Source organism: Streptomyces sp. NPDC102514, assembly GCF_055584525.1.
On record NZ_JBVJLW010000028.1, the window covers coordinates 1 to 54,436 of the forward strand.

At 71.3% G+C, this 54,436-nt stretch carries 60 protein-coding genes and 1 pseudogene (1 of these 61 cut by a window edge); 31 read left to right on the forward strand and 30 right to left on the reverse strand.

Annotated elements, in window-relative coordinates; genetic code table 11:
* Positions 1-92: 92 nt before the first annotated feature.
* The 3 genes and pseudogenes from ACZ60E_RS41990 to ACZ60E_RS42000 form a co-directional block, all read right to left on the reverse strand.
* Positions 93-542, reverse strand: a pseudogene (locus ACZ60E_RS41990) (cupin domain-containing protein); the annotation flags it as partial.
* Positions 539-1,483 (reverse strand): DUF6807 domain-containing protein, encoded by a 945-nt coding sequence (locus ACZ60E_RS41995; protein ID WP_469447481.1) that lies wholly within the window; start codon positions 1,481-1,483, stop codon positions 539-541. The gene ACZ60E_RS41995 and the pseudogene ACZ60E_RS41990, both read right to left, overlap by 4 nt.
* Positions 1,480-2,745: a Gfo/Idh/MocA family protein gene (locus tag ACZ60E_RS42000; RefSeq protein WP_469447483.1), complete on the reverse strand. Its 1,266-nt coding sequence runs from the start codon at positions 2,743-2,745 to the stop codon at positions 1,480-1,482. Before ACZ60E_RS42000 ends, ACZ60E_RS41995 begins: the two co-directional genes overlap by 4 nt.
* A 306-nt stretch (positions 2,746-3,051) precedes the next feature.
* Here ACZ60E_RS42000 and ACZ60E_RS42005 point away from each other — a divergent pair, with 306 nt between their 5' ends.
* Positions 3,052-3,927, forward strand: a complete 876-nt coding sequence (locus ACZ60E_RS42005) for an undecaprenyl-diphosphate phosphatase (RefSeq protein WP_384815991.1) — start codon at positions 3,052-3,054, stop codon at positions 3,925-3,927.
* A gap of 318 nt (positions 3,928-4,245) precedes the next feature.
* On the opposite strand, the gene ACZ60E_RS42010 is transcribed toward ACZ60E_RS42005, so the two are convergent.
* Complete coding sequence (locus ACZ60E_RS42010) at positions 4,246-4,806, reverse strand: carboxymuconolactone decarboxylase family protein (protein ID WP_469447485.1); 561 nt, start codon at positions 4,804-4,806, stop codon at positions 4,246-4,248.
* A gap of 168 nt (positions 4,807-4,974) precedes the next feature.
* Here ACZ60E_RS42010 and ACZ60E_RS42015 point away from each other — a divergent pair, with 168 nt between their 5' ends.
* Both ACZ60E_RS42015 and ACZ60E_RS42020 read left to right on the forward strand, forming a co-directional pair.
* The gene (locus ACZ60E_RS42015) at positions 4,975-5,250 is read left to right on the forward strand and encodes a winged helix-turn-helix transcriptional regulator (protein WP_469447593.1); all 276 of its coding nucleotides are present in this window, start codon (positions 4,975-4,977) and stop codon (positions 5,248-5,250) included.
* A gap of 124 nt (positions 5,251-5,374) precedes the next feature.
* On the forward strand, positions 5,375-5,554 hold the full coding sequence (locus ACZ60E_RS42020; RefSeq protein ID WP_384815986.1) for a hypothetical protein: 180 nt from the start codon (positions 5,375-5,377) through the stop codon (positions 5,552-5,554).
* A 144-nt stretch (positions 5,555-5,698) separates the two neighbouring features.
* Here the strand turns inward: ACZ60E_RS42020 and ACZ60E_RS42025 are convergent, their stop codons facing one another.
* Positions 5,699-6,580, reverse strand: coding sequence for an NmrA family NAD(P)-binding protein (locus ACZ60E_RS42025; RefSeq protein ID WP_469447487.1), 882 nt, complete (start codon positions 6,578-6,580; stop codon positions 5,699-5,701).
* A complete protein-coding gene (locus ACZ60E_RS42030) occupies positions 6,577-7,017 on the reverse strand; it encodes a nuclear transport factor 2 family protein (RefSeq protein WP_469447489.1) in 441 nt (146 codons plus the stop codon). The genes ACZ60E_RS42025 and ACZ60E_RS42030 overlap by 4 nt, the downstream gene beginning before the upstream one ends.
* 128 nt (positions 7,018-7,145) lie before the next feature.
* Between ACZ60E_RS42030 and ACZ60E_RS42035 the strand changes: the two genes are divergently transcribed.
* From ACZ60E_RS42035 to lnt, 3 genes are all read left to right on the forward strand, one after another.
* A complete protein-coding gene (locus ACZ60E_RS42035) occupies positions 7,146-7,757 on the forward strand; it encodes a TetR/AcrR family transcriptional regulator (RefSeq protein ID WP_453795638.1) in 612 nt (203 codons plus the stop codon).
* Positions 7,758-7,809: 52 nt separating this feature from the next.
* Positions 7,810-8,295 carry a nuclear transport factor 2 family protein gene (locus ACZ60E_RS42040; protein ID WP_384815975.1) on the forward strand — a complete coding sequence of 162 codons (486 nt, stop codon included), beginning with the start codon at positions 7,810-7,812 and terminating at the stop codon, positions 8,293-8,295.
* A 132-nt stretch (positions 8,296-8,427) separates the two neighbouring features.
* The gene (lnt, locus tag ACZ60E_RS42045) at positions 8,428-10,071 is read left to right on the forward strand and encodes an apolipoprotein N-acyltransferase (protein ID WP_469447492.1); all 1,644 of its coding nucleotides are present in this window, start codon (positions 8,428-8,430) and stop codon (positions 10,069-10,071) included.
* Here lnt and ACZ60E_RS42050 read toward each other — a convergent pair.
* From ACZ60E_RS42050 to ACZ60E_RS42060, 3 genes are all read right to left on the reverse strand, one after another.
* Complete coding sequence (locus ACZ60E_RS42050; RefSeq protein WP_384815969.1) at positions 9,977-10,900, reverse strand: Gfo/Idh/MocA family protein; 924 nt, start codon at positions 10,898-10,900, stop codon at positions 9,977-9,979. The two genes, lnt and ACZ60E_RS42050, sit on opposite strands and share 95 nt — an antisense overlap.
* Before the next feature lie 97 nt (positions 10,901-10,997).
* On the reverse strand, positions 10,998-11,525 hold the full coding sequence (locus tag ACZ60E_RS42055) for a GNAT family N-acetyltransferase (protein ID WP_469447494.1): 528 nt from the start codon (positions 11,523-11,525) through the stop codon (positions 10,998-11,000).
* Positions 11,522-12,781 (reverse strand): XRE family transcriptional regulator, encoded by a 1,260-nt coding sequence (locus ACZ60E_RS42060; protein WP_469447496.1) that lies wholly within the window; start codon positions 12,779-12,781, stop codon positions 11,522-11,524. The genes ACZ60E_RS42055 and ACZ60E_RS42060 overlap by 4 nt, the downstream gene beginning before the upstream one ends.
* Positions 12,782-12,937: 156 nt before the next feature.
* Between ACZ60E_RS42060 and ACZ60E_RS42065 the strand changes: the two genes are divergently transcribed.
* The 3 genes from ACZ60E_RS42065 (at position 12,938) to ACZ60E_RS42075 (ending at position 14,567) form a co-directional block, all read left to right on the forward strand.
* Positions 12,938-13,366, forward strand: a complete 429-nt coding sequence (locus ACZ60E_RS42065) for an ATP-binding protein (protein WP_469447498.1) — start codon at positions 12,938-12,940, stop codon at positions 13,364-13,366.
* 114 nt (positions 13,367-13,480) lie between these two features.
* A complete protein-coding gene (locus ACZ60E_RS42070; RefSeq protein ID WP_469447500.1) occupies positions 13,481-13,993 on the forward strand; it encodes a DinB family protein in 513 nt (170 codons plus the stop codon).
* Positions 13,994-14,093: 100 nt separating this feature from the next.
* The gene (locus ACZ60E_RS42075; protein WP_469447502.1) at positions 14,094-14,567 is read left to right on the forward strand and encodes a hypothetical protein; all 474 of its coding nucleotides are present in this window, start codon (positions 14,094-14,096) and stop codon (positions 14,565-14,567) included.
* Positions 14,568-14,627: 60 nt separating this feature from the next.
* Here the strand turns inward: ACZ60E_RS42075 and ACZ60E_RS42080 are convergent, their stop codons facing one another.
* The 7 genes from ACZ60E_RS42080 to ACZ60E_RS42110 form a co-directional block, all read right to left on the reverse strand.
* On the reverse strand, positions 14,628-15,230 hold the full coding sequence (locus ACZ60E_RS42080; RefSeq protein WP_469447504.1) for a hypothetical protein: 603 nt from the start codon (positions 15,228-15,230) through the stop codon (positions 14,628-14,630).
* A gap of 273 nt (positions 15,231-15,503) precedes the next feature.
* Positions 15,504-16,187: a uracil-DNA glycosylase gene (gene ung / locus ACZ60E_RS42085; protein WP_384814599.1), complete on the reverse strand. Its 684-nt coding sequence runs from the start codon at positions 16,185-16,187 to the stop codon at positions 15,504-15,506.
* A gap of 90 nt (positions 16,188-16,277) precedes the next feature.
* Entirely contained in the window at positions 16,278-17,867 is a 1,590-nt protein-coding gene (locus ACZ60E_RS42090; protein ID WP_469447506.1) for an ABC transporter substrate-binding protein, read from the reverse strand.
* A gap of 242 nt (positions 17,868-18,109) precedes the next feature.
* Positions 18,110-18,868 carry an SDR family oxidoreductase gene (locus ACZ60E_RS42095; protein WP_385837527.1) on the reverse strand — a complete coding sequence of 253 codons (759 nt, stop codon included), beginning with the start codon at positions 18,866-18,868 and terminating at the stop codon, positions 18,110-18,112.
* A gap of 16 nt (positions 18,869-18,884) precedes the next feature.
* Entirely contained in the window at positions 18,885-19,646 is a 762-nt protein-coding gene (gene fabG / locus ACZ60E_RS42100) for a 3-oxoacyl-ACP reductase FabG (protein ID WP_107018672.1), read from the reverse strand.
* A 182-nt stretch (positions 19,647-19,828) separates the two neighbouring features.
* Positions 19,829-20,251: a DUF3037 domain-containing protein gene (locus ACZ60E_RS42105; protein ID WP_469447508.1), complete on the reverse strand. Its 423-nt coding sequence runs from the start codon at positions 20,249-20,251 to the stop codon at positions 19,829-19,831.
* The gene (locus ACZ60E_RS42110; protein WP_469447510.1) at positions 20,248-21,042 is read right to left on the reverse strand and encodes a HipA family kinase; all 795 of its coding nucleotides are present in this window, start codon (positions 21,040-21,042) and stop codon (positions 20,248-20,250) included. The genes ACZ60E_RS42105 and ACZ60E_RS42110 overlap by 4 nt, the downstream gene beginning before the upstream one ends.
* A gap of 72 nt (positions 21,043-21,114) precedes the next feature.
* Here ACZ60E_RS42110 and ACZ60E_RS42115 point away from each other — a divergent pair, with 72 nt between their 5' ends.
* Positions 21,115-21,615 carry an NUDIX hydrolase gene (locus ACZ60E_RS42115; protein WP_469447512.1) on the forward strand — a complete coding sequence of 167 codons (501 nt, stop codon included), beginning with the start codon at positions 21,115-21,117 and terminating at the stop codon, positions 21,613-21,615.
* Between the two features lie 84 nt (positions 21,616-21,699).
* Here the strand turns inward: ACZ60E_RS42115 and ACZ60E_RS42120 are convergent, their stop codons facing one another.
* The 8 genes from ACZ60E_RS42120 to ACZ60E_RS42155 form a co-directional block, all read right to left on the reverse strand.
* Entirely contained in the window at positions 21,700-22,467 is a 768-nt protein-coding gene (locus ACZ60E_RS42120; RefSeq protein ID WP_469447514.1) for an ABC transporter permease, read from the reverse strand.
* The gene (locus tag ACZ60E_RS42125) at positions 22,464-23,390 is read right to left on the reverse strand and encodes an ABC transporter ATP-binding protein (RefSeq protein ID WP_469447516.1); all 927 of its coding nucleotides are present in this window, start codon (positions 23,388-23,390) and stop codon (positions 22,464-22,466) included. The genes ACZ60E_RS42120 and ACZ60E_RS42125 overlap by 4 nt, the downstream gene beginning before the upstream one ends.
* A 101-nt stretch (positions 23,391-23,491) precedes the next feature.
* On the reverse strand, positions 23,492-23,944 hold the full coding sequence (locus ACZ60E_RS42130) for a type II toxin-antitoxin system RatA family toxin (RefSeq protein ID WP_469447518.1): 453 nt from the start codon (positions 23,942-23,944) through the stop codon (positions 23,492-23,494).
* 13 nt (positions 23,945-23,957) lie between these two features.
* Positions 23,958-25,190 (reverse strand): aspartate aminotransferase family protein, encoded by a 1,233-nt coding sequence (locus ACZ60E_RS42135; protein ID WP_469447521.1) that lies wholly within the window; start codon positions 25,188-25,190, stop codon positions 23,958-23,960.
* A complete protein-coding gene (locus ACZ60E_RS42140) occupies positions 25,187-26,629 on the reverse strand; it encodes an acyl-CoA dehydrogenase family protein (protein WP_469447523.1) in 1,443 nt (480 codons plus the stop codon). Before ACZ60E_RS42140 ends, ACZ60E_RS42135 begins: the two co-directional genes overlap by 4 nt.
* Positions 26,626-27,717, reverse strand: a complete 1,092-nt coding sequence (locus ACZ60E_RS42145) for an SDR family oxidoreductase (protein ID WP_469447525.1) — start codon at positions 27,715-27,717, stop codon at positions 26,626-26,628. The genes ACZ60E_RS42140 and ACZ60E_RS42145 overlap by 4 nt, the downstream gene beginning before the upstream one ends.
* A 107-nt stretch (positions 27,718-27,824) precedes the next feature.
* A complete protein-coding gene (locus ACZ60E_RS42150; protein ID WP_469447527.1) occupies positions 27,825-28,346 on the reverse strand; it encodes a hypothetical protein in 522 nt (173 codons plus the stop codon).
* The gene (locus tag ACZ60E_RS42155) at positions 28,343-29,341 is read right to left on the reverse strand and encodes a hypothetical protein (protein WP_469447530.1); all 999 of its coding nucleotides are present in this window, start codon (positions 29,339-29,341) and stop codon (positions 28,343-28,345) included. The genes ACZ60E_RS42150 and ACZ60E_RS42155 overlap by 4 nt, the downstream gene beginning before the upstream one ends.
* 786 nt (positions 29,342-30,127) lie before the next feature.
* Between ACZ60E_RS42155 and ACZ60E_RS42160 the strand changes: the two genes are divergently transcribed.
* The 14 genes from ACZ60E_RS42160 to ACZ60E_RS42225 all read left to right on the forward strand — a co-directional run bounded on the left by ACZ60E_RS42160 (position 30,128) and on the right by ACZ60E_RS42225 (position 43,791).
* Positions 30,128-30,325, forward strand: a complete 198-nt coding sequence (locus ACZ60E_RS42160) for a hypothetical protein (protein WP_469447532.1) — start codon at positions 30,128-30,130, stop codon at positions 30,323-30,325.
* Complete coding sequence (locus tag ACZ60E_RS42165) at positions 30,322-32,109, forward strand: adenosylcobalamin-dependent ribonucleoside-diphosphate reductase (protein ID WP_469447534.1); 1,788 nt, start codon at positions 30,322-30,324, stop codon at positions 32,107-32,109. The genes ACZ60E_RS42160 and ACZ60E_RS42165 overlap by 4 nt, the downstream gene beginning before the upstream one ends.
* A 1-nt stretch (position 32,110) precedes the next feature.
* Positions 32,111-33,367, forward strand: a complete 1,257-nt coding sequence (locus ACZ60E_RS42170; protein WP_469447536.1) for a DegT/DnrJ/EryC1/StrS family aminotransferase — start codon at positions 32,111-32,113, stop codon at positions 33,365-33,367.
* Positions 33,339-34,106, forward strand: a complete 768-nt coding sequence (locus ACZ60E_RS42175) for a flavin reductase family protein (RefSeq protein WP_469447540.1) — start codon at positions 33,339-33,341, stop codon at positions 34,104-34,106. The genes ACZ60E_RS42170 and ACZ60E_RS42175 overlap by 29 nt, the downstream gene beginning before the upstream one ends.
* A complete protein-coding gene (locus tag ACZ60E_RS42180; RefSeq protein ID WP_469447542.1) occupies positions 34,103-35,113 on the forward strand; it encodes a polyprenyl synthetase family protein in 1,011 nt (336 codons plus the stop codon). The genes ACZ60E_RS42175 and ACZ60E_RS42180 overlap by 4 nt, the downstream gene beginning before the upstream one ends.
* Before the next feature lie 105 nt (positions 35,114-35,218).
* Positions 35,219-36,178 carry a class I SAM-dependent methyltransferase gene (locus ACZ60E_RS42185; RefSeq protein ID WP_469447544.1) on the forward strand — a complete coding sequence of 320 codons (960 nt, stop codon included), beginning with the start codon at positions 35,219-35,221 and terminating at the stop codon, positions 36,176-36,178.
* Positions 36,178-37,386: an aromatic ring-hydroxylating oxygenase subunit alpha gene (locus ACZ60E_RS42190; protein ID WP_469447546.1), complete on the forward strand. Its 1,209-nt coding sequence runs from the start codon at positions 36,178-36,180 to the stop codon at positions 37,384-37,386. The genes ACZ60E_RS42185 and ACZ60E_RS42190 overlap by 1 nt, the downstream gene beginning before the upstream one ends.
* The gene (locus ACZ60E_RS42195; RefSeq protein ID WP_469447548.1) at positions 37,386-38,306 is read left to right on the forward strand and encodes a hypothetical protein; all 921 of its coding nucleotides are present in this window, start codon (positions 37,386-37,388) and stop codon (positions 38,304-38,306) included. Before ACZ60E_RS42190 ends, ACZ60E_RS42195 begins: the two co-directional genes overlap by 1 nt.
* The gene (locus tag ACZ60E_RS42200) at positions 38,303-38,767 is read left to right on the forward strand and encodes a DUF3237 domain-containing protein (RefSeq protein WP_469447550.1); all 465 of its coding nucleotides are present in this window, start codon (positions 38,303-38,305) and stop codon (positions 38,765-38,767) included. Before ACZ60E_RS42195 ends, ACZ60E_RS42200 begins: the two co-directional genes overlap by 4 nt.
* Positions 38,767-39,558: an SDR family NAD(P)-dependent oxidoreductase gene (locus tag ACZ60E_RS42205; RefSeq protein WP_469447552.1), complete on the forward strand. Its 792-nt coding sequence runs from the start codon at positions 38,767-38,769 to the stop codon at positions 39,556-39,558. Before ACZ60E_RS42200 ends, ACZ60E_RS42205 begins: the two co-directional genes overlap by 1 nt.
* Before the next feature lie 14 nt (positions 39,559-39,572).
* Positions 39,573-40,115: a pyridoxamine 5'-phosphate oxidase family protein gene (locus ACZ60E_RS42210; protein WP_453795378.1), complete on the forward strand. Its 543-nt coding sequence runs from the start codon at positions 39,573-39,575 to the stop codon at positions 40,113-40,115.
* Positions 40,116-40,141: 26 nt separating this feature from the next.
* Positions 40,142-40,966 carry a hypothetical protein gene (locus ACZ60E_RS42215; protein ID WP_469447554.1) on the forward strand — a complete coding sequence of 275 codons (825 nt, stop codon included), beginning with the start codon at positions 40,142-40,144 and terminating at the stop codon, positions 40,964-40,966.
* Positions 40,967-41,098: 132 nt separating this feature from the next.
* A complete protein-coding gene (locus ACZ60E_RS42220) occupies positions 41,099-43,210 on the forward strand; it encodes a S9 family peptidase (RefSeq protein ID WP_469447556.1) in 2,112 nt (703 codons plus the stop codon).
* 122 nt (positions 43,211-43,332) lie between these two features.
* Positions 43,333-43,791, forward strand: a complete 459-nt coding sequence (locus tag ACZ60E_RS42225; protein ID WP_384814668.1) for a Rieske (2Fe-2S) protein — start codon at positions 43,333-43,335, stop codon at positions 43,789-43,791.
* Here the strand turns inward: ACZ60E_RS42225 and ACZ60E_RS42230 are convergent.
* Positions 43,778-44,428: a cysteine hydrolase family protein gene (locus ACZ60E_RS42230; RefSeq protein WP_107018647.1), complete on the reverse strand. Its 651-nt coding sequence runs from the start codon at positions 44,426-44,428 to the stop codon at positions 43,778-43,780. The two genes, ACZ60E_RS42225 and ACZ60E_RS42230, sit on opposite strands and share 14 nt — an antisense overlap.
* Positions 44,429-44,604: 176 nt before the next feature.
* Here ACZ60E_RS42230 and ACZ60E_RS42235 point away from each other — a divergent pair, with 176 nt between their 5' ends.
* Complete coding sequence (locus ACZ60E_RS42235; protein ID WP_469447560.1) at positions 44,605-45,072, forward strand: pyridoxamine 5'-phosphate oxidase family protein; 468 nt, start codon at positions 44,605-44,607, stop codon at positions 45,070-45,072.
* A 57-nt stretch (positions 45,073-45,129) separates the two neighbouring features.
* Here the strand turns inward: ACZ60E_RS42235 and ACZ60E_RS42240 are convergent, their stop codons facing one another.
* Complete coding sequence (locus ACZ60E_RS42240; protein WP_384814675.1) at positions 45,130-46,032, reverse strand: LysR family transcriptional regulator; 903 nt, start codon at positions 46,030-46,032, stop codon at positions 45,130-45,132.
* A 74-nt stretch (positions 46,033-46,106) separates the two neighbouring features.
* On the opposite strand from ACZ60E_RS42240, the gene ACZ60E_RS42245 reads away from it, so the two are divergent.
* Positions 46,107-47,210 carry a DMT family transporter gene (locus ACZ60E_RS42245; RefSeq protein WP_469447563.1) on the forward strand — a complete coding sequence of 368 codons (1,104 nt, stop codon included), beginning with the start codon at positions 46,107-46,109 and terminating at the stop codon, positions 47,208-47,210.
* Positions 47,211-47,259: 49 nt separating this feature from the next.
* Here ACZ60E_RS42245 and ACZ60E_RS42250 read toward each other — a convergent pair whose 3' ends face one another.
* On the reverse strand, positions 47,260-48,591 hold the full coding sequence (locus ACZ60E_RS42250; RefSeq protein WP_469447565.1) for an aminotransferase class I/II-fold pyridoxal phosphate-dependent enzyme: 1,332 nt from the start codon (positions 48,589-48,591) through the stop codon (positions 47,260-47,262).
* A gap of 136 nt (positions 48,592-48,727) precedes the next feature.
* Here ACZ60E_RS42250 and ACZ60E_RS42255 point away from each other — a divergent pair, with 136 nt between their 5' ends.
* Together ACZ60E_RS42255 and ACZ60E_RS42260 are read left to right on the forward strand one after the other, a co-directional pair.
* Complete coding sequence (locus ACZ60E_RS42255) at positions 48,728-49,405, forward strand: pyridoxamine 5'-phosphate oxidase family protein (protein WP_469447595.1); 678 nt, start codon at positions 48,728-48,730, stop codon at positions 49,403-49,405.
* A complete protein-coding gene (locus tag ACZ60E_RS42260; RefSeq protein WP_469447567.1) occupies positions 49,405-50,037 on the forward strand; it encodes an FMN-binding negative transcriptional regulator in 633 nt (210 codons plus the stop codon). Before ACZ60E_RS42255 ends, ACZ60E_RS42260 begins: the two co-directional genes overlap by 1 nt.
* Positions 50,038-50,117: 80 nt before the next feature.
* On the opposite strand, the gene ACZ60E_RS42265 is transcribed toward ACZ60E_RS42260, so the two are convergent.
* Complete coding sequence (locus tag ACZ60E_RS42265) at positions 50,118-51,176, reverse strand: EamA family transporter (RefSeq protein ID WP_469447569.1); 1,059 nt, start codon at positions 51,174-51,176, stop codon at positions 50,118-50,120.
* Between the two features lie 101 nt (positions 51,177-51,277).
* A complete protein-coding gene (locus tag ACZ60E_RS42270; RefSeq protein ID WP_469447571.1) occupies positions 51,278-51,826 on the reverse strand; it encodes a Clp protease N-terminal domain-containing protein in 549 nt (182 codons plus the stop codon).
* A gap of 197 nt (positions 51,827-52,023) precedes the next feature.
* On the opposite strand from ACZ60E_RS42270, the gene ACZ60E_RS42275 reads away from it, so the two are divergent.
* Together ACZ60E_RS42275 and ACZ60E_RS42280 are read left to right on the forward strand one after the other, a co-directional pair.
* Positions 52,024-52,212: a hypothetical protein gene (locus tag ACZ60E_RS42275; RefSeq protein ID WP_469447597.1), complete on the forward strand. Its 189-nt coding sequence runs from the start codon at positions 52,024-52,026 to the stop codon at positions 52,210-52,212.
* Between the two features lie 128 nt (positions 52,213-52,340).
* Complete coding sequence (locus ACZ60E_RS42280) at positions 52,341-52,769, forward strand: type II toxin-antitoxin system Rv0910 family toxin (RefSeq protein WP_385837646.1); 429 nt, start codon at positions 52,341-52,343, stop codon at positions 52,767-52,769.
* Positions 52,770-52,910: 141 nt separating this feature from the next.
* Here the strand turns inward: ACZ60E_RS42280 and ACZ60E_RS42285 are convergent, their stop codons facing one another.
* Positions 52,911-53,567 carry a PadR family transcriptional regulator gene (locus tag ACZ60E_RS42285; protein WP_469447573.1) on the reverse strand — a complete coding sequence of 219 codons (657 nt, stop codon included), beginning with the start codon at positions 53,565-53,567 and terminating at the stop codon, positions 52,911-52,913.
* A gap of 184 nt (positions 53,568-53,751) precedes the next feature.
* Between ACZ60E_RS42285 and ACZ60E_RS42290 the strand changes: the two genes are divergently transcribed.
* A protein-coding gene (locus ACZ60E_RS42290) for a PhzF family phenazine biosynthesis protein (RefSeq protein WP_469447575.1) crosses the window boundary here: on the forward strand, positions 53,752-54,436 show its 5' portion. Its footprint extends 134 nt past the window's final position; the window shows 685 of its 819 coding nt (coding positions 1-685); its start codon is at positions 53,752-53,754; its stop codon lies beyond the right edge, outside the window.

The following is a 54,436-nucleotide window of genomic DNA, read 5'->3' on the forward strand; positions in this document are numbered from 1 at the left end:
TGTGCCCGGTGCGGCGAGTGGGGGTCCCCCGGCCGGAGGCTGGGGGAGCGTGCATGGCGTCGCCCGGCAGACGGGAATTGTCAGACAGGCCCTAGGGCGCGCCGGGTCCGGGCGAACCGCTCCTTCTCCGCCTCGGGCGCGTCCGCCGGGACGACGGTCGCGGCGGCGTACGTCTCCGGGTCGGTCAGGTACTCCGGCGGCAGCGTGAGCACCGCGTCGCCCGCCTCGGGGAGCCCGCTGTTCTGCATGAGGACGGTGATGCGCAGGTCGTCCTCGTTGACGAGCCGGTGGATCGTGCCGGGCGTGAACCAGGCCACCGCGCCCGGCGCGAGCGGCGTGACCTCGTACCCGGAGGTCGTCAGGGTCTGCACCGCGCCCCGCCCGCCGGTGACGACGTACGCCTCCGAACAGGTCAGATGAAGGTGGGGAGTTCCGCCGCACACCCCGTCGTCGGCGGGCCAGTCGTAGACCGAGAGATGCGAGACGGCGACCCCGCCGGGCAGGCCGGCAAAGCCCTGCGACGCATCCTCGGCGCCGCTCACCACGGGTGCTCCGCCAGGTACTCGGCGATCTCCTCGCGCTCCCGGACGCCGTCCGCGACGACGACGCGGTAGCGGCGGGTGAGCGTGTCGCCGGGCGCGAGTTCCAGCTCGTCGAAGAAGGCGAGGGAGGGCGCGACGGCCGCGAAGGGTTCGTTGCGGACGAACCAGTGGGCGGGGTGGGCGCCGCCCTCGCCCGTGTGGTCGTTCTCCGGGGCGTGCGCGAAGACGAGGGTGGCGTGCCCGTCGGCGACATCGTGCTCGGCGGAGTACGCGAGCCAGGGCGCCTGCTGCCCCATCAGGCCGGGGCCCTCCGCGTCGGGGCCGATGATCCGCCCGTCCCGGAAGCCCCGGGGACCGCGCCAGAACAGGCCGGTGTACCCGGCCATCTCCCGCCCGGCCGTCGTGGGACTACCGAACCGCAGGGGCTCGTCCCGGCGGTTGGTGACGGAGGTCGTCCAGGTCAGCGCCCACGAGCCGGACGCCGGGTCCACGTCGTGCACCTCGATGCGGCGCTCCTCCTCCGCCCAGAGCGAGCCGTCGTACGGATGCCAGGTGAGCCGCTCGGCGATGACCGCGCCGCCCGAACCGGTCCTGTCCGCCTCGACCCGGTCGAACGTGACGTGCGCCATCGAGCCGACACGCTCGGGGAGTTCGAGATACCCCTCCCCGTGAACGTATGTGTTGCCGCCCCACAGGTTCGCCCCCGACAGATGCGAGGCGGTCATCTGCAGGCCCTTGTGCCAGCGGTGGTCGTTGGGCCGGTAGTCCGTGACAACGTTGCCCGCGAGTGTCCTGAGCGGATGCAGATACGGTTTCGGGGCCTCCCAGGGCGCCTCCGGACCGTACACATAGCTGAACAGCTCCACGCCGGAGGTGGGTTCGGTGACCGTGACGCGGTCGCCGTGGGCGTGGACGACGCGCAGGCCGCCTCGTGCGGTCATGCCGATGCCTCCTCGTACGTGGCGGGTGTCGCGGGTGTCGCGGGGTCCCAGCCGGGCGCGCCCCCGTGCAGGGCCGTGTAGTAGGAGTCGCCGGGGCCGATCTCGCCGGCGCGGACGGTCGTGTCCGTGAACGCCGACTTGTAGAGCGCGGTGATGAGTTCGAGGCTGGTGCGCCCGTCGGCGCCGCTGCTGCGCGGACGTTCACCCGCGCGCATGCTCGCGACGAGGTCGCGCAACTGGGCCAGGTGCGAACTGGGCACGTCCGTACCGAAGTCCTGCCACGCCGCCACGTCCTCGGCGGGCGCGTCCGGGGCCGGGGTGATCCGCCAGTTGTCGTTGCTGTGCCCGTAGAGATGGGTCAGTTCGACCGTCGCGCGCTCGCAGTCGATCCGGATGCGGCTCACCTCGTCCGGGCTGAGGACGCTGTTCACCACGGTCGCGAGGGCGCCGCTCGCGAAGCGCACGAGGGCGGTGGAGACGTCCTCCGTCTGCACGTCGTGCACCAGGCGTCCGGCCATGGCCCGCACCTCGCTCCACGGTCCGAGCAGGTCCAGCAGGAGGTCCATCTGGTGGATGCCGTGGCCCATGGCGGGGCCGCCGCCCTCGGTCTCCCACTTTCCGCGCCAGGGCACGGCGTAGTAGGCGGCGTCGCGGTACCAGGTGGTCTGGCAGTGGGCCACCAGGGGCCGTCCCATGGCCCGGTCGGCGATCAGACGGCGTACGTGGCGCGCGCCGGAGCCGAACCGGTGCTGGAAGACGATGGAGGCGTAGGGGCCGCCGCCGGTGCCCTCCTGGGCCTCCACGGCGTCGAAGTCGGCGAGGGTCGGCACGGGGGGCTTCTCGCACCACACCCAGGCACCGGCGCGCAGCGCGGCGACGGTCTGCTCGCGGTGCAGGGTCGGCGGGGTGCAGATGGAGACGAGGTCCGGGCGCTGTTCCGCCAGCATCCGGTCGAGGTCGGTGTAGCCGTGCGGGACACCGCCGTCGGCGCAGAAGCGCTCGACCGCGTCGGCGTCGATGTCGACCGCGGCGACGATCTCCACCTCGCCCTCGGCGGCGAGGGCGGCGAGCGCGGGCAGATGGCTGCCGGAGGCGATGGCTCCGGTGCCGATGACGGCGGCCCTGATACGGCGGCCGTCGAGCGGGACCGCGGACCGCCGCTCGGGCGCGGCGCTCCGCTGTCCCGTGCTCTCGTGTGCGGTGTCCTCGTGCTCGGTGTGCTCGGTCGTCTTGCTGGTGGTGGCGTCGCGGGCAGTACGCATGGACGGGATCAGCACTCCATCGGACGTGACAGCGGATCTGGCGGACGCCTGCCCGTCACGGTGACCAGGAGACGGTCCCGCGACAGCAAGCGCTTTCACTCCTCGCGGAAACGTAAGCGGCACATCCTCGCGGGTCAACACCCTCACCACCTCGCACGACCGTCTCTGGGGAGGCCCTGTCGTCGCGCTGTCACCTGGGGGCGCTACGCTGCCCCGGACGCGCCTGATCACCGCAGACCACAACAGGGCACGTCCGTCCGCCCATTCGCTGCGCTCCCGCCATCAGCACTTGGATCACGTAACTTCATGTCTTGGTTTGAATCCCTCATCCTCGGACTCGTCCAGGGGCTGACCGAGTTCCTGCCCATCTCCTCCAGCGCGCACCTGCGGCTCACCGCGGCGTTCGCCGGCTGGGAGGACCCGGGAGCGGCCTTCACGGCGATCACGCAGATCGGCACGGAGATCGCGGTGCTGATCTACTTCCGCAAGGACATCGCACGGATCATCTCGGCCTGGTCCCGCTCGCTCGTGAACAAGTCGATGCGCAGCGACCACGACGCCCAGATGGGCTGGCTGGTGATCGTCGGCTCGATCCCGATCGGCGTCCTGGGCATCACCCTCAAGGACCACATCGAGGGGCCGTTCCGCGATCTGCGCATCACCGCGACCACGCTGATCGTGATGGGCATCATCCTGGGTGTGGCCGACCGGCTCGCGGCACGTGACGAGTCCGGTGGGAAGCACCGGGCCGCGGTCGAGCGCAAGTCGCTCAAGGACCTGAGCGTGAAGGACGGCCTGATCTACGGCTTCTGCCAGGCGATGGCCCTCGTCCCGGGTGTGTCCCGCTCCGGCGCCACGATCAGCGGTGGCCTCCTCATGGGGTACACCCGTGAGGCCGCGGCCCGTTACTCGTTCCTGCTGGCCGTCCCGGCGGTGCTCGCCTCCGGCGCGTTCGAGCTGAAGGACGCCAGCGAGAGCGGTCATGTCTCGTGGGGCCCCACGATCTTCGCGACGGTCATCGCGTTCGTGGTCGGTTACGCGGTCATCGCGTGGTTCATGAAGTTCATCACGACCAAGAGCTTCATGCCGTTCGTCTACTACCGCATCGCGCTCGGCATTGTGATCATCGTTCTGGTGGCCACGGGTGCGTTGAGCCCGCACGCGGCGGAGTCGTCCGGCTGACGCCCACCTCCGCGTACAGAGGTACGCGGAGGCACAGAGGTGTCGCTCCACAAGGTTGTGCACAGAACGAAGCCGCCCGCATGGTTCCCCCGTGGCGGGCGGCTTCGTGCTCGGTGTCCGGAGATCCGACTCGGCGGCGGCGACGTAAGTGTCCTGGGCCGCTGGACGACACCGGCGCGAGCCGGTGACGGGATTCGAACCCGTGTTTCTCTCTTGAGAGGAGAAGTAGCCGCTGCCTTCGCACCCGGACGTGCATGACGGTAGCGGGTACGGCTCCCGCGGGCACCCGAATAAAATCCGGACGCCGGTACTCCCTGGTCAGCCGGCGGGGAAGGCCTTCGCCCAGGGTTCGCGCCCGATCTGCAGCCCGTTGAGCACGTACGCGATGGTGCGGTACCAGCCCGCCAGGACCAGGAACTCCAGGGCTTCCTGCTCCCCGAGGTGGTCGCGGAGCGCGGTCCAGGCCTCGTCGGTGAGGCGGGCCGTGTCGTGGAGCTGGTCGACGGCTGCCAGGAGCGCGCTCTGACGGGGCGTCCAGACCGGGTCGTCCGGGGTGCCGGTCACCGTCAGGGGGACCTGCTCCGGAGTCAGGTCCGCGGCCTCGGCGTACGCCACCGCGTGGGCGCCCCACTCGTAGTCGCAGTCGCAGCGGGCCGCCACCCGGAAGATGACCAGTTCGCGGTCGGCGTCGGGGAGCAGGCCGTGGACGAGCAGGCTGCCGCCGAGTTCCCGCATGCGGGAGGCGAGGTCGGGGTGGCGTTCCAGGACCTTGAAGAGCATCAGGGGTTCCTGGGTGACGCCGGGTGGCATCCAGCGGCGTAAGGCGCGCTCGGACTCGGGATCGTAGGGCGGCGTGATGCCGTCGATGCGTTGCTTCATGCCTCCCGACTCTTGCGCTTCTGTTTTAGAAGCGCAAGAGTCGGAACGCAAAGGACGGCACGGCGAGTTGTCGGTTCGGTGAGTCGACCGGCTCGGGGAGGAGAGGTTGTGGGCACGACACCCCGTCCCGGGCGGCCGGTGCGCGGTTCGGAGACCGGGCGCCCCGTGATGGCCGCGCTGGACCTGCTCGGCCGGCGCTGGACGCTCCGGGTGATCTGGGAACTCCACCTGGGCGGTGCGCCGGTGGGCTTCCGCGATCTGCAGCGGCGTTGCGACGCGATGTCGTCCAGCGTGCTGTCGGCCCGGCTCACCGAACTCCGCGAGGCGGGGATAGCCGCCCCCACGGACGGGTCCACCTGGCGCCTGACCCCGCTGGGCGACGAGCTCGTGGCGGCGATGGGTCCTCTGCTGGACTGGTCGCGCACGTGGGCGGAGCGGCAGTGAGGTGCGTCCGCCGTCCCGTTTCCCAACTCGGTGCTGCTTAAACGCTTATGGCGTGACCAACCACATACGGCGTGGGTAGTCATCTGGTAGCGCACCGTCAGTCCTTGGCCTTACGCTGATGCGCATGTCCACCAATTCTCCGACCCCTGGTTCCGTGCGGTCAGCGGCCGCACTGAATGAGCAGATCCGAGCGTTATGGATACGCGCGGGCGGATACCTCTCGCCCCAGGAGCGCATCGAGTACGAGCTGCTGGTCGTGCAGTGGGCGGCGGCGGTACGCGAAGAAATAGTCGAAGCGGCATGAATTGCGGGGCGCACGGGCCCCATTGAAACGCCCCGCCCCGCCCACCTCTGCCGACCCTGCCCGGCCCGGCCCCCAACCGGCGCCCCGGCCACCCGCACGATTCCATCGCCCCTCGGCCCGGCGCCCCGGCCTGACGAACGACCGTCACGACACCGGCGCCGGCCGCGCCACCCCCGTACCGCCGATCGCGGTGAGCACGTGGTCGCGGAAGGTGCGCGGACCGCGGCCGGTGAGGCGGCGGACCGTGTCCGTCGTGCGGTTCTCGGCCCCCTCCGCGTTCGCTCGGTCCATGCCGGCCAGCATCGCCGCGTACTCCAGTGGCATCGAAGCGGCCAGACGGTCCCTCATCTCCTCGTACGGCAGCGGCCGGTGGGCCACCGCGCGCCCGGTCACCTCGGTGAGGATCGTCGCGACCTCGGTGTGACTCAGTGCTTGCGGGCCGGTGACGACCAGGTCGGTACAGGGGGCCCGCCGATCGGTCAGCGCGCGCACGGCGACGGCCGCGATGTCGTCGGCGTCGACGAAGGCCACCCGCCCCTCGCCCGCCGCGGTCACGATGACCCCCTCCTCGCGGATGCTCCGCGCATGCATGTGGTCGCCCGTGAAGTTCTGCATGAACCAGGAAGGCCGCAGCACCGCCCACTCGTCGAACAGTCCGGGCAGCGCCTGGTGCACCTGCCCGACGGCCGGGCCGCCCGCCGCGATCGCGGAGGAACTGAGGAGCACCGCCCGGCGCACTCCGGACGCACGCGCCCGCTCCAGGAAGGGCAGCACGACGTCGGCCGGGGTCGCGGAGTCCAGGGGCGCGACGAGGTACACACGGTCCGCGCCGTCCAGCGCCCCCTCGTAGGTCGCCGGGTCGTACCAGTCGAAGCGGACGGCCTCGGCGCCGCCGACGGGAGTGGCCCGGCGCCCGGCCGCCCTGACCCGGTGGCCCTCCCCGGCGAGGCGGGAGACCACGCGGCTGCCGGTCGTGCCCGTGGCGCCGAGCACGAGGACGGCCGCGGGGGCGGACCCCGCGCTCATCGGTCGCCCCGCGTGAAGTCGGTCGCGCTGCCCGGGGAGACGGCCAGGGGGTTCCAGTAGTCGCGGTAGTGCGTGATCAGTCCGCCGGCGACCGTCACCACGGCGATGTAGGTCATGTCGAACGGCTCCCCCGTCGACACCACCAGCCCCACCCCGCGCATCTCCACCACGATCGTCCCGGCGTCGCCGGTCTCATGGATCTTCACGTCGGGAAAGTCGTGCAGGTCGATGTGGTCGGGATAGTGACGCATGTAGTCGGCGACGGCCGCCTTGCCCGTCAGCCGTTTCGGCCACCCGTCGGGGGCGAAGGGGAACTCAAGGACGCCCTGGTCGTCCCAGAGGCCCACCCAGGCCGGAATGTCCTTGTCGATCAGCATCCGCAGGCCCCGGCGGAACAGGTCCGACGGCCCCGCGGTCGCAGCTGTGCTCGTGGTCATGGGAATTCCTCCGATACGATACGGACCAGCGGTCCGCTTGAGTTCGACTATACGGACCCGCGGTCCGCTTAAGCAACCCGTCGACCCGTCCGCGTGTCCCACGCGCCCCTCGGCCCCCGGAGGACCCCGTGCCCGAACGCAAGCCCCGTGCGGACGCCGCCCGCAACCGGGAAGCGGTACTCGCCGCGGCCGACCGGCTCTTCGCCCGCAGCGACAGCCCCCAGCACGTGTCCATGGCCGACATCGCGGCCGAGGCGGGCGTCGGCAAGGGCACGCTCTTCCGCGGCTTCGGCGACCGCACCGGTCTGATCCGGGCGCTCCACGAGACCCGGCTGGAACCCATCCGCCAGGCCGTCGTGGACGGCCCGCGCCCCCTCGGACCCGGCACCCCGCCGGCCGAACGCGCGCCCGCGCTCCTGGACGCCCTCCTGTGCTTCAAGCTCGACCACCGCCATCTCTCGCTGGCCCTGGAGGAGGCGGGCAGCGGCAGCCCCTACGGCGCCGGGCACTACGACTGGTGGCACGGCACGCTGCGAGGCGTCCTGGAGGACGTTCCCGGTTTCGGCGACGGGAACTTCGCCGCCCACGCCCTGCTCGCCGCGGTCCGCGCCGACCTCGTCGACCATCTGGTGGACCGTCACGACGCCTCCCGTGAACAGCTCAGGGCGGAGCTGGCCGCCTACACCGCGAAGCTCCTGAACGGCTCGTACCAGGACGTCCGTACAGCGCACGCCGGGTGAATATCCCTGCACGCCCCTTGGCGCGCTCCGCCCCGTGGCCAACACTGAGCCGATGACGCAGCGTGTGGAACTGGCGACGGTGATGGACCGGCTCGCGGTCGACGAGATGGTCACCGAGTACGCGGTGGCGGTCGACGACGGGGACTGGGAGGCGTACCGGCGGCTGTTCACACCCGACGGACGGGCGGACTACCGGTCCGCGGGCGGTGTCGAGGGGGACGCCGGGGAGATCGCCGCCTGGCTCTCGCGGACCATGGAGCTGTTCCCGATGCGGCAGCATCTGATCGTCAACCGGCGGGTGCGCTTCGGCCTGCTGGAGCAGGACAGCGGTGACACCGCCCGGGTCCAGGCCGACTACGTCAACCCGATGCGGTTCGCGGGGCAGGACGGCGGATCCACCGAGCCCGACTTCGTGTGCGGCGGCCGGTACGACTTCGGACTGCTGCGGACGGCGGAGGGCTGGCGGGTGCGTGAGGTGGTCGTGCACGAGAAGTGGCGCCGGGTCCCGCAGCGCCGCCAGGAGCCGGCCGCTCCTTGACGCGGGACGGCCGTCCGGGCGCAGCCGGTGTGTTGATCGTTTCGGTGCCCGCACACTGGACACACTGGAGTCACTGAAACCATCGACTCACCGAGTCACGCACCGTACTTCGAGGGCCGCGGGAGGCGCTGGATGAACCTGTCCGCCACTGACTGGCGCCGAGGTCTCGGCCCGCGGATCGGCTCGCGGATCGGTCCGCGTCTCGGTTCTCCGTGGTGGCGCGGCGCGACGGCCGTGCTCGCCGGTGCGCTGCCGATGCTGAGCTTCCCCGCGCCGTCCCTGTGGTGGTTCGCGTACGTGGCGCTGGTGCCGTGGATCCTGCTCGTGCGCTCGGCTCCGACGGGGCGGCGTGCGGCGTACGACGGCTGGCTCGGCGGGCTCGGTTTCATGCTGGCCGTGCACCACTGGCTGCTGCCGAGCCTGCATGTCTTCACCGTCGTGATAGCGGCCCTGCTGGGCGCGCTGTGGGCTCCGTGGGGCTGGCTGGTGCGCCGGTTCCTGGCCGGTACGCCCTCGGCAGGCCGCGTGCTGGCCGCCCTGTTCGTACTGCCGTCCGGCTGGCTGATGGTCGAACTGGTCCGCTCCTGGGAGGGGTTGGGCGGCCCCTGGGGTCTGCTCGGATCGAGCCAGTGGGACGTGGCGCCCGCGCTGCGGCTCGCCTCGGTCGGCGGGGTGTGGCTGCTGAGTTTCCTGCTCGTCGCCGTGAACGTGGCGGTCGCCGTCCTCGTCGCCGTGCGCTCCTCCAGGATCCCGGCGATTGCCGGGCTCGTCGCGACGGCCGCGGCGACCTCGGCGGTCTGGGTCTGGTCGCCCCGGCCGGCGGAGGACGGCGAGCGGGCCCGGATCGCCGTCGTGCAGCCCGGCGTGATCGACGGCGCGGGCGCTCCCGAGAAACGGTTCGCGCGCGAGGAGGCGCTCACCCGGAAGCTCGCCGGGCAGGACGTCGACCTGGTCGTGTGGGGCGAGAGCAGTGTCGGTTTCGACCTCGCCGACCGTCCCGACCTCGCGGACCGGCTCGCCGCGCTCTCCCGCGAGGTCGACGCCGACATCATGGTCAACGTCGACGCGCGCCGCTCGGACCGGCCGGGCATCTACAAGAGTTCCGTGCTCGTGGGCCCGCAGGGCCCGACCGGTGACCGCTACGACAAGATGCGGCTCGTGCCCTTCGGCGAGTACGTCCCGGCGCGCTCACTCCTCGGCTGGGCCACCTCCGTGGGCAAGGCGGCGGGCGAGGACCGGATGCGCGGCACCGAGCAGGTCGTGATGACCGTCGGCGACGGACTGAGGGTGGGCCCGATGGTCTGCTTCGAGTCGGCGTTCCCCGACATCAGCCGGCATCTCGCACGCGACGGCGCCGACGTGCTGCTCGCCCAGTCGTCGACCTCGTCGTTCCAGAGCAGCTGGGCCCCCGAGCAGCACGCCTCGCTCGCGGCGCTGCGGGCCGCCGAGACGGGCCGGCCGATGGTCCACGCGACGCTCACCGGCGTCTCGGCGGTCTACGGTCCCGACGGGGAGCGCGTCGGCTCCTGGCTCGGCACCGACGCGCGCACGTCCGCGGTGTACGAGGTTCCGCTGGCGCACGGCGTCACCCCGTACGCGCGCTTCGGTGAGTGGCCGGTGTATCTGGCCCTGCTGATCCTGGCCGCGCTGGGCGCCACCGAGGGTTTACGGGCGCTGCGGGTCAGGCGGTCGCGGCGCCTCGGGGCGAGCGCTCCGTCACCGCACGCACCACGCGCTCGCACAGTTCGTGAGTCTCCAGCGCGTCCCGGGCGCTGAGAAACTTGCCCGCGCGCACGGCGTCGAGGAAGGCGAGTACGGCCTGCTCGATGCCGCGCTGGCGGGCCACCGGCACCCAGTCGCCGCGCCGCCGGACCGTCGGCTGCCCCTTGTGGTCGACGATCTCGGAGAGGTTGACCACCTGACGTTTGGTGTCCTGTCCGGACACCTCCAGGATCTCCTCGGCGGAACCGCTCAGCCGGTTCATCACACCGAGTGCCGTGAACCCCTCCCCCGCCAGCTGCAGCACGACGTGGTGGAGCAGCCCGTCCTCGACGCGGGCCCGCACGGTCACGTCGTCGACCGGTCCCGGTACCAGGAACCGCAGGGTGTCCACGACGTGGATGAAGTCGTCGAGGATCATCGTGCGGGGCTGTTCCGGCAGGCCGACGCGGTTCTTCTGCATCAGGATCAGCTCACGCGGGTGCTCGACGCACTGCGCGTACCCGGGTGCGTACCGCCGGTTGAAACCGACGGCCAGGCTGGTGTTCCGCTCCTCCGCGAGCCGCACCAGGCGCTCGGAGTCGGCGAGTTCGTACGCGATCGGCTTGTCGACGTACGTGGGGACGCCCGCTTCGAGCAGCGCGCCCACGATCTCGGGGTGGGCCTGCGTGGGCGCGTGCACGAACGCCGCGTCGAGGCCCTGGGCGAGCAGTCCGGCGAGGTCCGTGTGCCGCCGCCCGTCCGGCACGTGCAGGCTGTCGGCGACCCGGGTGAGGGTCGCGGGCGTCCGCGTGTGCAGATGCAGTTCGAGTCCCGGGCGGGTGGCGAGCACCGGCAGATACGCCTTCAGCGCGATGTCGCCGAGTCCGATGCAACCGACCTTCACAGGGATCTCCTCCGGGACAGGACACGGGTCCGGGGCACGCGCGCCCCGACGTCGTCGGAAGCATACGGCGACCGCGGCGGCCCCATGGCCAGGACGTTTACACGAGGGGCAGCTCGGCGAGCATCACCGCGTAGAGCGGGGAGTCAGGGAAGGGCCGGCGCTCCCCTACCTTCCGGAAGCCCCAGTCCTCGTACAGGGCCTGTACGCGGGGGTGCTCGACGTCCACCAGGAGGACGGCGAGGTCCTCGGGCCGCTCCTCCAGGAGCGCGCGGGACAGTTTGTCCGCCACCCCCCGCTTCCGCCAGTTCGGATGAACGGCCAGCTCGGAGTAGGAGAAGGTCACCGCTTTCTTGGGGGCCTCGTCGAGATGCTCGCGCCACCACTCGCGGCCCTCGACCGCCGGGGCGCCGTACGCGAACCCCATGGCCTCGCCGCCCTCGTACGCGATGACGCAGGCGAACGCCGGATTGCCGCCCCAGTGGTCCACGAACCAGGGGAACTTCTTCTTGAAGTCGTCGTCCCGGTCGGGGCCCGCCGCCGCGGCGTGCAGGTCGATGATCGTCTGCCGGATCCGCGGCAGGTCGTCGTGCCCGAAGCGGCGGATGTCCAGGCCATCGGCGCTCACAGTCGGCTCCATTCGGATCGGTAGCGGTCTCCCCACTCTCGGGCGATCCCGGCGTCCGGCGCAAGAGTGATCAGGTCCCGGTAGTAGTCGCCGAGCAGGGAGCGCATCCGGCCCGGGATCGGATGGCCCGACATCAGGGGGAAGACCGAGGCGGCCGTCGCGCACGCCTGCTCGACGTCCCGCTGGTGGAGCTGGGCCAGCGCGAGCCGCCCGGTGGCCAGGGCCCTGTTCCTGCGGAACTCCGCCGGGATCGTCCGCAGGGCCTGGTGGGAGGCGGCCTCGGACTCGGCGAAGCGCCCGTTCCGGTCCTGCACGATGGCGGTCATGGCGAGCAGTTCGGCGGGACCGTAGAAGGCGATCCACGACGGCTGGGGCTCGTCCGGCCGTGCCTTGTCCAGGGCGTCCCCGGCGTGTCCCAGGGAGCGCAGGGCGGCCTGCCGGTCGCCGAGGTTCGAGTGGCCGATGGCCGTCCTGGCATGGGCCAGGGAGCTGTACAGGGGCAGCCGCCTGGCGACGGCCGTTCCCTGGGCGGCGTAACCGGCGTCGACGGCCTCGGCGTACTCGTCCCGGTGGTGCGCGAGGATCGCGTACGCGTTCCAGACCCGCAGCTCCGCCACGGGGTCCTTGGCCATTCCGGCCAGGTAGAGCGCCCGGCCCAGGAGTTGGGAGGCGCGGTCCATCCGGCGGGCGTCGATCGCGCTCCAGGCGGCCGTGGCGGTGTAGTCGGCGGCCACGGAGAAGAGTCTGCGGCGGATGCGCTGGGTCGCCCCGAGCCGTTGTTTCTCCAGGGCCTCGGCGGCGCCGGCCAACGCGGCGCGCTCCAGGCCGTCGTGGCCGCCTCTGCTGCGGTCGAGCGCCATCAGGGCGTCCAGGCCGGAGCGCAGCCGGATGACGTCGGAGGTGCCCACCTGGGGCGGCGCACCGGCGAACGGTGTCACGACGGCGGCTGTTCCGGTGGTGGCGGTGAGGAAGTTCCTGCGGTCCACAGGGGCCTCCGGTTCGGTGGCGGGACGGTTGCGGGCCGGAGGACTGAAGCCCAGTTCCTCGGCCGTACATCCGAATACTGCCTCCAGCGCCTCGCGTTGACGGGGGTGCGGCCACCTCGTTCTTCCGGTCCGCCAGTAGCGAACGGTCCGGTCGCTGACCGTTCCCTCCTGTCCGGCGGCGGTCAGACGGACGTTGACCGCGTCGACCAGTTCGGCCTGGGTCATGCACCGCTCGCTCATCGCGCTCATGAAGCGCTCGTTGCCGTCCACATATGCACGGTAGGCAGTGATTCCTGGCCATGAGTACAGATCGCGGAGAAATATCCGGTTGGGTCGTATCCATCGCGGGGGGATTTTTCCTGCCTCCGCGCGCCCCGAAGCCGTTCACTCGGTCAAGGCACATCACACCCGCACCCCGAGGTCCTGATGACTGTGACGGCAACACCACGTCCGACCGGGCATCCCGGATACTCACAGACGCTCGAACGCGTACCGGAGAGCGCGGGTGCGGCGCGCAGCCTGGTGCGTACGGCCCTCGCGGCCTGGCAGCAGGACGAGCTGACCGAGGACGCCCTGTGCGTCATCACCGAGCTGGTCTCCAACGCCGTCGACCACGCGTGCTGCTCCGTGATCCGGGTCGTCGTCACGCGCCCCGCCGACGACCGCGTCCTCCTCGCGGTCGTCGACCGCTCCCGCGACCTCCCGAGGATGCGGACCGACTGCGACGGGGAGCGGATCCGGGGCCGCGGCCTCGTCCTGGTCGACGCCCTCGCGGACCGGTGGGGCACCGAGCCCCACCGCTGGGGCAAGACCGTCTGGGCCGAACTGAGGAGCGGGCCGGCGGCCGACGGCTGAGGAGCGGGGCAGGGCTGAGCCGGGCTGAACGGGGCGCGGCGGGGGCGCGGCAGCTCGGGGTGCGGGCGGGAAATCGGGTGGGCCGGGGCAGCGGTCGTCCGCGATGATGCGGTCATGACGATCGAGCGCAGGGAACCCGCGACGGACGCCGGTGAGCGAGCCATGCTGGAGGGCTGGCTGGACTACCACCGGGAGACCCTGGCCTGGAAGTGCGAAGGCCTGGACGACTCCCAGCTCAGGACGGCTGCGGTACCGCCCTCCGAGCTGTCCCTCCTCGGGCTCGTCCGGCACATGGCGGAGGTGGAACGCAGCTGGTTCCGCAGGGTCCTCGTGGACGACGACGCCGGGCCGCTCTATTACAGCGACGAGGATCCGAACGGCGAGTTCCATCTCACCGAGGCGGACACCTGGAAGGAGGCGTACGCCACCTGGCAGGGCGAGATCGCGACCGCCCGCCGCAACGCGGCGCCTCTCGGCCTGGACGACCTGTCCGAGGGCCGGAGCAGGTTCACCGACAAGCCCTTCAACCTGCGGTGGATCTACACCCACATGATCGAGGAGTACGCGCGCCACAACGGCCACGCCGATCTGATCCGCGAGCGCGTCGACGGGGCGACCGGCGACTGAGGGCGACCGGGGCGGCATCGGCCGCCGCGCTTTCACCCGTGCGGGGCACAGTGCGCTTGTCAGCTCCCCAAAGCACGGCGGAACCAGCAGAGTTGCGCGGGTGCATCGAACCGCGACCACCGCAACGCTTCTGGTCACCGTGGCCGTCTCGGCGGTCTCAGCCGTCTCGGGCTGTGTGACCGTCCAGCGAACTGCTTCCCCCGCCCGGCCGTCCGTCCCGCCCCCGGTGTCGGAGCCGCGCCCGGACGGCAGGGCCGAGCAACGGGTCGTCCAGGCCCCGGCCCGCGAGGCCCTGGAGCTCATCGGCCCGTCCCGCCGCCCTTCGGCAGCCGCGTCCGGACCGGCCCGTACGCCTCCTGCGGGTCCCGCCGCCGCGGCGGACCACCCCCGGCACGTCCCCGCCGAACCGGCGCGGCGCCCGGAGCCCCGGCGGCCCGAGCACCGGGCCGTGCCGCGACTGCCCGCGTCCGTGCCGTCGACGGGCACGGACGTGTGCGCGCTGGGCCGGACGTACGGCGGCTGGCGGGCGGACAGTCCACAGGCGGCCATCTGCCAGGACATGTACGGCCGTTGACGCCCCTCGGGCTGACTGGGGCTGCCTGGGTCTGCCTGGGTCTGGAGGTCCGGCGGCGTCCTAGGGCTCCCGACGCGGCGGCCCCAGCGTCTCGCCTCCCGGGCCTCTTCCCTGCCCCGGCCGTCTCGGCGTGGGCTCGGGTGCGCCGTCCGGGCCCTCCCGGTCCAGCCTCGACTCCAGGCGGCCGATGCCGGCCCGGACCCCGTCTCCGTAGGCGTCGTCGCCGAGGACGCCCACGCCGGCCCGCGCCGCTCCCAGGTGGCCGCGGGCCGCCTCGGAGCGGCCGAGCTTCACGTAGTCCGCGGCGAGGTTCAGATGCAGGGACGGGTAGAAGGCCCGTACGGCGAGGGACGGGTGGCGCTCCGGGTGGTCCGCGCCCCGGTCGTCCGTGAGCTCGTCCGTGAGTTGATCAGTGAGCTCGTCCGCCGCCGACAAGGCCCTCAGGTCCCAGGCGAGTTCGTCCGAGGGATCGTCCTGCGTGTCGGCCATGTAGTGCGCGAGTGTGCAGCGGTGGAGCGCGTCGCCCTCCTCGCCGATCTCCGCCCACAGGTCCAGGAAGCGGCTCCGGGCCTCCTCACGGTCGCCGCCGTGGAGAAGCATGACGGCCTGCCCGATCCTGGTCGTCATTGCGTCCGCCGCCGCCTGCTCCTGCTGCTCCGCCACCGCGTCGCCCTCCACCCGCTCGTCCGCCGGCGGGCGCGCCCGCGCCTGCCGTTGTCGCCTCTCCCCGACGCTAACGGCAGGCGCGGGCGATCGAGCTGAGGCGGCCCCGTACGCGGCTGGGCCGACGCGGTGACGGCCGGATCGAACTGACGCGGTCCGGTCCGGCTTGCCACGAACCGGCCGGGCCCGGGTCAGGACTGCCCCACCCCCGTGGGAGCAGTCCTGACCCGGGAGGCCCGGTCCGGCCCAGGGCGGGGCGGACCGGGTGGGGTGTCAGCCGATGTTCGGGATGCGCCAGTCGATCGGTTCATGGCCCTGCTTCGCGATCGCCTCGTCGATCTGGGTGAAGGGGTGCGAGCCGAAGAACTTCTTCGCGGACAGCGGCGAGGGGTGCGCGCCCTTGACGACGATGTGCCGCTCCTCGTCGATGAGCGGGAGCTTCTTCTGCGCGTAGTTGCCCCACAGGACGAACACCGCCGGGTCGGGCCGCTCGGCCACGGCCCGGATCACCGCGTCCGTGAACTTCTCCCAGCCCTTGCCCTTGTGCGAGTTGGCCTCTCCGGAGCGGACCGTCAGCACCGCGTTGAGCAGCAGGACGCCCTGCTCGGCCCACGGCATCAGATAGCCGTTGTCCGGCACCGGGTGGCCCAGCTCCTCCTTCATCTCCTTGTAGATGTTGCGCAAGGAGGGCGGTGTCTTCACGCCGGGCCGGACCGAGAAGCACAGGCCGTGGCCCTGGCCCTCGCCGTGGTAGGGGTCCTGGCCGAGGACGAGCACCTTCACACGGTCGTAAGGAGTCGCGTCGAGTGCGGCGAAGACCTCGTCGCGCGGCGGGTAGACGGGCCCCTTCTCGCGCTCCTCCTCGACGAACTCGGTGAGCTCCTTGAAGTAGGGCTTCTGCAGCTCTTCGCCCAGGACGCCGCGCCAGGACTCGGGCAGCATGGCGGTGTCGGTCACGTGAACTTCCTTACAGGTGCGGTTGTTTCCGGTCCTCAGAACCTACCGCCGCCCACTGACAATCGGCCGGGCTCCCGGCCGGCTCCCCCGCTACCAGCTGGTCTTGCGGGACAGCTCCCACACCATCATGATCGTCGACGGGTCGATGGACCGCTCGACGCCGGAGATCTCCTCACTGGCGGCGAGGTACTGCTTGCCCTGCCACAGGGGCAGCAGCCGCGCGTCGTCCACGAGGATGTCCTGCGCCTTCTTGAACTGCTCGACGACGTCCCCGCGGTCGGTCCGGCGGCGCGACTCCGGCAGCAGGACGTCGGTGATCTCGGGCGACTTGTAGGGCGTACCGAGCGCGTTCTGTTCGCCGACGAACGGGGCGATGAAGTTCTCGGCGTCGGGGAAGTCGGGGAACCAGCCACGGCCGAACACGGGGTACTCGCCCTTGCGGTAACCGGCTTCGTACGTCTTCCAGGGGCGGCCCTTGACGGTGACGCTGAACAGGCCAGTCTCGTTGAGCTGGCGCCTCAGCTCCTCGAACTCGGGCTTGGTCGTGGAGCCGTACCGGTCCGTCGTGTACCAGAGGGTGAGCGGTACGCGTTCGGAGATGCCCGCCTCCAGAAGGATCTGCCGGGCCTTGGAGGTGCTGGGGCTGCCGTAGTCGTCGAAGAAGCCGGTGGTGTGGCCGGCCAGTCCGCTCGGGACCATGGAGTACAGCGGCTCGACGGTGTCCTTGTAGATGGTGTGGGCGATGGCCGGCCGGTCGACGACCTGCGCGACGGCCTTGCGGACCGCCGCCTTCCTGGCCCACGGGTCCTTCGGGTTGAAGACCAGGTAGCGGATCTCGGTGCCCGCGCCCTCCACCAGCTGGATGTCGTCCTTGCCGCGCCGGTCCTCCAGGGCGACGACGTCCTCGGCGGCGAGTCCGCGGAGGGTGACGTCGATCTTGCGGTCCTTCAGGGCGCCCACCATCTCGCCCGAGTCCTGGAAGTACCGGATGGTGACGGCGTTGTTCTGGCGGTCGGCGGAGCCCTTGTAGTCGTCATTGCGGACGAGCCGGGCCTCCTGCCCCTCCTCGTACGACTCCAGGCTGTACGGTCCCGACCCCGTGACCTCGCTGTCCTCGCGCAGGGCGTCGGCCGGGTACTCCTCGGGGTCGACGATCGACATGGCGGGTGTGGCGAGCACGAAGGGGAAGGTGGCGTCCGGCTTGTTGAGGCGGAAGACGACCTCGTTCGCGCCCTTCGTCTCGACCCGCTCCAGGCTGCCGAGCAGGCCCCCGGGGCCGCCGTCCACGGCGATCTTCCGGATGCGGTCGATGGAGTATTTCACTGCCTCGGCGTCGAGATCGTGCCCGTCGGAGAAGGACAACCCCTCGCGCAGGGTGCAGCTGTACGTGCGGTTCGCGTCGTCGGTGAAGCGGCAGCTCTCGGCGGCGTCCGGCTCGGGCGCGGACGCGCCGGACGGGTAGCTGAGGAGGGTCTGGTAGACGTTGCGGAACAGCTCCCACGACCCGTCCCAGGAAGCGGCGGGGTCGAGCGTGCTGGGTGCGCTGGTCGTGCCCACGATGATCGGGCCCTCGCCCTCGGACGTGTCCGAGGACAGCACTCCGCATCCTGAGACCAGGGACATGGAGGTGATGGACGCGATCACCGACAAGTGCCGCAGGGACCGGTTCCGCTTCAACACGCGCACGCTCCTCGATGAGCCCCGCCAAAGTGGGCAGGACCATATCGCAGTGCCCCGCCCGTCAAACGGCTCTGACGGCGGGGCACTTGACGTGCACGAACATCATTTGTTCGATATTTTTCGGCTCTGCGGCTCTTGTTTGGAATCTGTGCGGAACATATCCGCTTTCCGCATGAATTTTCCGTGTGGAAAACCCGTGTACGACGCAGGGTTTAAAACGCCGAATTTATTGTCGTCACCGGTCAGGACACACCCGCGTTGAGGAAGATCCCGCCGTCGACCACGAGCGTCTGCCCGGTGATCCAGTCCGACTGCTCCGAGGTGAGGAAGGCGGCGGCTCCCCCGATGTCGGAGGGCACCCCCAGCCTGCCGAGCGGGTACGCCGCGGCGGCCTCCTCCTCGCGACCCTCGTACAGGGCCTGCGCGAACTTGGTCTTGACCACGGCGGGCGCAATCGAGTTGACCCGCACCAGCGGTGCGAACTCGTGCGCCAGCTGGAGGGACAGGTTGATCATCGCGGCCTTGCTCATGCCGTACGCGCCGATGAACGGCGAGGCCGAGACACCCGCGAGGGAGGCGATGTTGACGATCGCGCCGCCGTTCGCGCTCTGCCACGCCTTCCACGTCTGCTGGGCGAAGCCGAGCGCGGAGACGACGTTGGTCTCGAACACCTTCCGCGCCACATTGAGGTCGAGGTCGGCGATCGGCCCGAACACCGGGTTCGTACCGGCGTTGTTGACCAGGAAGTCGACCCGGCCGAACGCCTCCATCGTGCGCTCGACGGCGACGGCCTGGTGGGCCTCGTCGTGGGCCTTGCCCGCGACCCCGATGACGCGGTCGGCGCCGAGCTGCTCGACGGCCTCCTTGAGCGCGTCCTCGTTGCGGCCGGTGATGCACACCCGGTCGCCACGGGCCAGCAGCGCCTGCGCGACGCCGTAGCCGATGCCGCGGCTGGCGCCGGTGACGAGGGCGACCTTGCCCGAGAGTTCCACAGTGGTCATGTCCCTGTCCCCAGTCCTAGTTGAGCGGTCCGCCGGCCACGTACAGCACCTGGCCGGAGACGAATCCGGCGGCGTCGCCCGTGAAGAAGGCGATCGCGTTGGCGATGTCGTCCGGGTTGCCCACGCGCTGGACCGGGATCTGGGTGGCGGCGGCGGCCTGGAACTCCTCGAAGCCCATGCCGACCCGCTCGGCGGTCGCGGCGGTCATGTCCGTCACGATGAAGCCGGGCGCCACGGCGTTCGCGGTGACGCCGAACTTGCCGAGCTCGAACGCGAGGGTCTTGGTGAAGCCCTGCAGACCGGCCTTGGCGGCGGAGTAGTTGACCTGGCCGCGGTTGCCGAGCGCCGAGGACGAGGAGAGGTTGACGACCCGGCCGAACTTGGCCTCCACCATGTACTTCTGGACGGCCCGCGTCATCAGGAAGGAGCCGCGCAGGTGCACGTTCAGGACGGTGTCCCAGTCGGAGACGCTCATCTTGAACAGCAGGTTGTCGCGGAGCACGCCCGCGTTGTTCACCAGGATCGTCGGCGCCCCGAGCTCCTGGGCGACCCGCGCCACGGCGGCCTCGACCTGCGCCTCGTCGGAGACGTCGGCGCCCACCGCGATCGCCCGGCCACCGGCGGCGGTGATCTTCTCGACGGTGTCCTTGCACGCGGCCTCGTCGAGGTCGATCACCGCGACGGCACGGCCTTCGGCGGCCAGTCGTACGGCGGTCGCGGCGCCGATGCCGCGCGCGGCACCGGTGACTACGGCGACGCGCTGCTCAGTGGTGGACATTGCTGGTTCTCCTCGCCCTTGGGGAAGCCCTTGAACGGTACACCCCACTGGTGAGCGACCGCTTAGTACCTTCAACGGACGAGACGCTAGAAGCCTTGGCACCCAGTGTCAACGGCACACCGCGCCCATGTGATCCATCACCCGGCCGGGAGCCGGCCCGTCCGCGGCGGAAAGGTGACCCCTCACCTGACGAGCAGGTCGAGCAGGCGTGCCGTCTCGGCCTCGGGATCGGCGGTGAGACCGGTGTGCACGGGCCCCGGCTGCACGACCGTCGAGCGGGGTGCGATCAGCCAGCGGAACCGCCGTCCGGCGTCGTCGCCCGCGGCCTGTCCGGCCGCCGCGCCCCCGGCGCAGACCCCCTCGACGGCCCGCAGCGCGGCCCGTACGCCCGGCGCGTCCGCCGCCGGGTCGAGCGCGAGCAGCTTGGTCTCGTCGAGGTGGGTGCGGGCGGCCACGAAGGAGTGCGCGCGGCAGTACACGAGCACTCCCGCGTTGAAGTACTCCCCCCGCTCGACGCGCGGCACGACGCGCAGCACCGCGTACTCGTAGACGACCCGGTCGACGACATCGCCCACACGGCCGTCCCGGCCGTCGCGCTCGCTCACTTCGTGCCCTTCCGGATGTCACTGCTGCCAGTGGTGTCGCCCTGGAGGCGGATGCGCTCGTGGATGGTGGCGGCGCGGGCGAGGAGGGGTCGCGCGTACGCCTGCCGGAGCGCGTCGGCCGAGTCGAAGCCCGGCTCGTCCTTCAGCCACTCCTCGGGGATCGCGGCGGTCACCTCGGCGAGCAGTTCCGCCGTGACACGCGGCCCCAACTCCGCTGCGGCGGCCGGGATGTCGGGGCCGAAGGGGGCGAGGGCGTGGTCGGTGGCGTCGTACGGCTTGGCCGCCGAGGCCTGTGCGCCCGGCCAGTTGTGGTGCCAGATCATGGTGGCGCCGTGGTCGATGAGCCACAGATCGCCGTCCCGGAACAGCATGTTGGGGTTGCGCCACGACCGGTCGACGTTGTTGACCAGCGCGTCGAACCAGACGACCTTCCCGGCCTCTTCCGGGCTCACCTCGTGCGCGAGGGAGTCGAACCCGATCGCCCGGGAGAGGAAGTCCATGCCGAGGTTCAGCCCGCCGCTCGACTTGAGCAACTCCTGCACCTGCTGGTCGGGTTCGCCGAGTCCGATGACCGGATCGAGCCCGATCGTGACGAGTCCCGGTACGCGCAGGCCCAGGCGCCGGGCGAGTTCACCGCAGACGACCTCCGCGACGAGGGTCTTGCGCCCCTGTCCGGCGCCGGTGAACTTCATGACGTACGTGCCCAGGTCGTCGGCCTCGACGATGCCCGGGAGCGAGCCGCCCTCACGCAGGGGCGTGATGTAGCGGGTCGCGGTGACTTCTGTCAGCATTTCCCCAGGTTATAGGGGCTGCGGCAGTCGTCCTCCGGAGGCTCCCCGATCGCGGCGGCTAGGGTGGACGGCATGTCCGAGCCAGACAGGTCCGAGGGGGCCGGGGCGGTCCTGGTGGATCCCGGCGTCGAGGTGCCCTGTCCGGCGGAGGGCGAGGTGTGGACCGTCCGGGCGGTGATCCTGAACGAGCGGGCCGAGGCGTTCGCGCAGAAGCGCGGGCCCGACCGGCGGCTGTTCCCCGGTATCTGGGACGTCGTCGGCGGGCATGTCGAAGCTGGTGAGACCCTGCTCGGAGCCCTGGCCCGCGAGGTCGAGGAGGAGACGGGCTGGCGCCTGCGCCGGGTACGCCGGCTGCTGCGGGTCACCCAGTGGGCCGGGGACGACGGGGGCACGCTGCGGCACGAGGCCGACTATCTCGTCGAGGTGGACGGAGATCTGTCCCGTCCGGCCCTGGAGTGGTCGAAGAACTCCGCCTACCACTGGTTCGGTCCGGGCGAGATCCACCGGCTCAAGGAGAACTGCGCGCCGGGGAACCATCTCGTGCACGATCTCATCGCGCAGGTCGTGGCCTGACCTGGCCGACCGGACCAACCGGGCAGGCCTGGCCGACCTGGCGACCTCTCCACCGAGGCGCCCTCGGTTCCACCCGCCGCGCCCTCAGTCCCAATGCTGCTTGTCGGCCTCGCCGTTGAACCTCCATACCGCCAGCGCGACGAACAGGGCGGCGAATCCGCACAGAACCCCGACGTGCGGGAGCACTCCGGCCACCCCCTCGCTGTTGAGGATCACCTCGCGGTAGCCGTGGCTCGCCCAGTACACCGGGGTGAACCTGGCGAGCGCGCCGACCCAGTCGGCCATCAGCTCCGTCGGGACGAGGGTGCCGCCGAGGATCACCCAGACCAGCGTCGTCACCCGCTCGTAGGCGAAGGCCTGCCGACGTGTCCGGGCGACGGCACACAACAGGAAGGAGAAGGCCACCACGCAGACGGACAGCGCGGCCATGACGGCCAGCAGGGCGAGCAGACTGCCTCGTACACGCAGGTCCATGAGCGTCCGGCCGAGCAGGAACAGCGCACAGGACTGGGCCATGACCAGGACCAGACAGGGCGCCACCTTCCCCGTCATCAGCTCGGTGTCGCGCAGGGGTGAGACCCGCAGCCGCGCCCAGGTGTTGAGGCCGTGCTCGCGGAAGACGGACTCCGTGACGAGGCCCGCCATGAAGAAGGAGAACATCACCGTCATGCCGGGCACCGCCAGTTCGGCGCCGTTGACGCCGCGGTAGCCGAGCCGGTCCAGGGCCCCGACGTACAGGGGCTTGATGAAGAACATGAGCAGCGCGGGCGTGAGCAGCATGGTGATGACCGGCGCCGGATCGCGGCGCAGCCAGACCAGATCGTGCCGGGCCACCGTCAGGGCGCGGTTCACTTGTCCCGCTCCGCCCCGAGCAGTTCCAGGTACGCGGCTTCGAGTCCGGCGCGGGACAGCTCCACCGCCCGCAGGCGTTCGCGGTCCTGCCCGGTCAGTTCCACCGCCTTGACCAGGTCGACGCCGGGCCGGTCCGTGGGCAGGAACACCGTGTCACCGGCCACTCTGGCACCGGGCCAGGGCAGCTCCGGGGCGTCCCCGGCGAACTTCAGCACCAGTTCGCTGCGGGTGTAGCGCGCGATGAGCTGGTCCACGCCCGCGTCCTCCCGCACCCGGCCGTCGCCGAGCACGACGACCCGTGCGTCCAGTTCCTCCACCTCCTGCAGATAGTGCGTGGTGTACAGGACGGTGCTGCCGTCGTCGGCCAGGGCGCGGACCTGGCGCAGGAGGGCGCGGCGGGTCTGCGGGTCCGCGCCCGCGGTGGGTTCGTCGAGCAGGATCAGCCGGGGCCGGTGGACCAGCGCGCAGCCCACGTGCAGGCGGCGCTGCTGGCCGCCGGAGAGTTCGCGGGCCCGCCGTCGGCGCAGCGGCGCCAGGTCGAGTGTCTCGATCAGGGTGTCGACGGAGGCGCGCAGTTCGCCGCGGCGCAGACCGGCCAGGGCTCCGAAGAAGCGCAGGTTCTCCTCCACGGTGTGGGTGGGGTAGACGGCCACGTCCTGTGCGGCGAGACCGATCCGGCCGCGTGCGGCACGAGGGACGCGGGGAGCGCGGGGAGCGCGGGATGGGCTGGAGGTGCTGGAGGGGCGTACGACGTCGGTGCCGAGAACCGATACGGAGCCCGCGTCGGGGCGCAGCAGGCCCGCGACGACGGAGACGAGGGTGGTCTTCCCGGCCCCGTTGGGTCCGAGCAGGGAGACCACCTCTCCGCGTTCCGCGACGAGGTCCACCTCGTCGAGCACCCGCCTGCCTCCGAAGGACTTCACGAGTCCCCTGATGCGGAGTCCCGGTGCCAGCCGCGGTGCCGGTCGCGGTGTCGGTCGTCGTGCCGGTCGCGGTGTCGGTCCCTGTGCCGCCGGTCCGGGCGTCACCGGGGGGCGCGCTCCCCGAGCGCCAGGAGCATGTCGGTGGAGTTGCGCTCGATGGCCCGTACGGCGACGGGTTCCAGCATGGGTTTGAGCATCGCGATGCCGATCTCGAACTCCACCTGCAGGGTCACCCTGGTGACCGAGTCGGTCTCGCGGACGACCTGCCAGTACCCCTGGAACACCTCCAGGTCGCCCGAGACCTGCGTGTACTGGATACGGCGGGCGCGGGGATCCCGTATCTCGTGCTCGGTCCACTTCAGGACGGACCCCTTGAGCAGCACCTCCCAGTCGGTCATGGCCTCCTTGGTGCCGTCGTCGCGCACTTTCTCGTTGTAGACCTTGGTCGAGATGACCACTTCCATGAAGGACGGGTACGACTCGACGTCGCAGACCCTCTCCCACACCGTCTCCGCCGAGGCGTGCAGGCGTTCGCTGACCGTCACCACGGGCATGTCGGAACCTCCGTCATGTGCTCAGTTCTTTCTGGGTCGTCGTCGCGGCCTCGTGCAGGCCGCGTTCGAGGAACGCGAGGTCGTCCTCATCGATGAACGCCGGTGGGGTGAACCGCAGGACCCCCGGCGCGGTCAGACACATGGTCAGCAGAATGCGCCTGCTCAGCGCGGCCCGCATCATCTCGGCCGACACGTCCGGCCGGGTCCCGTGCAGTCCGAGCATCAGGCCGCGGCCGGTGACGCCGGTGAACAGCCCCGGCCAGTCCCGCACCAGGCCGGTGAGGACGGTACGCAGTGCGTGTCCGGCCCGCCGGGCCAGCGCGGGTACGTCGTGGGAGGCGACGACCTCCAGCGTGGCCAGCAGCGCGGCCGACGCGAGCGGATTGCCCCCGAAGGTCGAGGTGTGCAGCAGCGGGTCGTGGTCGTAGGGGCGAAAGGCGTCCTCGGTGGCGACGAGCGCCGAGACGGGGATGACTCCGCCGCCCAGCGCCTTGCCGGACAGCAGGATGTCGGGGCGCACCCCCAGGGGCTCGTGGGCCCACAGCGTGCCGCAGCGGCCGAGGCCGCACTGGATCTCGTCGAGGACGAGGAGCGTGCCCGCCTCGTCGCACGCCCGGCGCAGCGCCCCGGCGTAGTCGGCCGTCAGGGGGTGGACACCGCCCTCGCCCTGTACGGGTTCGGCGAAGACCGCGGCGGGCCGGTTCTCGTATACGAGCCGGGCGGCCGAGGCGGCGTCGTCGCGCGGCAGCCGGAGCACGCCCGGGAGCAGTGGGCCCAGTCCGTCACGGAAGGGCGCGGCGTCGGTGAGGCTCAGCGCGCCCGTCGTCTTGCCGTGGAAGGAGCCCGCCAGGTGCGCGAGGCCGGTGCGTCCGGTGCGGGCGCGGGCGAGCTTGAGTGCCGCTTCGACGGCCTCGGCGCCCGAGTTGAGGAGCATGACCTTGGTCAGGGGCTCGGGTGCCAGTGCGGCGAGTGCCGCCGCCGCGCGGGCGTTGGTCTCGTTGGGGAGCGTCCGGGTGGAGCCGGCCAGCGTACGGAGCTGTCGTGCGACGGCTTCCACGGGTCCGGCGTGGCCGTGGCCCAGCAGGAACACGGCGAAGGAGCCCACGTCGAGGTAGCGCTCACCGCCCGCGCTGGTGACCCAGGCCCCTTGCCCGCCGACCTCCGGGTCGGTGGCGCCCGTCAGCCGGAAGAGGAGGGCGCGTCCGGCGGACTGGTGGGTGCGGATGAGGTCGAGCGGGCCGGTCACCGCGTCCCGCCGCCCGTGGGACGTTCGTCCCGCTCGGTCCCCGGCCGGTCGGCCCGTTCGGTGCTCGGCCGCTCGTCCCGTTCGGTGCTCGGCCGCTCGTCCGGTCCCAGGTCGGCCCGTTCGTCCGGTCCGAAGCCGGGACGCTCGTCCGGTCCGAAGCCAGGCCGCCCATCCAGTCCCAAGCCAGGCCGCTCGGTCAGTTCGAAGGTGAAGGGCAGCCCGAGCGCCCAGCGGCCGAGGAGCTGACGGGTGGCGAAGCGGGTCGGCGGGTGGAAGCGGGCCGCGTGGGCGTCCCGCAGCAGCCGGGAGGCCGTTCCCGTGGCCGCGTAGGAGGCCACGCCCACGAGTTCGGAGGTCGCCTCGACGGCCCGGGTCGCCAGTTCGGCGGCCCGGCACTTGAGGGCGAGCAGCGCCGGAGTGAGGCTGCGCGGGTCGGCCGTGCGGGCGTCCAGCTGCCGTGCGAGCCCCGCGCAGGCCGCCTCCAGAGGGAGTACGTCGACAAGGAGGGCGCCGAGCGCGGACTGGAAGGAGGGCAGTTCGGAGCGGGCCGCGCCGAGGTGGGTGATCCGGGAGTTCTCCAGCGCGGCGCGGGCCTGGTCGACCGCCGCGGAGATCAGCCCGAGGTAGCAGGCCGTGGTCGACACGCAGAACCAGCCGAGTCCGGCGGCGAACACCTCGTCGCCCTGGGAGCCGGGCCGCGTCCGGTGGAAGACGAGTTCGTCGGGGATCGCGCAGTCCCGCAGCCGTACGGTGTCGGACTCGGAGGCGCGCATGCCCAGCGTGTTCCAGGTGCGTTCGACGGTGATGCCGGGGCTGTCGGTGGCGACGAGGGCCACCAGCAGGCTTTCCGGGCCGCCGGCCTCGTCCCGTAACTGCAGACAGAGCAGGTCGCTGCGTTCGGCCAGTGAACAGGGCACCTTGACGCCGTTCACCCTCCATTCCTTGCCGGCGCGGCGGGCCGTGCAGTGCGATCTGGTCAGCGCACCGGCCAGTCCGGGCTCGGCGAAGGCGTTGCCCACGATGCGCTGTTGACCGGCGATCGCTTCGAGCAGCATCCACGACTCGTCGCGCTCGCGGCGCCAGTGCTCGACGAGGACGCCCACCGAGAACAGGTGCATGTTGACCGCGATGGCGAGCGCCGGGTCCGCCGCGCCGATCCGGCGTTGCAGGGCACAGCACTCCTCGATCGAACCGCCGCCGCCCTCGAACTCGCGCGGCACGGGCAGTCCGAACCAGCCCGCTTCGCGCAGTGCCTCGACGCTGCTGTCGGACAGCCGGCCCGTACGGTCGTTCCGCTCCGCGAGCCCGGCCAGCTTCTCGGTGACGGAGGTGGGCAGCAGTCGTTCCGTCTCCGGCCAGATGGCCCGGATTCCACGCCGGTAGTCGTACGCGTCTGCGTCGTACGTACCTGTGTCGTAGGCGTCGTATGCGTCGGTCACGTCTCCTCCTCGCCGACCCACGGTGTGGGGTTGCCCTGTGCCAGGCGCGGATGCCGGTCGGCCCATGCCCGTACGCACGTCCGCAGGGCAGGTCGGACGGGCGGTACGCGCCGGGTCACTCCGATGGGTTCGTGCGTGGACATGTACGGGATGAACGCGCTGAGCAGTTCCACGGCGCGGAGCTGGCGGGCCGTCAGGTGCGGGCGTGCGAAGGGCAGATAGAAGCGGTCCCACTGCTCGGGGGTGACGATCGTCGGAGTCTCCAAGGGGCCGCATCCCCGCGCGGCACGCCATGTGTTGAGCGTCCCGAACTCCACCTCGACCAGTTCCTTCACCGAACAGGCCTCCTCGCCGGTGCCCAGCACGACGGGCTGTCCGCCCGATCCGTCGCGTCCGTCGCGACCCTCGCGTCCCCCACACCCGTTACGCCCGTCACGCGCGAGGTCCAGCACGCAGGCGGCGACGTCGCAGCTCGTGACGGTCTCCACGAATGCCTCCCCGTCCCCGACGACGGCGGGCAGCAACCCGGTGACACAGCTGCGGATCAGCGAGTACAGGCCGGTGAACCTGCTGACCGCCCCGTCCGAGCGGCGGCCGATCACCAGCGGCGGGCGCACCACCGTGGCGCCGTAGCGCTCGACGGCCTCCCGCTCGGCGGCGGCCTTGGACCACTCGTAGCTGTTGCGGTAGTCGTCCGGACGCTCCGATCCGGCGCTGCCGCGCAGGCCGGTGACGTACGCGGTGGAGACGTGGATGACGTGGGTCCGGGGGCCGACCAGGGGGGCGAGGGCGCCGACGGGGGCGACGTTCGCGGCGGTGGCCCGCGCCGCGGGGAGGTTCCAGCGGGGGCGGGCCGCCGCGTTCACGATCACGTCCCAGGGGCCGGTGAGTTCCGGTGGTGCCGGGGTCTCCCCCATCCGCCAGGCCGTCACACCGGTGCCGCCCCGCGCGGAGCAGCCGGCCACCTGCCAGCCGGACTCCCTTGCCTGCTCGGCCAGTTCGGCTCCCACGACTCCGGTGGCACCGGTGATGAGCATCGTGCCCGGTGTGTCCACGGCGACGCGCTCCATCACAGCGGCTCGGTTCACCACAGCGGCTCGGTTCACCACAGCGGGTCGGTTCACCACAGCGGGTCGGTTCACCACAGCGGGTCGGTTCACCACAGCGGGTCGGTTCATCACAGCGGTTTGATCGGTCACAGCGGTTTGATCCATTCGCTGGGCAGCAGGGCGGGCAACCCGAGTTCGTCGACGGCCTCCTGCCAGCCGCGCACGAGGCGGAGTCCGCCGAACATGCCGTTGGGGGAACGGAGTTCGGGCAGTTCACCGTTCAGGCCGAGCTCCGCCTGCGCGACGGCGACCCAGTCGCACAGCCGCCCGAACCACTCCTCGGCCCCGGTCGGGTCGGTGGCGAGGGCGTTGGCCTCGTGGACGAACCGCAGCCCTTCGACACGGACGCCGTCCGGGACGCCGACGCACGGGTCGATGGCCCCGCCGTCCTCGTAGAGGTACGGTTCGCCGCCGTACGCCAGCCCGCGCACGTACAGACAGGACTGCACCAGGTGGCGGGTCTGGGCGGCCACCAGCCGCCACTGACCGGCCCGGACGCCGCCTCCGACGTCCTCCAGCGCGGCCTGGGTGACGACCATGGTGATGGCGGCCCCATGGCTGACGTGCATCACGTGGGTGCGCAGATCGCGCACGGGACGTACGGTCACGGCGCACTCCGAATCCCCAGCCAGAACATGTCCTCGGCGAAGAGCGACGCGACATCGGGGTGCCACGGCTCGCCCGGGTGATACGTCCAGCTGCCGGGAGCGCTCACCGGGCTGCCCTGGGAGACGGCGGCGGCGCGCAGTCCCCAGCGGGAGACCAGGTGTCCCTCGCCGAAGGGGCGCCAGGTGGTGCCCGCGGCGGGCATCAGGCACAACTGCCAGCCGGACGTGTCCACGTCGGACAGATAGGTGTCGAGGACCGTCTCGGCCCGGCGCAGGTATGCGGGTGCCTCGCCCGCCGTCAGCGGTGGGCACATGGCCAGCTCGAACGCCGCCAGCCCGTCCTGGTCGCCCAGCCGTCGCAGCTTCTCGCCGACCCACTTCCATGTGAAGTAGCGCTCGCCCTTGGTGACCGCGTGCCGGTCCAGGGCGGCGAGCACCGCCTCGCCCGCCCGCAGTGCGGCCGCGAGCGGCTTGTGCTCCGACAGAGCGCGGGCGGCGGACCGCATGCGGACGGCCTCGACCGCGTACCAGGTGCGCAGCCACCCGGTGATCTCCCCGTCGAGCCGCCGCTGCCAGTCCAGCCACTGCGGGGTGCCGTCCAGCGGGAGCCCCAGGCCGAAGCGGCTGAGCGTGTCGAAGACCTTGCGCCGTTCCACCAGGTCGCCCGGGGAGACGGTCGGCGCCGGCCAGGCTCCCGCGCTCAACTCCGCGTGCCGGGTGAGGAGTTGATTGGCACCGGTGATGATGACGTCGATACGCGCGCTCTTCGCGTACGACATCAGCGGGAGCGCGCCGGCGACGTCGTCCCGTACGACGACGTACAGGTCGAGGTCGCTGGTGTCGTTGCCGAATCCCGCGATGACGGAGCCCGCGGCGACGATGAGCAGGGGGTCCCCGAAGGACTCGTCCACCTGCTCCAGTACGCGTGCGCGGGTCAGCCCGTGTGCCGCGATGTGCGCGGCGAACCGTTCGGTCCGCACGTCATGGTGCGCCATTGTCACCCTGTGCCCCCTCGTTCAACTGTGCGTTCCCCTTCGGGCTCCGACTCCACGTATTTCTGCTGACCCTCTCTCCACGAAGCGGAATTCCACGGAATCCTGATCTACACGGTTCTCCAGGGTTCTCCACGGTTCTTCGCGCCATCCCGCCGGACCCTGTCCGATGCCGCCCGGTGGTGTCCGGTGCCGTCCGGTGGTGTCCGATGAAATCTGACGCCGTCCGTCGGTGTCCGTAGCTGTCCGCCGACGTCCGTAAATAATGCGAGAACCTGCTTCTCTATTGCACACTGACCCCGAAAAGGCGATCCCGCGCACGTGCTCTGACATTCGCCACGCGCTCCCGGCACTCGCCCCTCGCGCCGCACTCCCGATATTTGTTCCGCTCGGCGTCGATATTCTCCACGTCTGCCGTACCCTGCGCTCCAGCCCATGCGAGGCGTTCGCTTGCGCGCATCGAGATATCCCCTTGCCGAAGCACCCGGACAGTGGGCGAGAGTTTTACCGCACCCACCGGGATGCCTCATTCTTGGCAGCGGTCGGCCGTGTCCGCAAGGGGCATCCCGGGAACGCCGCCCCGAACGGCGACGTGGAATGTTTTGTTCCCCGAAAGGAATGCCTGCTCAGTGGATAGTTAACCGATCAACATTGATTTCCAAATTTTTTTCACTATCCTGGTTCACCAAGTGGCAACGCGATTGTCGGCGGCCACCTCACGGCAGCGGACATTTCCGGGAGCCGTGTACAGCAGCCTTCACCTCAGGTGTTCTCAGAAAGGAGCCGCGCGTGGAACGGGGGGTTTATGTGGCGGACGCGAACACGGACATGACGTCCGAGCCCGCCACCCTGGGCGAAGGACACCCGTGGGAGTCGCTGCACTGCATCGCGGAGGAGGGCCGGTGGCTCCCGCCGCGCCAACCGCGCGCCCGGTCGGCGGTGTTCGCCGGCGGCGGGGAACACCCCGGTCTGCGAGGGCCGCGGTGAACATCTCCGTCCTCGAAGGCAAGTTGGGCCGCCGGACCGCCACACGCACCGGTTCCGTGCGGACCGAGACGGCGGAAGAGATCCTCGACCGCGTCGCCGGGACACTGGGCGGCGTCGAGTCCCGGTACACGAGCGCGTCCGCCGCCCACCACTGGGCGGCGCGCTTCCGGGCGATGATGGCGGAGAACCGGTTCCTGCCCAGCGGACGCGTGCTCAACAACTGCGGCACCCGGCAGGGGCAGCTCGCCAGCTGTTTCGTACTCCCCCTGCCCGACGAATTCGCCGGGATCTTCGACACGTTGGGGCTCGCCGCGGCCTGCCACCGTACGGGCGGCGGCACCGGTTTCGATCTGAGCGCGCTGCGTGAGGCCGGGGCCGGCATCAGCTCCGCCGAGGCGGCCGGCGCCAGTGGTCCGGTCTCCTGGCTGCACCTGTTCGACACCGAGACGAAGGTGACGATGCAGGGCGGCAAGATGCGGGGCGCGAACCTCGCCTCGCTCTCCGTGCGCCACCCGGACATCTTCGCGTTCCTCGACGCCAAGGCGCGGGTGGGCGACCTGTCGAACTTCAACATCTCCGTCTCCGTGGACGACGCGTTCATGCACGCGCTGGCCGCGGGAGAGGAGATCGCCCTCGTCCGCCCCCAGGACGGCCGGACCGTGCGCACGGTGCCCGCCGCGGAGATCTGGGAGCGGCTGGCACGGAACGCCTGGCGCACCGGCGACCCGGGCGTGCTGTTCCTCGACACCGTCAACCGCGCCAACCCGCTCGCCGGACACCTCGGGCCCATCCGGACCACCAACCCGTGCGGGGAGCAGACCCTGTACCCGTACGAGGCCAGCAACCTCGGCTCCGTCAACCTCGCCGCCTTCGGCCGCGGGGGCCACATCGACTGGCCGGCGCTGGAGCAGACCGTCGCGGACGCGACACGGCTGCTCGACAACGCCATCGACGCCAGCCGTTATCCGGACCCCCGGGTCACCGCGATGGCGCACGCCAACCGGCGGCTCGGGCTCGGAGTGATGGGCTTCGCCGATCTGCTGGTCGGCCTCGGCATCCCCTACGACTCGCAGGCCGCGCTCACCCTGATCGACGAGCTGGGCTCCCGCATCCGTGACGTGACCAGGGAGGTCAGCCGTCAACTCGCCCTGGAACGCGGCTCGTTCCCGAACTGGGAGCACACCGGCTGGCGCAGGCCCGCACGCAACTGCGGTATCACCACGGTCGCGCCCACCGGGACGATCTCCATGGTCGCGGGCTGCTCGGCGAGCATCGAACCCCGCTTCTCCGCCGTGTGGAACAAGGACGTGCTGACCGAGGACGGGGTCACCTTCGCCGACGAGGAACTGCTCGCCGACGTACGTCACTTCGCCGGGCTGTCCGCCGAGGACGCGATGGACCTCGTACGGACGAAGGCGCTGGCGGACCTGCCCCTGGCTCCCGGCGCCCGTGCCAAGTACCGGTACGCCCACGACATCTCCCCCGCCTGGCATGTGCGGGTCGCGGCGCGGTGGCAGCGGTACACCGACAACGCGGTCTCCAAGACGGTGAACCTGCCGCGCTCGGCGACCGCGTCGGACGCGGCCGAGGTCTACCGGCTGAGCTGGGAGCTGGGCTGCAAGGGCACCTCCCTCTACCGGCAGGGCTCCCGCGCACACGACCTGATGGAGACCCGGGTGGCCGCTCGGGCCCGAGGAGCCTCGGAAACCCGGGTGGCCGTGGAGGACCGGTTCCGCCAGAGCAGGGCGCTGCTCTCGGGCCGGACGAACACGGTGGTGGGCTGACATGGACCGACTGGCGCTGGACGGCGGCCCGCCGGCGGTCACCGTGCCCCCTCCGCCCGCCTGGCCGCAGCTCTCACCGGCGGCCAGGGCGCGGGTGGAACGGCTGCTGGACGCGGGTGAGCTGTCGGACTACGACCACGGCCCCGTGCTGGCCGAGTTCGAGCGGACCGTCGCCGGCTACCACGGCCTGCCGTACGCGCTCGCCTCGTCCAGCGGCACCGACGCGCTCCTGTGCGCGTACTTCGCGGTGGGGGTCGGCCCGGGCGACGAGGTGCTGGTGCCGTCCTACAGTTTCCACGCGACGGTGGCCCCGCTGTTCCTGCTCTCCGCGGTCCCCGTGCTCTGCGATGTGGACCCGCTGACGGGGAACGTCGATCTCGCCGACGCCGAGTCGCGGGTCACGGAGCGGACCAGGGCCGTCGCGGTGACGCATCTGTGGGGCCACCCGGTGGAGTTGACGGCGCTGGGACGGCTGGCCGGCCGGCACGGCCTGAAGGTGGTCGAGGACGGCTCGCACGCCCACGGCGCCCGGTACCGCGGCCGTCCGGTCGGCACCTTCGGCGACGCGGGGGTCTTCAGCCTCGGCGCGCGCAAGATGGTCAGCGGTGGCATGGGCGGCGTCCTGGTGACCGCGGACGAAGAGGTCTTCCGTGCCCCGCAGCGCCTCGGCCACACCCATGAGCGGGCCGGTCGCGCCCTGCCCGCGGCGGACGTCGCGGTCGGCCTCGGCGGCAATCACCGTATCGGGCTGCCGGCTGCCGCGATCTGCATCGAGCAGTACCGCGACCTGGACGAACGCATCGCCGTCAAGACAGCGGTCCTGGAAGGGCTGAGCAAACGGCTGTCGGGCATCCCCGGGCTGCGGCCCCCGTACACGGCGCCGCACGTGACACGCGGGGGCTGGTACGGCTACAAGGCGCGGTACGTCCCCGAGGAGCTGGACGGGCTGCCGCTGGACGACTTCGTCACCGCGCTGCGGGCCGAGGGGCTCGACGTCGGCCGTCCCTCCAACCGGCCGCTGCACCGGCAGGCGATGTTCACCGGCCACCGGCTCGAACCGCCGTACTACCGGCCCGGCCGGCCCCGCCCGCTGTACCGGCAAGGGGAGTTGCCGGGCGCGGAGCAGTACTACCGGTCGAGCCTGAGCTTCCCCGCCCCGTTCCTGCACCACCCGTGCGACGACCTTCTCGACGCGTACCAGGACGGCATCCAGAAGGTGGTGAGGAACGTTGGACGCATCATCCGGGCGGCCCGCTGAGACGGGCGGCGCCACCACGAAGATCTCGGTCCCGCCCAACGCCTTCTACGTCCCCTCCCCCGTCGTCCTGCTCACGACGGTCAGCGAGCAGGGCGAGGTGGACGTGTCGGCGATGTCGGCGGTCGGGGTGGTGTGCCTGGACCCCGCGATCATCGCGGTGGGCATCAAACCCCGCCGCCACACCTACAAGAACATCCGCCGCACCGGCCGCTTCGTGGTGAACCTGCCGCTGGAGAAGGACATGTGGGCCGCCGACTTCACCGGTACCCGGTCCTGGCGCCGCAGCGGCGACAAGGTCGCGGAGTCGGGCCTGGAGATCCGTGAACTGCCCGGGACCGGACTGCCGTACGTGGAGAGCTGCCCGATCGTGATGGCCTGCGACGCCGTCGGGCACCTCGGCCGCAAGGAGCTGAACCTGGAGGCGGCGCCGTCCCACCAGACGGTCCTGGGCCGGATCGCCGAGTGCCTCGTCGACGCGGAGTGGCTGGGGCAGGACGAGGTGCGCCTGGAGGACATGCCGGTCCTCCTGTATCTCAACCGCGTCTACGCCCGGCGCGGGCCCGTCCTCGGCGAGCAGCGGTTCACCGACGATCCGCGCAGGCGCAGGGACCGGATGCGCGCCTACCGCAGCCTCGGCGGCACGCACGACACACACGAGGCACATGACGCACACGAGGCACACGGCACGCACGGCGCCCACGACACGCACACGATCCGGAAAGAGGAGAGGACCCCATGAACCTTCCGCCCGTGCTGGAGAACGCGCACGCACAGATCGTCCCTGCCCTGCGCTCCGCCTTCGGTCGACTCTCGCCCGAACTGCGGGCGGTGGTCGACTACCACATGGGCTGGCGCGACGCGAAGGGCCGACCGGTCGAGAAACAGAGCAGCAAGGGCGTACGGCCGACGCTCGCCCTCCTCGCCACCGCCGCCGCCGGACGCGCACCCGACGAGTCGGCCATCCCCGGAGCCGTCGCGGTGGAGGCGCTGCACAACTGCGCCTTCCTGCTGGACGACGTGATGGACGGCGACCGGCACCGCAGGCAGCGCGAGACGGCCTGGGTGGCCTTCGGGAAGGGCATGTCCACACTGGCCGGCACCTCCCTGTTCGTCCTCGGGAACGCGACGCTGCTGCGTTCGGACTCGCCCCACCGGCACGAGGCGGTGGCCCTGTACGACGACACCTTCGCGACGATGCTCGCCGGTCAGGCCCTCGATCTGGAGATGGAGGGCGCGCGCGAGGTGAGCGTCGAGCGGTGTGTGCGGATGACGGAGTGGAAGACCGCCTCGCTGATGCGCTGCGCGGTCACCATGGGCGCGGTGCTCGCGGGCGCCCCCGCCCCCGTGCTGGAGCAACTGCGCGTCTACGGCGAGTCCCTGGGCGTCGCCTTCCAGGCACGGGACGACCTGCTGGGCATCTGGGGAGCCGCCCATGAGACGGGCGGGCGTCCGCCCGGCTTCGACCTCAGGGCCCGCAAGGCGACCCTGCCCGTGGCCTTCGTGCTGGAGGAGCAAGGGGCCGTTGCGGACCAGCTGCGTGATCTCCTGCTGCGCCCCGAACCGAGCGACGAGGAGGTCGCGCGGGCCACCGAGCTGGTCGAGAAGGGAGGGGGCCGGGAGCGTACGGCCGAGCTGGCGTCGTCGAAGGTCACCGACGCGCTGACGGCACTGGAGTCCCTGGATCTCGCCGAGGACATCCGGCGCGGCTTCGCGGAGATCGCCGCGATGGGCCGCCCCGACCACTGACCCGTACCACCACTGCCCCCTGCCACCCCTGGCCCCTGGCCCCTGCCACCCCTGATCCATACCACCAGTGATCCGCACAGCGAGGCACCTGGACGGAGCGTGCCGATGACCCGGTCATCCGAACGTCAGGACGTCGACCAGACCAGCACCCAACACGCTTACCACCGGGGCCTGTTCCCCGCTCTCTACGACTGGGAACGGACCGAGCGGGCGATCGTGGAGTTCAGCGAGGACAGCCGGCCGAGCGGGCTGCTCGGCCTCGACCAGATGGGGCACTTCGGACCGCACGGGTGCGATCTGGTCGCCGAGGTCGTCCGCGAGGCGTTCCCCCGCCGCGTACCGGCCCTGTGCGAACTGGGCAGCGGCTTCGGCGGGGCGCTGCGCCACACCGTGGACAGGCTGGCCGCGCACGGTGTCGACGTGGGCCGGGCCTACGGCGTCGACCTGGTGCCCGAGCACTGCGCGGTCAGCCGCCGGATCAGCGCACGGCAGGGCCGGGCCGCCGCGGTGACCGAGATCTGCGCGTCCGCCACCGACGTGCCCCTGCCCGACGGCTCGCTCGACGTGGTGGCGGTCACCGGCTCGATGCCGCACTTCCCGCGCCCCGGCGAGGTGTTGCGCGAGGCCGCACGGCTGTTGCGGGCCGGCGGACTCCTGGTGCTGACGGAGGAGGTCAGTCTGACGCGGGGCCGACGGGGGCCGGGCCCCGCGTTCCGCGAGTGGCATCCGCCCGGCGTCTTCTTCACCACGCCCGTCGACGAACGGCTGGAGCAGCTGCGCCGGGCCGGATTCATCGGCGCCACCGAACGGCCCCTGCGGCAGTGGGCCATCGCACTCCTTGAGGAACGGCTCAAGGTGGTGAGCATCTTCCGGGGCAGCGCCGACGGCATCTTCGGCGAACGGTCGGTCGAGTCGATCCGCGCGACGCTCGGCACCGCCCGGAACGAGTTCCGGGCGGGCCGGATCGTCCCCATGCTGCTGTCCGCCCGCCGGGCCGCCGACCCGCTCCGCACCACCATCCCGCCGACGACGATGACGCGGCGTCGGACCGAAGGGACCCACTGATGCGAGAAGAGACCCAGTCCCAGCTCGTCCAGCGTCTGCTGACACACATCGACGAGGCGACCACCGATGTCTCGGAACATGTCTCCCTGCGGTCGAGCGGCCCGTACGGGGACGAGGAGGTGTACCGGCGTGAAGTGGACCAGATCTTCCGGCGGGAGCCCGTCATCGTGGCCCACGTCACGCAGTTGGCCTCCCCCGGCGACTACGTGGCCGACGACCTCTTGGGAATCCCGTTCCTGCTGGTCAAACAAGCCGACGGGGAGATACGCGGCTTCGTCGACCTGTGCCGTCACCGCGGTACGCGGCTGGTCGCGCCCGGAGCGGGCAGGTCGGTGGCGGACGGATTCACCTGCCCCTGGCACGGCTGGCGGTACGGGCTGGACGGCGGGCTGTGCGGGATCACCGACCGGCGCCGCGGGTTTCCCGAGATCGTCATGGCGCGACGCGGACTGCTCCCGCTGACCACGGAGGTACGGCACGGGTTCGTGTGGGCCACGCCCGACGCGGAGAGCGGGCGGGGTGCGACGGCTGTAGCGGATGTGGCGAAGCAACTTGGCCCACTGGACGCCGAGTTCACCGGACTCGGCCTGGACACGCACTCCTTCTACGGCCACTCCGCCCGCCCCGGACGCTTCAACTGGAAGCTGGGCATCGAGGCGTTCCTGGAGACCTATCACTTCCGCTGGCTGCACCCCGCCATGAAGAAGTACGTCTTCGCGCCCGACCTGTCCCTGGTGAACGGCATCGGCAGGCACGTACGCCTGGTCGCCCCCAAGAAGTCCGTGCTGGAGAACCGGAACCTGCGCCCCGCGGACCGGCGCATCCGCGATCACGCGACGATCGCGTACGTCCTCTTCCCCGGTACCGTCCTGTTCCTGGAGAAGCGGCACCTCACCGTGATGTCGATGCGGCCCACGGCCGTCGACACGTGCGACGTGCGCTTCCTGCACGCCGTTCGGGAGGACACCCGTCACCGCCGGGCGTACCACGACGACAACATCGGCAAGTTCATGGACGCGGCGGCCGAGGATTTCGCCGCGCTGGAACTGGCCCAGGACGGGTTCGGCCGACCGGGCACGGTACGGGCCCCCGGGCACGAGACCGTCGTGTTCGGCAGGAACGAGCGGGGCCTCCAGCTGTTCCGCGCGACCGTGGACGCCGCCCTGTCGCAGAAGGACGCCGGCCTCCCGGAGAAGGAGGACCGGTGATGACCACGTCCGCTCCCGGGTTTCATCTGGCCCTCATGGGCATCGACGGGGTCGGCAAGAGCACCCTGATCCAGGAACTCGCCGGGACCGCCCGAAGCCAGGGCCTCCCCGTACGCACCATCTCCTGGCGCAGCGTCGTCGAGGAGGAAGTCGCGGAGGAAGGGGAGGAGTTCTCCTTCCCGAAGGCGGAACTGCGCCGGCTCTGGGTCGAGTCGTTCCGCGCGTACTTCGGCGGCGCCCGCACGGCGGAGGGCGCCCCCGTCGAACTGCCCACCTCCTTCGAGGACTTGTACGCGCGCGGCGGCACCGAGTACCTCAACGGTGTACGGGTCCACGGTCTGCGGCCCGACGGCGCGCTGGCCTCGGCCTGGATCGAACTCGCCGCCAATACCCTGCTGCACCAGGCCGTCATCGAACCGGCCGTCACCGAGGGCTGCGCGGTGCTGCAGGAGTCGTACGGCTACAAGCATCTGCTGAAGCTGTTCGCGTACACCGAGCATCTGTCGCCCGCGATGGCCGAGAGCGCGTCGATCGGCCGCGCGCTGGTGGCCGACTACTTCGGCCGGGTGCTGCAGCCCGATGTGGGGGTGTATGTGGCCGGTGACCCGCGGACGGCACTGCGCTGGCGGCAACGGCAGTCCGCACTGGGCACGTTCGAGACGTTCGCCTCCTCCGGGGAGAGCGCCGAGTCGTCGTTCCTGCAGCTCCAGGAACACACCGCGACGGCCTTCGGGACGTTCGCGGAGACCCACGGCTGGACGCGGGTCGACGTCCTGGACGTGCCCCGCGCGCAGAACCGGCGCCGCATCCTGGCGGCCCTGGCCCGCAGCCCCCTGGCCGACCGGCTCGACCTCCGGGAGTTCGATCTCAGGGACGCCGGCCTCAGGGAGCACGATCTCAAGGAGACGGGGGCACGATGAAGAATCTGGAGCTGCGTACGGAGCTGTTGTTCGAGCTGAGGGCCGAGGTCGAGAGCCGGCTGGACATCGGGGACACCGCGTTCGGGCGCCGCCGCCTCTACGTCGTCTCCGGCGGCACCTTCACCGGCCCGCTGCTGCGCGGGGAGATCCTCGGCGGCGCGGGCGACTGGCTGGTCCGCGGGGCGGACGGGACCTCCGAACTGGATGTGCGGGCGACCCTCAGCACGGACGACGGGGAGCTGATCTACAACCACTACCGCGGCATCTACCACGTGCCGCCCGAGGTGAAGGCACGCATGGACGGCGGGGAGGACGTCCCGCCGTCCACGTACTACTTCCGGACCACACCGCGGTTCGAGACCGGTTCCGCCAAGTACGGGTGGCTGAACCGGACGGTCGCGGTGGGTGTGGGCCGCAGGACCAGCACCGGGATCGCCTACCGCGTCTACCGGGTGCTGTGATGGCCGGGAGGCTGACCGGGAAGACCGTGGTCGTCACCGGCGGGGCGTCCGGTCTGGGCGCCGCCTCGTGCCGGCGCTTCGCCGCGGAGGGCGCCGCCGTGGTGCTCGCCGACCGCGACCTGACGGGGGCCGAGGCCGTCGTCTCGGCCATAGCCGGACACGGCGGCACCGCCACGGCGGTCCGCTCCGACGTCAGCTCCGAGGCGGACATGACGGCGCTGGCCGCGACCGCGGTGGAGCGGTACGGCCGGATCGACGCCCTCTACTGCAACGCCGGCATACCGGCGGTCGGCACCGCCCTGGTCACCGAGCGGCGCGTGTGGGACCGGGCGCTGGCGGTGATGCTGACGGGGACCTGGCTCAGCATGCGCGCCGTGCTGGCCGGCATGGTGGCGCAGCGGTCGGGCTCGATCGTCGTGCAGGCGTCGGTGGCCGGGGTGGTCGGGGTACCCGGCCTGGCGCCCTACTCGGCGGCCAAGGCGGGCGCGATCGGGCTCACCCGCCAGGTCGCGGCCGACTTCGCCCGGCACGGGATCAGGGCCAACACGATCTGCCCCGGCGCCGTCCCCACCTCCCTCGTGGACCGCACGCTGGAGGCGCAGATCTCGGCGGGCCTCAAGAGCCCCCGTACGTATGCGGAGAACCTGCGGGGCGCGGCGGAGAACTATCCGCTGGGACGGCTGGGGACGCTCGACGACGTCGTCAACGCGGCGGTGTTCCTCGCCTCCGACGAATCGACGTGGATCACAGGACAGCACTTCGTCGTGGACGGCGGATTCACCGCGGTCTGAGAGAGGAGCAGCACATGACGGTCTCCCGTACGCGGGGCATTCCCGATCCCTACCGGGCCCGACGCGGTCTGACGCCGGAGGTCGAGCGGGTGTTGCGGAGCCGGACGAACGCCACGATCGGTTCCGTGAATCCGGACGGTACGCCGCACCTGGCCCGGGTGTGGTTCCTGTGGGACGACAACAGGGTGTATTTCGAGGGCAGTTCCGCGACGAGGAAGGCCCGCAACATCGCGGCCAACGGTCTGGCGTCCGTACTGGTCAAGGGCAAAGCGGCGGACGGCAGCACCCTGGTCGCGCTGGGGCAGGGCACGGGGCGCGTCCTCACCGGCGACGAGGCCGGGGAGATCTGCGCGCGGATCAGGGGCAAGTACCTCACCGAGGAGGGCATGGACCCCGTCTCCCGCTACCTGGACGGCATCGACGACGCCGTGGGGGAACTGACCCCGGGCAGGTGGGCGACCTGGAGCCTGCGCAGCATGAAGGCGGCGATCCGCGCCCTGCCGGAGTACGAGGACGACGACACGTGGGACCGCTGGTTCCTGCCGGAATCAGAATGACCCGGACATCGGCGCGGGGAGACACAGTGGGTTTCGGCGTGCAGATCCTCGGCATCGACGGCCTGGGGAAGCGGGAGGTGCTGCCGGTGGTGGAGCGCCGCTGCGCGGCGGCCGGGCTGTCGGTCAGGCGGGTGTCCTGGCAGAGCGAACTCGCCGCGGCCGTCGACGGCGACCGGCTCGGTGAGTATCCGTACAACGAGCTGGAACGGCTGTGGCTGGAGCTGTTCCCCGTCTTCTTCGCGGACGCCACCGTGGCCGGGCGCCGTGTCGAGACGCCACGGTCGTTCGCGGAACTCCGCGACAGCGGCCTCGTGGAGCGGCTGAAGAAGTCCCGGATCACCGGCATGCGCCCGGTCTCTCCCCTGGCGACCGGCTGGCTGGAGACGGCGGGCCACAGCCTGCTCCACCACTCCGTCGTGCGGCCGCTCATCGACGCAGGCCACGTGGTGATCCAGGACTCGCTCGGGATCAAGAACGTGCTGAAGAGCCTGTTCATGGCGGAGTTCGCCGCGCCCGGGCACGCGGCGGCACTGGCCGCCGTCCGCGCCCACGTCAAGGACTACTTCGGCAGGGTCCTTTCTCCACGGGTGGGCGTCTACCTGCGGGAGGACCCGGCGCGCGTACTGGCGGCAAAAAATGCCGAGAGCATCGGGGTGTTCGACACCTATCATGCCTTCGGCGGAGACCCCGGTCGGACCTTCCTGGACCTCCAGTCCGACTGCGCGCGCGAGTACGAGAGCTTCGCGAGGACGCACGGCTGGCAGATCGTCGACGTGAACGACGCCTCGCAGGCGGCGGGTTCGGCCGCCGAGAAGGTGACACACACGATCCTCGCCGCGGCGGCGCGATGACGCGGCCGTAGGGAACCCGCTCGCGGGCGGCCGGGACCTCACTCCCGGCGAACCCTGAGGGACGGAACCGGCCGGGGTGGAGCCGACGCCCGGCCGTATGAATCCATCCTGCCGAAGGGAACCCCTGTGCCCGTGACCGCCGAAGACCTGCCCCTGCAGTTCGCCCGGACGAAGCGTTTCTCCCTCGGTGTGCCGCGTGGTTTCACCGTCTCGCCCGACGGCGAGCGTGTGCTCTTCCTGCGCACCGCGAGCGGCCGCTCCACGACGAGCCTGCTCTGGCTGTACGAGAACGGCGAGGAACGGACGCTCGCCGACCCGCTCGCCCTCGGCGACGGCGGCGAGGTCCCGGAGGCCGAGCGGATCCGCCGCGAACGGGCCCGCGAGACCAGCGCCGGAATCGTCTCGTACGCCACCGACGCGGCCGTCCGCCTGGCCGCGTTCGCCCTCTCGGGCGCCCTGTGGACCGTACGCACCGACGAGGGCGTCACCCGCCGGATCCCCACGGCGGGCCCGGTCGTCGCCCCGCGCCCCAGTCAGGACGGCACACACATCGCGTACGTGAGCGGGGGCGCCCTGCGGGTCGTACGCGCCGACGGCACCGGTGATCGCGCGCTGGCCGAGCCGGAGGGCCCGGAGGTCACCTACGGGCTCCCCGACCATGTGTCGGCCGAGTCGCTGGACCGTACGCGGTCCTTCTGGTGGTCGCCGGACGGGGACGCGCTGCTGGTGGTGCGGGTCGACAATGCGCCGGTCCAGCAGTGGTACCTCGGCGATCCGGCGGACCCCGGGCGTCCCCCGCGCGCGATCCGGTACCCGGCCGCGGGCACCGCCAACGCGCGGCTGTCCCTGCACGTCGTGGGCCTCGACGGCGGTCGCGTCGACGTCGATCTCCCCGAGGAGGCCCTGGCGCATCCGGGCGGGGAGTGGACCGACCCGGCCTTCGAGTACCTCGCGCAGGCGGACTGGAGCGGGGCCGGGCCCCTCGCCGTCGTACAGACCCGGGACCAGCGTTCGGCGTACGTGCTGAGCATCGATCCGGCGACCGGTGCGACCACGGCGCCGCACCACCTGACGGACCTCGCCTGGCTGGAGTTCGTCCCCGGAACCCCCGCCTCCACCGCGGCCACCGGTCTCGTCCTCACCACCCAGGAGGGCACGCGCGGGCTGCGGATGACCGGAACCGGGATCCGCACACCGGAGGGCATGTACGTCCACGAACTGCTCGGTACGGCGGGCGGCCGGCTCTGCTTCACGGCCGCCGAGGAGCCGACGGAGGTCCACGTCTGGTCGTACGACCCGGAAAACGGCTTCGCCCGGCTGACCGACGCGCCGGGTGTGCACCACGCCGCGGTCGGCGGCGGCACCGTCGTACTGGACAGTTCCACGCTCGACGGGCAGACGGTGACCGTGCTGCGGGACGGCGTCCCGGCCGGGCGGATCGAGGTGCTGGCCGAGCGGCCCGTGACCCGGCCGCGCCCCCGCTTCCTGACGCTCGGCGCCCGCGAACTGCGCGCGGCCCTGTATCTGCCGACGTCGTACGAACCGGTACCCGGCCGTCTCCCGGTGATCGTGCACTCCTACTCCGGGCCCGGCTTGCAGACGGTCGTGAAGGCGAGCAGGTGGCATCACGCCGTGAACCAGTGGTTCGCCGATCAGGGCTTCGCCGTGCTCTCGGTCGACGGGCGCGGCACTCCGGGACGCGACCGGGCCTGGGAGACGGCCGTCCACGGCGACCAGCTGATGCCGGTGATCGAGGACCAGGCCGACGCGGTACGCGCCGCCGCGGAGCTCTTCCCGGAACTGGACACGGGCCGGGTGGCCATCCGCGGCTGGTCCTTCGGCGGCTATCTCGCGGCGGGGGCCGTACTGCACCGGCCCGATGTGTTCCACGCGGCCGTCGCGGGCGCGGCGCCGACCGATCTGCGGCTGTACGACACGCACTGGAAGGAGCGGTACCTGGGACATCCGGACGTACAACCGGACCAGTACGACCGGTGCTCACTGGTGGCGCACGCCCATAAACTCACACGCCCCTTGCGGCTCGTCCATGGGATGGCCGACGACAATGTGTTCCCGGCACATATGTTGCGGTTCTCGGCGGCCCTGCTGGCGGCCGGACGGCCCCACAGCGTGCTCCCATTGGCAGGCGCGACTCATCTGGTGGCACAGGAAGGCGTGATAGACACCCTGCTCCGAATGGATCTCGATTTCATCAAGAAGTCGCTCGATCTCCGGACCGCCTGAACCATGCAGGTGACGTGCCCGTACCCCTAGTCGGATCGACGCACATCCACGCAAACGCACAACCATGCATTTGCACACTTGTACATCTGCACACCTGCACATCTGTGGAAGGGACCGCCACTATGTCCAGCGAATCGCTTCAGCCTGCTCCGGCACTCTGTCGTCGCACCGTCCTGGCAGCGTTGGGCGGGGCCGGGCTGGCCGCCGCGCTGACCGCCTGCGGGGGCTCCGACGACAAGTCGTCCGACTCCTCCTCGAACTCCTCCTCCGGCGCATCGACCGGATCCGCCGGCGGTGCGGTACTCGCCAAGACCACCGACATCCCCGAGGGCGGCGGGAAGGTCTTCGCCGACCAGTCCGTGGTCGTCACCCAGCCGACGGCCGGCGAGTTCAAGGCCTTCTCCACGGTGTGCCCGCACCAGCAGCAGCGCGTGAACAGCGTGGACAAGGGCCTCATCACCTGCCCCGCCCACGGCAGCCAGTTCAGCGTCGCGGACGGCGCCGTCAAGAAGGGGCCCGCGACCAGCGGACTGACCGCCGCCGAGATCAAGGTGAGCGGGGACTCGATCACGCTCGCCTGACCCGGCGGGGCCGTTTGAAGCAGGTCAGCACGTCGTCCGTGGTGGTGATGGTGGCCACCAGGGCGAGCGTGTTGCGGATCATCGCGGGGGTGTAGTCCGAGGGCACACCCGCGATGGCGTCCCCCGGCACCACGGCGGTGTAGCCGCGGTTCACGGCGTCGAACACGGTGTTGGGTACGGCCACATTGGCGGAGACACCGGTCACGACGAGCGTGCGGCACCCCAGATTGCGCAGCAGCGCGTCGACGTCGGTGCCCGCGAGGGGCGACAGACCGTGCAGCCGGCGTACGACGAGGTCCTCCGCGGCGACCTCCACGGGCGGCGCGACCCGGACCGCCGTACTGCCGGCCAGTTGCTGCACCGGCAGACGTTCGGCCGCGCGGAACAGCCGGGCGTTGTGGTTGGCGCCGCGGCCGTCCGGACGGCGCTCGGCGATCGCGTGCATCACCTGCACGCCGCTCTCGTGGGCCGCGGCCACCAGACGTGCGATCCGGTCCAGCACGCCCGACGAACGGGCCTCCCGGGCGAGTTCCGGCAGCGCGCTGTCCGGGCCGACGACACCCTGCTGGCACTCCACGGTCAGCAGCACCGTGGTGGCGGGATCGAGGAGTTCGCTGAGCGCTTCGTACGACGGCATGGCTTTCCCCTGTCGCGAACGGTCTTCCCGGTCCGCCCGAACCGGGTCGGTTCGACCGGCGGTGGCGGGCGAGCGTAGCCACCATTGCGTACGGACGGAAGACGACCCATGCTTTTCTGACGCGGCATCAGGCACCGCGTCGGAGATGCCGTCACAGTCGGAGAAGAGGGAGCCGCATGGCCGTCACTCAGCGCCGGGGCCGAAGAATCATGATGACGCCCGAGGAACTGGACGAGTTCCTGACCACCCAGCGCACGTGCCGCGTCGCGACCGTCTCCGCGGACGGCGCCCCGCATGTCAGCACGCTCTGGTTCGTCTGGGACGGCAAGTCGCTCTGGCTGTACTCGATCACACGCAGCAAGCGATGGGCCGACCTGCGCCGCGATCCGCGGGTGGCCGTGGTCGTCGACACCGGCGAGGAGTACGACCAGCTGCGGGGCGTCGAGGTGTCGGGATCGGTGGAGTTCGTCGGCGAGGCGCCGCGCACGGGCGAGCCCCACCCGGAACTCGACGCCGTGGAGCGGCTGTTCGCCCGCAAGAACTTCGGCCTGGACGAGATGCCGCACGACGGCAGACATGCCTGGATGCGCCTGATGCCCGAGGCGACGGCCTCGTGGGACTTCCGCAAACTCGCCGACCTGTAGCGGAGGGCTTGCCCTGGGGGACGGCTGAGCCGGTACGGGCGGGCCGGGTCAACCGTGTCACCCGTACGCCGCCCCCGCCGTCCGCAGCGCGTCCGCCACCGCTCTGATCGACGGGCGGCGGTCGGCGTCCGCCCGCCACACCGCGTACACATGTCTGGTGACCCGGTGCCGCACCGGGACCGTCCGCACCCCCGCCGGCACCGGACCGCGCCCGAGCCTGGGCGCGACACACACGCCGAGCCCCGCCGCGACCAGGGCGAGCTGGGTGTGATGCTCCTCCGCGCGGTGGGCGATCATCGGCTCGATCCCCTTGCCCCGCAAGGTGAAGAGCAGCCACTCATGACAGAACTCGCCCTCCTCCCAGGCGATCCACTCGTCGTCGGCGAAGTCCTCCAGATCCACCTCCGAGCGATCGGCGAGGCGGTGGTCCGCGGGCATCGCCACATCGGCGGGGTCGTCGAGGAGCGAGGCCTTGACCAGCCCCTCGGTCAGCGGCAACGGCCTGTTGTACCAGTCGAGCACCACCGCCAGATCGATGTCGCCGCGCAGCACCCCGGCCACCCCGTCCTCCGGCTCCAGCTCACGTGAGCGGACACTCAGTCCGGGATGCTCGGCGCGCAGCGCGGCCAGAGCCCCCGGGAACAGCCCGCGCGCGGCCGTGGGGAACGCGGACAGCCGCAGCTCCCCCACCACCTGTCCGCGCTGCGCCTCCAGATCGGACTGGGCGAGCTCGACCTGCGACAGGATCCGGGCGGCATGGTCGGCGAGCAGCCGCCCGGCATCGGTCAGCCGCACCCCCCGCCCGTTCTTGGCGAGCAGTTGCTGTCCCACTTCGCGCTCCAGCTTGGACATCTGCTGGGAGACCGCCGAGGTCGTCACATGCAGCCCGTCGGCCGCGCCACCGACCGAGCCGTGGCGGGCGAGGGCGTCGAGAGTACGCAGCCGCTCCAGGTTCAACATGTAAGCGATGCTACGCGATACCGGACCAAAAGTCTCGCTTGTTCTACGAGATCGCTTCGGCCAGGGTGAGACACATGAGCGCCCCGACCGAGCCCCGCACGCCTCTCCCCGCCACACCCACCGCCTCCTCGCCCACGCCCCGCCCGGCTCTCGGCTGGCGCCTGCGCTTCGGCACCCTCTCCCTCGTCTGGGGTTTCAGCTTCCTTCTGATCAAGGTGGGCACGGACGGCTACGCCCCGTTCCAGGTGACGTTCGGCCGGCTGTTCTTCGGCACGCTGGTACTCGCCGCGGCGATGGTCTGGAAGCGCGAGCGTCTGCCGCGCGGGGTCCGCACCTGGGGACACCTCGCGGTGGGAGCCCTGCTCCTCAACGCCCTGCCGTTCTCGCTGTTCGCGTACTCCGAGCTGACGATCCCGTCCACCCTGGCGGGCATCTGCAACGCGACCTCGCCCCTGTGGGGCATGGCTCTGTCGATGGTGGCCCTCTCCGAGGACCGGCCGACCCGCCGTCGGGTCGCGGGCCTCGGCATCGGATTCCTCGGCGTGCTGACGGTGCTCGGCGCCTGGCAGGGCTTCGACGGCCTGGACGCCGCGGGCACCACGATGGCACTGCTGGCCTCGCTCAGCTACCCGATCGGCTGGATCTACATCCGTCGCACGCTGGCCGGCTCCAGCCACTCGCACCTGTCGCTGACCGGCGCCCAGCTGTTCCTCGCGACAGCGCAACTGGCCTTCGTGACACCACTGTTCACGACCACCCCGACCCGCTTCGCGTTCGTCCCGCTCCTCGCGGTGATCGCCCTCGGCACCCTCGGCACGGGCTTCGCCTTCCTCGTCCAGTACGGCCTGGTCTCGGAAGTCGGCCCGACCACCGCCCAGATGGTCACGTACTTCATCCCGGTCATCGCCACGGCCGCGGGCGTCGCGATCCTGAACGAACCACTGACGTGGTCGACCCCGGCGGGCGCCGCGATCGTCCTGACGGGCGCGGCACTGACCCAGTCACGCCCCCGCCGCCCCTACCCGTTCCCGTCACGTACTCAGGGGCTCCGCCCCCGAACCCCCGGTCCTCAAACGCCGGACGGGCTGGAAATCCAGCCCGTCCGGCGTTTGAGGACGAGCGCGCAGCGCGATCAGGGGGCGAGGGGCGCAGCCCCGTGCGTGGACGGGAACGGGTAGGGGCGGCGGGGGCGAAAACCCGACGTGCCCCCACCGGCCGGCACCCCCCTCAGACATACCGCCGCCCCGGCCCAACCCCCACCGCCCCAGCAACCGCATCCGCCAGCTCCCCCACCTCACCAGGCGCAAGCGTGGAAACGGTGATCCGCAACCCAGGCGGCGCGTCCATACGGAACCGCGCCCCGGCAGCCACGGCCCACCCGGAATGCAGCAGCCGCGCAACCGCCCCCGTCTCGTCGGGAACAGGCACCCACACGTTCATACCGCTGCACCCCTGCGCCCCCACCCCCCGCTCGGCCAGCGCACCGATCAACGCATCACGACGGAGCCGATACGCCGACGCCACCACCCCGGTGTTTACGGCCCCGCTCGACCACAGCCGCACCACGACCCGCTGCAGTAACCGGCTGACCCATCCCGGCCCCAGCCGCTGCCGCCCCTGCACCCGGTCCATGGTGACCGGATCGCCGGTCAGCACGGCCAGCCGCAGGTCGGGCCCATAGGCCTTGGCGACGGAGCGGGTGAAGGCCCAGTGCCGGGTCGCTCCGGCCAGCGGATGCAGGGGAAGGTCGACGATCCGATGCCCGTGGTCGTCCTCGACGAGCAGGGTCTCCGGGTACCGCTCCAACACGGCCCGCAGCGCACGCGCGCGCGTGGCGCTCACCGCCGCACCGGTCGGGTTCTGCGCGCGGTCGGTGACGATCAGCGCCCGTGCACCGCCCTCCAGGGCGGCTCGTACGGCGTCGGGCAGCGGCCCCTCGGCGTCGACCCGGACGGGCACGGCCCGCAGTCCGAGGGCGGGGACGAGGTCGAGCACGCTGTGCCAGCCGGGATCCTCCACCGCGACGGCGTCCCCCGGCCTCAGGTGTGCGGCCAGTACCCGCTCGATGCCGTCGAGGGACCCCGAGGCGACCACGATCGGCCCGTCAGGCACTCCGTCCGCGTCCAGGTCGGCGCGGGCGAGCCGGGCCAGTTCCGGGTCCACGGAGGCCTCTCCGTAGAGCGTCGGTTCGCGGTCCGCGAACTCGGCGGCCGACGCGAACGCCGCACCGAGCGAGGGCAGCAGTGCCGGGTCCGGATTGCCGTCCGACAGGTTCCGTACGCCGGGCGGGACGTCCAGCCGGGACAGTTCCCGCGCGGTCGTCACCGGCTTGGAGCGCACACGGCTGCCGCGCCGGCCCGCGGTCTCGATGACTCCGCGTTCGCGCAGGGTGCGGTAGGCAGCCGCGACGGTATTGGGATTCACCTCAAGCCGGGACGCCAACTCCCGCATGGGCGGCAGCAGTTGCCCCGGCTCCAGTTCTCCCGAACCCACCGCGCGCTCGACACTGGCCGCAATCTCGGCTGCGCGCCTGCCTTCGATCCGATACTCTCCTAGCACAAAGCAGAGTATGCACTAGTACAAAAAACAACGCAAGGTGAACGCACCCGCCCCGGCGGACCGCCCCGCGTACCCCGCAACACAGAGCACACAGCGCACACCTGCGAGCACCGACGACGCCCACCTGGAGAACCCCATGACGGAGACGGCCACCCCGCGCCCCGCCACCTACACCCCGACCGACCGCACGGTCCCCACCCGCTCCCGGGAGCGCGCCGCGTACGACCACGAGATGGTGCACGCGATCCTCGACGAGGGGTACGTCTGCCACCTCGGGTTCGTCCGCGACGGGGCGCCCGTCGTACTGCCCACGCTGTACGGACGGGTCGGCGAGCGGCTCTACGTGCACGGCTCGACCGGTTCGCGCCCGCTGCGGATGGCGGGGCAGACCGACCCGGGTCTGCCGGTCTGCCTCACGGTCACCCACGTGGACGGACTCGTGCTGGCCCGCTCGGCCTTCCACCACTCGATCAACTACCGCTCGGTCGTGGTGCACGGCGTGGCCCACCAGGTGACGGACCCGGAGGAGAAGCGGCAGGCCCTGGACGCGCTGGTCGACCACGTGGTGCCCGGCCGCTCGTACGACTCCCGGGCCGCCAACGCCAAGGAGCTGGCCGCGACCTCCGTGCTGTGGCTCGACCTCGACGAGGTGTCGGCCAAGCTGCGCACCGGCGGCCCGAACGACGAGCCCGAGGACCTCGGCCTGCCCCACTGGACGGGAGTCCTCCCCGTCCGCACGACCTATGGAGCCCCCGTGCCGGCCGACGATCTGGCTCCGGGCATCGCGGTCCCGGACTACCTGACGACCCTCTGATGCTCATACATCCCTGGGACGCGCCCCACGACGACTCCGAGTGGCAGCGGTGGCTGGCCGTCCACGACTTCGGGCAGCTCGCGGTGAACGGCCTCCCCGGCGACCCACCGCACGTCCAGCCGCTCCACTTCGTCCACGACCCCGACCGCGGCGAGGTGCTCGCCCATCTGGCCCGGCCGAACCCGCTGTGGCCCGCTCTCCTGGCCGATCCGGTCGTGACCCTGAGCGTGGTCGACGACTACGTGTACGTCCCCGGCCCCTGGCAGGCACCGCTCGGCACCCCTGGCGAGCACGGCACCCCGACGAGTTTCTACGCGGCGGTGCAACTGCGCTGCACCGCGCACGTGGTGGACGACCCCGCCGGGAAGGCCGCGCTGCTGAACCGCCAGGTCGGCCACTTCCAGCCGGAGGGCGGTTCCGCCGAAGCCGCCGTCGGGGAGGACCCGTACGGGCGCCTCCTGCCCGGGATCCGGGGCCTCCGACTCGAAGTGACCGGCGTACGGGCGAAATTCAAGTACGCGAATCACCGTACGGAGGAAGTCCAGGACCGTGTCGCCGCCGAACTGTCCGCGAGGGGTGGCCCCCGGGACGCGGCGGCGCGGGAGCAACTGATGAGGCGCCGCCGGGCCTGACACGGCTCCGGCGCCGGGTCTCCCCCGTGTCCGACCGTGCCGTATGGGCCCTACAGGGGTGGGCCCACACGGCACGGCCCCTAACCGGCGGTACCCCGCCCGGACAGCCGCTCCCTCTCGGCGCCGTCCACGCCGTCCACCCCGTTCACACCGTCCGAGCCGCCCACCCCGGCCACTCCCTGTGCCACCGGAGTCTGCGACCCCTTGGTCGGCGCGGACGTCTGCGCGATGAAGGCACCGCACAGCACCACCGCCCCGCCGATGATCTGGGGCGCCGAAAGATGCTCCCCGAGCAGGATCCAGGCGAGCACGGTCGCGATGACCGCCTCCAGACACGCCACGACTCCGGCCACCTGCGGCGAGAGCCTGCGCACCGCGAGAACACCGGTCACGTAGGCGACGACCGTCGCGACCAGCACGATCCATCCCAGGAGCAGCGAGGCGGCCACGGTCGTCCCGTCCATGTCCGCACCGCCCCCGAGGACCGACCAGTCCATGCCCCACGGCCGGGCCACGAGCGTCAGGACGAACGCGCCGACGAGCAGCCCGTACGCGATGACGCCGAGCGGGGCCGGCGCCTCCTCCCCCGCGTCGCCGCCCTGGTCGGACAGGACGAAGTAACCGACCTGGCAGCACGCGGCGCCGAGCGCCAGCAGCAGTCCGAGGACGTCGAAGCTCAGCCCGGCCCACACCTCGACGACACAGGCGAGACCGCCGACGGCCAGGACGACCCCGAGGGCCGCGGCACGGGTGACGGGCCGGCGCTGCACGAACCGGACCCACCCGAGCACCAGCGCGGGCGCCAGGTACTCGACGAGCAGGGCGACACCGACGGGTATCCGGGAGATGGAGGCGAAGTAGAAGGCCTGGACACCGGCGACGGCCAGCAGTCCGAATCCGGCGAGCAGCGCGGGGCGCTCGCGGACCAGGTTCCGGTGGCGTACCGCGAGCGGCAGCATGACCAGGGCGGCGCCCGCGACGCGCAGCCAGACGACGTGCAGGGGGTCGAGGCCTGCCTCGATCAACGGTTTGGCGGCGACGCCGGAGCCGCCGAAGGCGACCGCCGACCCGAGCGCGAGCCCCAGCCCGACGCCTCTGCCACGGTGGCCCCGGCTGATCTCTGACGTATGCACCGGCACATGATGACAGGCGACGACATGAGCGTCACCCCCGTTGACACCTGTCTCAACGACTGGACGCGCGCATGCCCGTACGCGCCGATCCCGCCGGCGGCCCGGGTTCAGGCTTCGAGGCCGTGACCCCGCTCCGCCACGCCGTCGAGGCGCACCAGCAGTTCCCGGGCGTCGACCCCCGCGCGTCCCAGCACTTCCACGGCCCGCGACTCGGGTTCGGCGACGAGTGCGGCGAGCAGATCGACGCCGTCCGCGAACGGGTCGCCCCGCCGCACGGCACGTTCGTACGCGGAGGCCATGACGCCGGCCGCCACCGGCGACCACCCGTCCCCGGTCACCGTCGGCACGGCGCCGGAGTCCTCGACGGAACTCTGCCAGCGGAGCCCGTAGCCGATGCTGCGCTGGACGAGGTAGCCGAGCAGCCGGGCGACCTGCGGGCCGCTCTCGAAGGCCTCGCGCACCTCGAGGTCCGACTCCAGGAGCGTATGCAGCAGGTGAGCCGTGTCGATCTGCCGGTCACCGTCCCGCAACGCCCTCCTGCGCGCGCTCGCGACCATCGCCGCCAGCTCGGCACTGAGGTGGGCCTCGACATCGGGGCCCACCGGGCCGCGCTCGGCGGCCTGCTGGTGGGGACTGTGGGGAAGGCGGTGTTGCACGTCTCCCACCTCATCAGTCCGCCGGCTTCCGGTCATCCGCGTGGGGAAGCATTTCCACGTCCGACACAGGGTGGGCACCGGTGTCCGGCTCCTCCTCCTTACGGATGACATCACGCTGTTTTCCCCGAAGCAGCGCGCGCCGCTTTGCTCCGCGCCCCATGCGCAACCGTGTCGCTCCGGCGCACGTCCACACGGGCATGGAGAGCAGGTGCTGGCTGGTGGCCCTGCCGTCGGTGGACGGCAGACAGTACGTGTACCGGGTGTACGCACCCGAGGACGCGCTGCTCGCCGACCTGTTCTGGGAGGCGTGGCACTGCCACGACGAAGGGCCCTTCCCGCGCGCGTGGGACGTGTTCGACGCGGCGGTGATACGACCGATGCACTGAGCCCGCCGCCACAGCTCCCCACTCTCTGACGGTTCATCAGTATTGAATGTTCACGGCTCTACGGCTACGTTCCGCGACACCGTAGCCAGCTGCGCCCGGCGCAGCGCCCGAGACAAAGGGGTGGCCGCATGGCCGAAGTCAGCGCGGAAGCACGGATCGAGGCGCCCGCCGAGAAGGTCTGGGCGCAGCTCACGGACTTCCCCTCGCACGGCGAGTGGAACTCCACCCACACCAGCTTCCCCAAGGGCGGCCCCGAGACCCTCGAAGTCGGCGGCACCTTCGAGGAGAACATGAAGCTCATGGGCTTTCCCGCCGAGGTCAACTGGACCATCGAGGAACTGGAGACGGCCCGTACGCTCGCGATCCGCGGCAAGGGACCCATGTCCGTGACGGTCGCCACGCGCTACACCCTGATCCCGGACGGGGAAGCCACCACGGTCCGTATCGACGGCGAGTTCACGGGCGCCGCCGTCTCACTGATGGCGGGCAAACTCAAGGATTCGGCGACGGCCGCCCTCAACGAGTCCCTGCGCAAACTGAGCGGGCTCGTCTCCTGAAGGACGCCCCGCCACCCCCACAGACATCTCCACACGCACGCAGCCCCCACTCCGTCCCCCGGCCGCATGGGGGGTACCTCGAAACCGAGGCACCCCCCTTGTCGCGGCCCACTGTCACGGCCCGTTCGGCCGGGTGAGCCATCAGTCCTCGTCGGCGAGGATCAGATACAGCTTCTTGCGTGATTCGTTGATGACGGCCAGCGCCTTCTCGCGCTGCTCCTTGCTGCCGGTCTTCCAGACCTGCCCGAACGCCTCCATCAGACCGAAGCCGGCCTGCCGGATGTCGCTCAGCGCCTCCCAGTCGACCCCGCGCCCCGCGTCCTCCCAGGGCGCTTCCGCACCCTCGTCGGCCGCGACGCGACCCTCTTCGGTCAGCGAGAACAGCTTCTTGCCGCCCTCGGTCGCACTGCTGATCAGACCTTCGTCCTCCAGCAGCTGAAGGGTGGGGTACACCGAGCCGGGGCTGGGCTTCCACGCCCCGCCGCTGCGCTCGGCGATCTCCTGGATCATCTCGTAGCCGTGCATGGGCCGGTCCTTGAGCAGGGCCAGGATCGACGCGCGCACATCGCCGCGCCGCGCCCTGCCGCGCGGTCCGCCCCGGCCTCCGCGCCCGCCCCAGGGGCCCGGACCGAAGCCGGGACCACCGAAGCCGGGTCCGAAGGGGCCGAACGCCCCGCGCCGGCCTTCGAAGCCGCCCTCACCGGGACCGCCGGGGCCACCCCGGCCGCGTCCACGGCCGTGTCCATGCCCATGACCGGGGCCGAAGCCCGGTCCGTATTCCTCTCCATGGGAACGCATCGCAATCACTCCATTCCATCGTTGATCTGTCGCGATGCGTCAACGATATATCGGAATAGCTCGCCCGACAAGCCCCTACCGACAGAGGGCGGCCAGAAGGCCGACCGGAGAGGGGCGGAAAAGTGGCCGCCCGCCCCGGATTGGCCTTGGCCCGCGCCCGTGAGCAGCACCTACCGTCGGGCGCATGCGGATTCGTATCGTCGACGCCTTCACCGACCGCCCCTTCGCCGGCAACCCGGCCGGGGTCCTCCTCCTCGACGGCTCGGCGTCCTTCCCGGACGACGCCTGGCTGCAGAACGTGGCCCTGGAGGTCAACCACGCCGAGACGGCGTTCGCCCACCCCCTCCCCGAAGGGGGCGGGGCCGACTGGGCGCTGCGCTGGTTCACCCCCGCCGCCGAGGTCGCGATGTGCGGCCACGCGACACTCGCCACCGCCCATGTGCTGGTCACCACGGGAGCCGTACAGGGGCCCGTGCGGTTCGCGACGAGGAGCGGTGTGCTCATCGCGACCCCGAGGGAAGACGGCTCGCTCACGCTGGACTTCCCGACCGCCCCGCTCACCGCGGTCGAGATCCCGGCAGGCGTGGCCGAGGCCCTGGGCGCCGAGCCCCTCTCCACCCATGACACCGGCCCGGACATCGGCGACCTGCTCGTCGAACTCGCCGACGAGAAGACGGTCCTGGGCCTCAGGCCGGACACCGCGTCCCTGGGGCGCCACTCCGAGCGCGGCATCATCGCCACGGCCCGCGCCGAAGACCCCTCCCGGGGCTACGACTTCGTGTCCCGCTGCTTCTTCCCGAACATCGGCATCGACGAGGACCCGGTCACCGGCAGCGCCCACACGGCCCTCGCCCCGTTCTGGTCCGAGC

Excerpts from the sequence above, each read along its gene's own strand:
- ACZ60E_RS41995 (WP_469447481.1), bottom strand. The coding sequence starts at position 1,483 with ATGACCGCACGAGGCGGCCTGCGCGTCGTCCACGCCCACGGCGACCGC.
- ACZ60E_RS42000 (WP_469447483.1), bottom strand. The coding sequence starts at position 2,745 with ATGCGTACTGCCCGCGACGCCACCACCAGCAAGACGACCGAGCACACC.
- ACZ60E_RS42005 (WP_384815991.1), top strand. The coding sequence starts at position 3,052 with ATGTCTTGGTTTGAATCCCTCATCCTCGGACTCGTCCAGGGGCTGACC.
- ACZ60E_RS42010 (WP_469447485.1), bottom strand. The coding sequence starts at position 4,806 with ATGAAGCAACGCATCGACGGCATCACGCCGCCCTACGATCCCGAGTCC.
- ACZ60E_RS42015 (WP_469447593.1), top strand. The coding sequence starts at position 4,975 with ATGGCCGCGCTGGACCTGCTCGGCCGGCGCTGGACGCTCCGGGTGATC.
- ACZ60E_RS42020 (WP_384815986.1), top strand. The coding sequence starts at position 5,375 with ATGTCCACCAATTCTCCGACCCCTGGTTCCGTGCGGTCAGCGGCCGCA.
- ACZ60E_RS42025 (WP_469447487.1), bottom strand. The coding sequence starts at position 6,580 with ATGAGCGCGGGGTCCGCCCCCGCGGCCGTCCTCGTGCTCGGCGCCACG.
- ACZ60E_RS42030 (WP_469447489.1), bottom strand. The coding sequence starts at position 7,017 with ATGACCACGAGCACAGCTGCGACCGCGGGGCCGTCGGACCTGTTCCGC.
- ACZ60E_RS42040 (WP_384815975.1), top strand. The coding sequence starts at position 7,810 with ATGACGCAGCGTGTGGAACTGGCGACGGTGATGGACCGGCTCGCGGTC.
- lnt (WP_469447492.1), top strand. The coding sequence starts at position 8,428 with ATGAACCTGTCCGCCACTGACTGGCGCCGAGGTCTCGGCCCGCGGATC.
- ACZ60E_RS42065 (WP_469447498.1), top strand. The coding sequence starts at position 12,938 with ATGACTGTGACGGCAACACCACGTCCGACCGGGCATCCCGGATACTCA.
- ACZ60E_RS42070 (WP_469447500.1), top strand. The coding sequence starts at position 13,481 with ATGACGATCGAGCGCAGGGAACCCGCGACGGACGCCGGTGAGCGAGCC.
- ACZ60E_RS42095 (WP_385837527.1), bottom strand. The coding sequence starts at position 18,868 with ATGACCACTGTGGAACTCTCGGGCAAGGTCGCCCTCGTCACCGGCGCC.
- fabG (WP_107018672.1), bottom strand. The coding sequence starts at position 19,646 with ATGTCCACCACTGAGCAGCGCGTCGCCGTAGTCACCGGTGCCGCGCGC.
- ACZ60E_RS42110 (WP_469447510.1), bottom strand. The coding sequence starts at position 21,042 with ATGCTGACAGAAGTCACCGCGACCCGCTACATCACGCCCCTGCGTGAG.
- ACZ60E_RS42115 (WP_469447512.1), top strand. The coding sequence starts at position 21,115 with ATGTCCGAGCCAGACAGGTCCGAGGGGGCCGGGGCGGTCCTGGTGGAT.
- ACZ60E_RS42130 (WP_469447518.1), bottom strand. The coding sequence starts at position 23,944 with ATGCCCGTGGTGACGGTCAGCGAACGCCTGCACGCCTCGGCGGAGACG.
- ACZ60E_RS42155 (WP_469447530.1), bottom strand. The coding sequence starts at position 29,341 with ATGGCGCACCATGACGTGCGGACCGAACGGTTCGCCGCGCACATCGCG.
- ACZ60E_RS42170 (WP_469447536.1), top strand. The coding sequence starts at position 32,111 with ATGGACCGACTGGCGCTGGACGGCGGCCCGCCGGCGGTCACCGTGCCC.
- ACZ60E_RS42180 (WP_469447542.1), top strand. The coding sequence starts at position 34,103 with ATGAACCTTCCGCCCGTGCTGGAGAACGCGCACGCACAGATCGTCCCT.
- ACZ60E_RS42185 (WP_469447544.1), top strand. The coding sequence starts at position 35,219 with ATGACCCGGTCATCCGAACGTCAGGACGTCGACCAGACCAGCACCCAA.
- ACZ60E_RS42190 (WP_469447546.1), top strand. The coding sequence starts at position 36,178 with ATGCGAGAAGAGACCCAGTCCCAGCTCGTCCAGCGTCTGCTGACACAC.
- ACZ60E_RS42195 (WP_469447548.1), top strand. The coding sequence starts at position 37,386 with ATGACCACGTCCGCTCCCGGGTTTCATCTGGCCCTCATGGGCATCGAC.
- ACZ60E_RS42200 (WP_469447550.1), top strand. The coding sequence starts at position 38,303 with ATGAAGAATCTGGAGCTGCGTACGGAGCTGTTGTTCGAGCTGAGGGCC.
- ACZ60E_RS42205 (WP_469447552.1), top strand. The coding sequence starts at position 38,767 with ATGGCCGGGAGGCTGACCGGGAAGACCGTGGTCGTCACCGGCGGGGCG.
- ACZ60E_RS42210 (WP_453795378.1), top strand. The coding sequence starts at position 39,573 with ATGACGGTCTCCCGTACGCGGGGCATTCCCGATCCCTACCGGGCCCGA.
- ACZ60E_RS42225 (WP_384814668.1), top strand. The coding sequence starts at position 43,333 with ATGTCCAGCGAATCGCTTCAGCCTGCTCCGGCACTCTGTCGTCGCACC.
- ACZ60E_RS42230 (WP_107018647.1), bottom strand. The coding sequence starts at position 44,428 with ATGCCGTCGTACGAAGCGCTCAGCGAACTCCTCGATCCCGCCACCACG.
- ACZ60E_RS42235 (WP_469447560.1), top strand. The coding sequence starts at position 44,605 with ATGGCCGTCACTCAGCGCCGGGGCCGAAGAATCATGATGACGCCCGAG.
- ACZ60E_RS42240 (WP_384814675.1), bottom strand. The coding sequence starts at position 46,032 with ATGTTGAACCTGGAGCGGCTGCGTACTCTCGACGCCCTCGCCCGCCAC.
- ACZ60E_RS42245 (WP_469447563.1), top strand. The coding sequence starts at position 46,107 with ATGAGCGCCCCGACCGAGCCCCGCACGCCTCTCCCCGCCACACCCACC.
- ACZ60E_RS42255 (WP_469447595.1), top strand. The coding sequence starts at position 48,728 with ATGACGGAGACGGCCACCCCGCGCCCCGCCACCTACACCCCGACCGAC.
- ACZ60E_RS42260 (WP_469447567.1), top strand. The coding sequence starts at position 49,405 with ATGCTCATACATCCCTGGGACGCGCCCCACGACGACTCCGAGTGGCAG.
- ACZ60E_RS42275 (WP_469447597.1), top strand. The coding sequence starts at position 52,024 with ATGGAGAGCAGGTGCTGGCTGGTGGCCCTGCCGTCGGTGGACGGCAGA.
- ACZ60E_RS42280 (WP_385837646.1), top strand. The coding sequence starts at position 52,341 with ATGGCCGAAGTCAGCGCGGAAGCACGGATCGAGGCGCCCGCCGAGAAG.
- ACZ60E_RS42285 (WP_469447573.1), bottom strand. The coding sequence starts at position 53,567 with ATGCGTTCCCATGGAGAGGAATACGGACCGGGCTTCGGCCCCGGTCAT.